Below are 56,801 nucleotides of genomic sequence, written 5' to 3' on the forward strand. Positions count from 1 at the left end.
GGCCGCAGGCTTGGCGATGGACCTTGCAATTTCGTAAAAACGGGCCTATATGGCTCTCAAATCTTGATCGTACTGATGAAGAGTGGGCCGCAAGGACCCGCTCTTTTTTATTACCGCGATCATCCGAAATGCATGAAATTGCTAGGAGCGCACCGCTTGTCGGATCCGACGAACGTAGACAATCAACTTGAGCCGCGGCTGATCACTGAGACCGGGCTTGACCAGCGCCTTGCCGACATTATCGAACCTGTGCTTGTCGGCATGGGCTTTCGCCTGATCCGTGTCCGCATGCTGAACCAGAATGGCGCGACGCTGCAGATCATGGCCGAACGCAACGACGGAACAATGGACGTCCAAGGCTGCGAAGAAGTCTCCATGGCCATTTCTCCGGTTCTGGATGTGGAAGATCCGATCGATAAAGAGTATCATCTGGAAGTGTCCTCGGCTGGCATCGACCGTCCTATGGTGCGGAAATCCGATTTTGCCCGTTGGCAGGGACACCTTGTGAAGTGCGAGACGTCGATCATGATCGGCAATCGCAAACGCTTCCGTGGAAAGATTCTCGAGACGGATGCGGATGGTTTCACGCTTGAGCGTGACCAGGTTGCCGATGGCGAAGAACAGAACGTCAAGATTCCTTTCACCGCTCTCAGCGATGCAAAGCTCATTCTGACCGACGATCTGATCCGCGATGCACTGCGCGCCGACAAGCTGGCGAAGGCAGAGGCCGCGAACCAGAACGAAACGGAAGACGAAGAATAGACCGATCAACTTGTGGCTCCAGGGACGGGAACCCCGGACGCCTAGACGGAGAGAAAAGACAATGGCAGTCAGTGCGAACCGGCTCGAACTTCTGCAGATCGCAGATGCAGTGGCGCGCGAAAAGGTCATCGACCGCGAGATCGTGCTTGCCGCAATGGCAGACGCGATTCAGAAGGCAGCGCGTTCGCGTTACGGCACTGAGTCCAACATCCGCGCCGACATCAATCCGAAGACCGGCGAAATCCGCCTGCAGCGCCTGCTCGAAGTCGTCGACAAGGCCGAGGACTATTCGACCCAGATCCCGCTGGAGCTGGCACGCGACCGCAACCCGGACGCGGCCCTCGGCGATTTCATCGCCGATCCGCTGCCGCCGATGGATTTCGGCCGTATCGCCGCGCAGTCGGCAAAGCAGGTCATCGTGCAGAAGGTTCGCGAAGCTGAGCGTGATCGTCAGTTCGACGAATTCAAGGATCGTGTCGGCGAAATCGTCAACGGCACCGTCAAGCGCGTCGAATACGGCAATGTCATTGTCGACCTCGGCCGTGGCGAAGGTATCATTCGCCGCGACGAAATGATCCCGCGCGAAAACGTCCGCTATGGCGATCGTGTCCGCGCCTACGTATATGACGTCCGCCGCGAGCAGCGCGGACCGCAGATTTTCCTGTCGCGCACGCATCCGCAGTTCATGGTGAAGCTCTTCACCATGGAAGTGCCGGAAATTTACGACGGCATCATCCAGGTGAAGTCGGTTGCCCGCGATCCGGGCTCGCGCGCCAAGATCGCCGTGATCTCGAACGATAGCTCGATCGATCCGGTCGGTGCCTGCGTCGGTATGCGCGGTTCGCGCGTCCAGGCCGTCGTCGGCGAGCTTCAGGGCGAAAAGATCGACATCATTCCGTGGTCGCAGGACCCTGCGACCTTCGTCGTCAACGCCCTGCAGCCGGCTGAAGTCGCCAAGGTCGTCCTCGATGAGGACGCAGAGCGCATCGAGGTCGTGGTTCCGGACGAGCAGCTGTCGCTGGCGATCGGTCGCCGTGGCCAGAACGTTCGTCTTGCGTCGCAGCTGACCGGCTGGGACATCGACATCATGACGGAAGCCGAAGAGTCCGAGCGCCGTCAGAAGGAATTCAACGAGCGCACCAACCTGTTCATGGATTCGCTCGACGTCGACGAAATGGTCGGCCAGGTTCTGGCCTCCGAAGGTTTCGCTGCCGTTGAGGAACTCGCTTACGTCGATCTCGACGAAATTGCCTCGATCGATGGCTTTGACGAAGAGACGGCCCAGGAAATCCAGCAGCGCGCCCGCGAATATCTGGAGCGCCTGGAAGCCGAAATGGACGACAAGCGCAAGGCGCTCGGCGTCGAAGATGAGCTGCGCCGGATCGACGGCATGACAGCCCAGATGATGGTCGCGCTCGGCGAAGACGGCATCAAGACGATCGAGGACTTCGCCGGTTGCGCCGCCGACGACCTCGTCGGCTGGAGCGAGCGCAAGAATGGCGAGACCAAGAAGTTCGAAGGTCTGTTCTCGAAGTTCGACGTGTCGCGCGTCGAAGCGGAACAGATGGTTGTTCAGGCACGCCTCGCGGTTGGCTGGATCACCGACGAAGACCTGGCAAAGGAAGCGGAAGCTGAAGAAGCTCCCGAGGCCGAGCAGGAAGTTTAATGTCTGCGCGTGAGCCTACCGTTTCTCCTGAGGACGATGATCTTGCAGGATATGACGTGAATGGTCGCATGTGCATCGTGACGCGCGAAAGCGGATCGCCTGATGAGTTGATCCGCTTCGTTGCCGCTCCCGATGGGACGGTAGTCGCCGATCTGAAGCGACAGCTTCCGGGACGCGGCTGCTGGGTAAAGGTCGATCGTTCACTGGTCGACAAGGCCGTGGCGAAGAAGCTCTTTGCGCGGGCGTTGAAGGCAGATGTCAAGGTGGCGGCCGATTTCGGCGAGACCGTCGAAAAGTTGCTGATGCAGCAGCTGATGCAGATGATGAACATGGCCCGCAAGGCCGGTCAGTTCGTCAGTGGGTCCGCAAAAGTGGATGCCGCGGTGAGGAGTGGAGCAGCCATCGCGGTGTTCCATTCGACGGACGCCGCAGCCGACGGCGTTAGAAAGATCGACCAGGCCCGCAAGGCCTGGCACCTCGGAATGGAGACCGAGGAGGAAATACCTTCCTACCGCCTCTTCTCGGAGAGCGAAATGGAAGGCCTGATGGGCCAGAACGCTTTTATCCATGCTGCAGTGCTTGCAGGGCAGGCGGGTGAGGGTGTAGTGAAGCGCGCAAAGATGCTCGAACAGTACCGCAATGGCGGTCAGTCCCGGGCAGCGGGCGGCGCTGGCCGGCAAAAACAATGATACGGTCACCGGCTTTGTCCGGTCCCAACGTCATTGATCGACAGTATTTGATTGACAGGGCCTGATGACGTCATCGCTCCCTGTCCGAAGGAACGGGAACGAATGACCGATAGCAATGACGACAAGACACTGGGCGGCGCGGGCAAGAAGACTCTGACCCTGAAACCGTCGGGGATGAGCCAGGGCACCGTGCGCCAGGATATGGGTCGCGGTCGCACCAAGGCGGTCGTTGTCGAGACCCGCAAGCGGCGTCCGATGCGTCCTGAAGACGAACGTCCGATCACGCCAGCCGCGCCGGTAGCTCCTGTTCGCGCCGCTGAACCTGCGCCAGCGCCGGCGCCCGCACCTGTCCAGGCTCGGGCTCCGCAGGCTCCCCAGCCGCGCATTCATCAGCCTGGTGGCCAGTCGCCGCGTCCGCAGCAGACGTCGTCGCAGTCACCGCGCCAGCAGGATCGTCCGCGTCCAGTGGTCTTGAACCACCTGTCGCCGGAAGAAATGGATGCCCGTCGCCGTGCGCTTGCCATGGCGCAGGTCCGTGACGCTGAAGACGCCGTGCGTCGCGCCGAGGAAGAAAAGCGCCGCGCCGCCGAGGAAATCATCCGCCAGGCCGCCGCAGCTGAAGAAGCCAAGGTCCGGGCCGCCGAAGAGGCGGTACGCGCCGCTGAAGCCGCCGCCGCTCCGGCCCCGGCAGCGCCTTCTGCCGCCGAAGCCAGCACGCCAGCGCCACGCGTTCAGTCGCCTGCGTCGGCGGTTCGCCGCCCTGACGCGGCATCGCCATCGCCGGCACGTCCGGCCCCCGGTGGTGCTGCTGCTCCGGCAGTTCGCGGTCGCCGTGAAAACGAAACCGAAGATCGTGCCGCTCCCCGTGGTGCTCCGGCTCGTGGCCGCGTCGTACGCCCCGAACCCGCAAAGCCCGTTACCACACGCCCGAAGACGGAAGACGAACGTCGCCGCGGCAAGCTGACGATCGGCACCGCAGGCGTCGACGACGACGGTACGGCACGTGGTCGCTCGATGGCCGCCATGCGCCGCCGCCAGGAAAAATTCCGCCGCAGCCAGATGCAGGAAACCCGCGAAAAGGTTGTTCGCGAAGTCGTTCTGCCTGAGACCATCACCATTCAGGAACTGTCGCAGCGCATGTCCGAACGCGCCGTCGACGTCATCAAGTACCTGATGAAGGAAGGCCAGATGATGAAGCCGGGCGACGTCATCGACGCCGACCTTGCCGAACTCATCGCCGGCGAATTTGGCCACACGGTCAAGCGCGTTTCTGAATCCGACGTCGAACTCGGCATCTTCAACGTCGCCGACGAAGCAGGCGAGCTCGTCTCGCGGCCGCCAGTCGTCACGATCATGGGTCACGTCGACCACGGCAAGACATCTTTGCTCGACGCCATTCGCAAGACCAGCGTTGTGTCGGGCGAAGCCGGCGGCATCACCCAGCATATCGGTGCCTATCAGGTCGAACAGAACGGCCAGAAGATCACCTTCATCGACACCCCCGGTCACGCTGCCTTCACGGCGATGCGTGCTCGCGGTGCCCAGGCAACCGACATCGCAATCCTGGTGGTAGCGGCCGACGACAGCGTCATGCCGCAGACGATTGAATCGATCAACCACGCCAAGGCGGCCGGTGTTCCGATCATCGTTGCGATCAACAAGGTCGACAAGCACGAGGCCGATCCGCAGAAGGTTCGCAATCAGCTGCTCCAGCACGAAGTCTTCGTGGAATCCATGGGCGGTGAAGTGCTCGACGTCGAGGTTTCGGCCAAGACCGGGCTGAATCTGGACAAGCTTCTCGAAGCCGTCCTGCTGCAGGCCGAAATTCTGGACCTCAAGGCCAATCCAAACCGCACCGCGGAAGGTACGGTCATCGAAGCCCAGCTCGACCGCGGTCGTGGTGCGGTTGCCACCGTTCTCGTGCAGAACGGTACGCTGCGCCCAGGTCAGATTATCGTCGCCGGCGACGTCTGGGGTCGTGTCCGCGCCCTCGTCACCGACAAGGGCGATCATGTTAAGGAAGCAAGCCCGGCCACTCCGGTCGAGGTTCTCGGTCTTTCCGGCACGCCGGCTGCCGGCGACAAGTTCGCCGTGGTCGAAAACGAGAGCCGTGCCCGCGAAATCTCGGAATATCGTCAGCGTCTCGCCCGCGACAAGGCGGCTGCCCGCCTCTCAGGCCAGCGCGGTTCGCTTGAACAGATGATGACGCAGCTGCAGACGGCTGGCGTGAAGGAATTCCCGCTGGTCATCAAGGGTGACGTGCAGGGTTCGATCGAAGCCATTGCCGGCGCGCTCGACAAGCTCGGCACCGACGAAGTCCGTGCCCGCATCGTGCATTCGGGGGCCGGTGGCATCACCGAATCGGACGTCTCGCTGGCGGAAGCATCGAACGCTGCGATCATCGGCTTCAACGTTCGTGCGAATGCACAGGCTCGGCAGTTCGCCGAGCGCCAGGGCATCGAGATCCGCTACTACAACATCATCTACGACCTCGTGGATGATGTGAAGGCGGCGATGTCCGGCCTGCTCTCTCCGGAGCGTCGCGAAACCTTCCTCGGCAATGCCGAAATCCTCGAGGTGTTCAACATCACGAAGGTCGGCAAGGTCGCAGGTTGCCGCGTCGTCGAAGGCAAGGTCGAACGTGGTGCAGGCGTTCGTCTGGTGCGCGACAACGTCGTCATCCACGAAGGCAAGCTCAAGACGCTCAAGCGCTTCAAGGACGAAGTATCGGAAGTTCCGGTCGGTCAGGAATGCGGTATGGCCTTCGAGAACTACGAAGACATCCGTGCAGGCGACACGATCGAATGCTTCCGCGTCGAGCACATCACCCGCACACTCTAATCGTGCGAGACTAGAACTGTGGACGGGCGCCGGATCATGTGGGCCGGCGCCCGAACCTTTTGAGGCAAAGAACAATGGCAACAAAACCTACCTCCGCGCAAACGCAGCGCATGCTGCGCGTCGGCGAGCAGGTGCGCGCCGCGATCACTCAGGTTCTTCAGCGCGGCGAAGTTCGCGACGACCTGATAGAAAAGACCGTGATTTCCATTTCCGAAGTCCGCATGTCGACGGATCTGAAGGTCGGAACGGCTTTCGTCACGCCGCTCGGCGTGGCCGACCATGATGCGATTATTGCTGCGCTCAACCGCCACGCCAAATACATCCGCGGCCGTCTCGGCCCGCAGCTCCGGCAGATGAAGTACATGCCGGAAGTCCGTTTCCGCGACGATACGAGCTTCGACAACTACAAGAAGATCGACGAGTTGCTGCGCTCGCCCGAGGTCATGCGTGATCTCAATGACGGCGATACCGAAGACCAACAGTAGAAGAGACTGATGTCCAAACCACGTAAGCCCAAAGGCCGTCCGATCTCGGGCTGGCTTATCCTTGACAAGCCTGTTGACTTCGGCTCGACGGAAGCCGTTTCCAAGATCAAATGGCTTTTCAAGGCGCAGAAGTGCGGCCATGCCGGCACGCTCGATCCGCTCGCCTCGGGCATGCTGCCGATCGCGCTCGGCGACGCGACGAAGACGGTTCCCTATGTGATGGACGGTCGCAAGGTCTACGAATTCACGGTGACATGGGGTGAAGAGCGCGCGACAGACGATCTCGAGGGCGATGTGACGCAGAGCTCCGACAAGCGCCCGACTGAGCAGCAGATCCGCGATCTCCTGCCGAGCTATACGGGCGTCATCAGTCAGATCCCGCCGCAGTTCTCCGCCATCAAGATTTCAGGCGAACGCGCCTACGATCTTGCGCGCGAAGGCGAGACGGTCGATATCCCGTCCCGCGAGGTGGAGGTTTTCCGCCTGACCTTGCTTGGCTGCCCGGACGCCGACACGGCGCATTTCGAAGTCGAGTGCGGCAAGGGTACCTACGTGCGTGCATTGGCCCGCGATTTCGGCCGGGAGTTTGGCTGCTATGGCCACGTCTCCTGTCTTCGCCGCACGTTCGTCGCGCCCTTTGCTGAAGAGAGCATGACACCTCTTGCGGACTTGATTGCGCTTGAGGAAATCGAGGACATGGACGAGCGCCTGGCGGCGCTCGACGCCCTGCTGATCGAAACCAGCGAAGCACTCTCTGCATTACCGCATCTCGTGGTCAACGACGATCAGGCGCATCGCCTGAAGATGGGCAACCCCATTCTCGTCCGTGGCCGAGACGCCCCGGTTGACGAAAGCGAAGCCTACGCCACCGCACGCGGCAAGCTCGTCGCGATCGGCGAAATCGGCCAGGGCGAGTTCCGCCCCAAGCGCGTCTTCGGTTGACAGAACCGCCGGAGGAGGCGCGCCCAGGCATGCCTCTTCCCTTTGCTGCCTGAATGGTTTATAGGCAGCGCCAGCATAGGGCATGGCCTGAGTGCATTCGCGGCCGAAGCTGGACGACATCCCGGCTTTTGGCGACCTTATCTCCTCTCATCGAAAGGAACAAACGATGTCGATTACTGCTGAGCGCAAGACGGCTCTGATCAAGGAATACGCAACGTTCGAAGGCGACACCGGTTCTCCGGAAGTTCAGGTCGCGATCCTGACCGAGCGTATCAACAACCTGACCGGCCACTTCAAGGACCACAAGAAGGATAACCATTCCCGCCGTGGTCTGCTGACGATGGTTTCCAGCCGCCGCTCGCTTCTTGATTATCTCAAGAAGAAGAACGAAGGCCGTTACACCAAGCTGATCACCAGCCTGGGTATTCGCCGCTAATCATTTTCCGGCGGGCGCTCCTTATGGGCGCCCGCCGGATGCTTTTCGGGAGCCTGGTTCCCGGTGAAATTTTGCCGCCGCGCGCTATATCAAGTGCGGTAGAACTGCTCGGCGGACCCGGATGGGCCGGATCTGCCAAACCAACCGTTGACCTGTCATGGGGCAGGATTGCCGGATGCTTTCCGCCAGGGTTTCTCGAGCTTTGGCCTGGCTTCTCTCGGAAGCCATCGATGAAAAGCCTCCCGTTGTCTTGCCCATGATGTGTCACATTGATTGCGGTCGACTGCGCGCTGTGTCCGATGGATTGCGGCGCGTGCTCCCGCATTGAAGGACAAGACATATGTTTGATACCCATACCGTGGAAATCGAGTGGGCAGGCCGCCCGCTGAAGCTCGAAACCGGCAAGATCGCCCGTCAGGCTGACGGCGCAGTTCTCGCGACCTACGGCGAAACAGTGGTCCTCGCCACCGTCGTTTCCGCCAAGGCGCCGAAGCCGGGCCAGGACTTCTTCCCGCTGACCGTCAACTACCAGGAAAAGACCTACGCAGCCGGCAAGATCCCCGGTGGCTACTTCAAGCGCGAAGGTCGCCCGTCTGAAAAGGAAACGCTGGTTTCGCGTCTGATCGACCGCCCGATCCGCCCGCTGTTCCCGGAAGGCTACAAGAACGACACGCAGGTCGTCGTCACAGTCATTCAGCACGATCTTGAAAACGATCCGGATGTGCTGTCGATGGTTGCGGCTTCCGCTGCACTGACGCTCTCCGGCGTTCCCTTCATGGGCCCCGTCGGCGGCGCCCGCGTCGGCTACATCAACGGCGAATACGTTCTCAACCCGCACCTCGACGAGATGGAAGAGTCGATCCTCGACCTCGTTGTTGCAGGCACGCACGACGCCGTTCTGATGGTTGAATCCGAAGCCAAGGAACTCAACGAAGAAGTCATGCTCGGCGCAGTCATGTTCGGTCATCGCGGCTTCCAGCCGGTTCTGGACGCGATCATCAAGCTCGCTGAAGTTGCCGCCAAGGAGCCCCGCGACTTCCAGCCGGAAGACCATTCCGAGCTCGAAGCCGACATGCTCAAGCATTTCGAAGCCGAACTGCGCGAAGGCTACAAGATCACCCAGAAGGCTGATCGCTACGCAGCCGTCGATGCCGTCAAGGCCAAGGTCAAGGCTCACTTCTTCCCGGAAGGCGTCGAGCCGAAGTACACGCCCGAAGTGATCGGCGCCGTGTTCAAGCACCTGCAGGCGAAGATCGTTCGTTGGAACATCCTCGACACCAAGAGCCGGATCGACGGCCGCGATCTCGAAACCGTTCGTCCGATCGTCTCGGAAGTCGGCCTCCTGCCGCGCACCCACGGTTCTGCGCTCTTCACCCGCGGTGAAACGCAGGCGATCGTTGTTGCCACCCTGGGCACCGGCGAAGACGAGCAGTACGTCGACAGCCTGACGGGCATGTACAAGGAGCGCTTCCTGCTCCATTACAACTTCCCTCCCTACTCGGTTGGCGAAACCGGCCGCATGGGCTCCCCGGGCCGTCGCGAAATCGGCCACGGCAAGCTCGCATGGCGCGCTATCCGCCCGATGCTCCCGACCGCCGAGCAGTTCCCCTACACGCTGCGCGTCGTCTCCGAGATCACCGAGTCGAACGGCTCGTCCTCGATGGCTACCGTTTGCGGCACCTCGCTCGCTCTGATGGACGCCGGTGTTCCGCTTGCAAAGCCGGTTGCCGGTATCGCCATGGGTCTGATCCTCGAAGGCGATCGCTTTGCGGTCCTCTCCGACATTCTCGGTGACGAAGACCACCTCGGCGACATGGACTTCAAGGTTGCAGGTACCGCTGACGGCATTACCTCGCTGCAGATGGACATCAAGATCGCCGGCATCACCGAGGAGATCATGAAGGTCGCCCTCAGCCAGGCTCAGGGCGGTCGCAAGCACATCCTCGGCGAGATGGCCAACGCCATCACCGAAAGCCGTGGCCAGCTCGGCGAATTCGCTCCGCGCATCGAAGTCATGAACATTCCGGTCGACAAGATCCGTGAAGTCATCGGTTCTGGCGGCAAGGTCATTCGCGAAATCGTCGAAAAGACCGGCGCGAAGATCAACATCGAAGACGACGGCACCGTCAAGATCGCTTCTTCTTCCGGCAAGGAAATCGAAGCAGCCCGCAAGTGGATCCACTCGATCGTTGCCGAGCCTGAGATCAACCAGATCTACGAAGGCACGGTCGTCAAGACCGCGGACTTCGGCGCTTTCGTCAACTTCTTCGGCGCCCGCGACGGCCTCGTCCACATCTCGCAGCTCGCTTCCGAGCGCGTTGCCAAGACGCAGGACGTCGTCAAGGAAGGCCAGAAGGTTTGGGTCAAGCTCCTCGGCTTCGACGAGCGTGGCAAGGTCCGCCTGTCGATGAAGGTTGTCGACCAGGCAACCGGCCAGGAAATCCCTGCCGACAAGAAGAAGGAAGAAGCAGCCGAATAAGCTGCGCCTTCCCAAGACTTCATGGGCGCGGGTAGTTTCCGCGCCCTTTTTGTATTCGAGAACGAGATAGAGCCATGAGCAGCGACACGCTGAAAACCCTGTTCCATCCCTTTGTAAGCGGCACCGTCGAGGCGCCGGGCGAGGGAGAGCGCGTGCTGTTCCTCGGCGCCGAGGCGGGCTTTGCACTGCCGGAGGGCTTTGCTGCCTCTCTGAGCGCCGTACAGGGCTTCCGGCCGATTTACAGGCAGTTGCTCTCCCAGCGCATCGAAACCACGCCAGAGATAGAAGGCGAGGACTACGACGCGGTTCTCGTACTCTGCAACAAGCACAAGGGCGAAAACGAGGCGAACATTGCCACGGCGCTCGGCCGCGTGAAAATCGGCGGCCTTGTCGTGATCGCCGGCGGCAAGGAGGACGGCATCCAGCCGCTGCGCAAACGCATGGAAGCCTTCGGACTCTCGATCGAGCACATGCCGAAATACCACGGGGTCGCCTTCTGGTTCGGCGCACCCGCCGATGCCAGCGGGATCATTGCCAAGTTCGCCAAGCCGCCGGTGCGCGTCGACGGCCGCTTCGAGGCATCCGCCGGGATGTTCTCGCACGACCGCATCGATGACGGTTCGGAACTGCTTGCCTCGCGTCTGCCTGTCGATTTCACTGGCGAGGTTGCCGATTTCGGTGCCGGCTGGGGCTATCTCTCGGTTGAAATGGCCGCACGCTCACCGGGCGTGGGCCGCCTCGACCTCTACGAGGCCAATCACGCCGCGCTGGAGGCTGCCAAGGCCAATGTGGCGGAGAACTGCCCGAAGGTGCCTGCGCGCTTCTTCTGGCACGACCTGGCCGCCGAGCCGGTCAAGGACAAGTACGACCTTGTGATCATGAACCCGCCCTTCCACGAAGGCCACGCCGCTGAACCTTCGCTCGGCCAGGCAATGATCAAGACGGCCGCATCGTCGCTGCGGGGCGGCGGCCGCTTGCTGCTCGTGGCCAATCGAGGCCTGCCGTACGAGCCTGTGCTGGCGGCAAACTTCAAGGAAAGCGGCGAGACCTGCCGCAACGCTCGCTTCAAGGTGCTCTGGGCGAAGAAGTAGTCGCTTAGGCGGCTTCGATTTTCTTGCGAGCAGCGCTCGCGAGGAATGCGGAGCGCGTCAGGCCGCGTTCCTTTGCGGACGCGTCAATCGCGCCCAGTCGAAGGTGACGGAGCGAACCGGTCGCGTCGTGTTTTCGATGAATGGCACGCGGGCGGCAAGGGTTCTTACCTATTGAATCAAATAAAAAGGCCATGCGCAATACAATGCGCATGGCCTTTGGCTGCTTCCAATGGCTGGCCGCTTACTCGACGTCTGCCTTGCGCAGCGTCTCGAGCGCCGGCATCGATGTGATGTTGTAGCCTGCGTCGACGAAATGGATCTCGCCGGTAACGCCGGCCGAAAGGTCGGAGAGCAGGTACAGCGCCGAGCTTCCGACATGATCGATCGTCACGGTCTTGCGCATCGGCGAATTGCGCTGGTTCCACGAAAGAATGGCGCGCGCGTCCGAAATGCCGGCACCGGCGAGTGTCCGGATCGGACCTGCCGAGATCGCGTTGACGCGAATGCCCTGCGGGCCGTAGTCGGCGGCGAGGTAACGCACGGACGCCTCGAGCGCAGCCTTGGCGACGCCCATGACGTTGTAGTTCGGGATCACGCGCGTCGAGCCATTGTAGGTCAGCGTCAGCATCGAGCCGCCGTCGTTCATCAGCGGCGCACAGCGCTTGGCGATCTCGGTGAATGAGAAACAGGAGATCACCATCGTGCGGCTGAAGTTGTCGCGCGTGGTGTCAGCGTAGAGGCCCTTCAGCTCGTTCTTGTCGGAAAAGCCGATGGCGTGAACGATGAAGTCGAGCTTGCCCCAGCGCTCCTTGATGGCGTCTACGACGCCATCAACGGATGCGAGGTCCTCGACATCGCACGGCAGAATGAAGTCGGAACCGACTTCGGCCGCGAGCGGCTTGACACGCTTGCCCAGCGCATCGCCCTGATAGGTGAAGGCAAGCTCTGCGCCCTGCGCCGCAAGTGCTTTCGAAATCCCCCAGGCGATGGAATGATTGTTCGCGACGCCCATGATGAGGCCGCGCTTTCCCTGCATGAATCCCGTCATTATTATTATCCGTTATGGCGCTGGAAGACGAGCGTGGCATTGGTGCCGCCGAAGCCGAAGGAGTTGGAAAGGGCGATGTCGATCTTGGCGTCATCGATGCGCTTGCGAACGATCGGTACGCCGTCGAATTCGGGGTCGAGCTGGGCAATATGCGCGCTTTCACCGATGAAGCCGGCCTGCATCATCAGAAGCGAGTAGATCGATTCCTGGACACCTGCGGCACCCAGCGAATGACCCGTCAGCGACTTGGTCGACTGAATGTGCGGAATCTTGGCCCCGAACACTTCGCGAATGGCGCCGATTTCCTTGCTGTCGCCGACCGGCGTCGAGGTGCCGTGCGTGTTGACGTAGTCGACATCGCCCTTGACCGTGGCAAGCGCCTGGCGCATGCAGCGGACAGCGCCTTCGCCCGATGGCGCGACCATGTCGTAGCCATCGGAGGTCGCGCCGTAGCCGACGATTTCGGCATAGATCTTGGCGCCGCGTGCCTTGGCATGCTCGAGTTCCTCGAGAACGAGAACGCCGGCACCGCCGGCGATGACGAAGCCGTCGCGACTAACGTCGTAGGCGCGTGAGGCGGTCGCCGGCGTATCGTTGTACTTGGAGGACATCGCGCCCATCGCATCGAAGAGGTTGGACATGGTCCAGTCGAGATCTTCGTGACCGCCGGCGAACATGATGTCCTGCTTGCCCCACTGGATCATCTCGGCGGCATTGCCAATGCAATGCGCCGACGTCGAGCAAGCCGAGGAGATCGAGTAGTTGACGCCGTGGATCTTGAACCAGGTGGCGAGCGTCGCCGACGCGGTCGAGGACATAGCCTTCGGCACGGCAAAGGGGCCGATGCGCTTCGGGCTGTTGTTCTTGATGGTAATCTCGGCGGCTTCGATGAGCGTACGCGTGGACGGGCCGCCCGAGCCCATGATGATGCCGGTGCGCTCGTTGTTGCTGATGTCGCTTTCTTCCAGACCGGAATCGGCGATCGCCTGCTTCATAGCCACATGGTTCCAGGCGCCGCCCTGCGAAAGAAAGCGCATGGCGCGGCGATCGACCAGCTCGGTCGGGTCGAGCGTCGGACGACCCCATACCTGGCACTTGAAGCCGTGTTCGGCAAAATCGTTGGAGAAGGAAATGCCGGACTTGGCATCGCGTAGCGAGGCAGTGACCTCGGCGGCATCATTGCCGATCGAGGAAACAACGCCCAGACCCGTGACAACTACCCGTCTCATGTGCTTCGACCTTTTCTTTTTTTGTAACTTGGAAAACCGGGCGCGCGCCCGGTGCAATCACTCGGCCTTGTCTTTTGACAGGCCGACGCGCAGGTCGCTCGCCTGATAGATGACCTCGCCATCGGCCTTCAGCCAGCCGTCGGCCGTGCCGAGGACCAGGCGACCGCGCATAACGCGCTTGAAATCGATTCCGTACTCAAGAAGCTTCGTCGTCGGGCGGATCATGCCCTTGAACTTCACTTCTCCTGTCGAGAGTGCCATGCCGCGCCCGGGTTCGCCGAGCCAACCCAGGAAGAAGCCGGTCAACTGCCACATGCCGTCGAGGCCAAGGCAGCCGGGCATGATGGGGTTGCCGGCGAAGTGGCAAGGAAAATACCAGTCATCGGGCTTCACGTCATACTCGGCGCGAATATAGCCCTTGTCGAAGCTGCCGCCCGTCTCGGAGATGTCCGTAATGCGGTGGACCATCAGCATCGGTGGGAGGGGTAGCTGCGCATTGCCCGGGCCAAATAGCTCGCCGCGGCCACAGGCCAGGATTTCCTCGTAGTTGAAGCTGGATTGTTTCGTCGCCATGAAAACTCTAATTCCCCCCGCAACTGTGCCGATGGATGTGAACGTTTAGTCCAAGTTCAGCAGAAAATGAAGCACAAGCATGGCTGAGCCCCACCCACCGACGAAGACCGCCTGTGCGCCTTATTTGGTGGTCGAATACAGGAAGGCCAAGGCCGCGACCAGAGTTAATTACGCCAAAACCCCGATTTCGCGGCCTTTTCGCTCCTGTTGTCCCCATTGAAACTATTGAAAGGCTTTTGCGCAAAAGTTATATGGCTAGGGAAACCTGATTGCGTGACGCTAGATTAATTGGAGTTTGTCGGATGGCGGCTGAAGCCCCGCTTACCATAGAAGCAAGGCTGCGTGGCGCTGGCCTGCGGCCGACGCGTCAGCGGGTCGCGCTGGGCGACCTGCTGTTTGCCAAGGGTGATCGGCATCTGACCGTCGAGGAACTGCACGAGGAGGCGGTGGTCGCTGGCGTGCCGGTGTCGCTGGCAACCGTTTATAACACGCTGCATCAATTCACCGAGGCAGGCATGATCCGCGTCCTTGCCGTTGAGAGCGCCAGGACGTATTTCGACACGAACGTCTCCGATCACCACCATTTCTTTGTCGAGGGCTTGAATGACGTGCTCGATATTCCGGTCAGCAACCTGACCATCGGCAACTTGCCGGAGCCTCCTGAGGGCCTGGAAATCGCTCATGTCGATGTGATCATCCGGCTGCGCCCGAAGCGGCGCTGATCTTACATCAAGTCGTCGGGATGGCGGCCGGGCTTGGCCATGTAGGTCGGAAACGTCCAACCGAAATGGAGCGCACCGCCGCGCACCGCAAACGCGGCAATCACGCCGACCGCCGAGGCCGAGTACTGCGGCAGATCGAGCGTGTTCGCGGCCGTGAAGATGCCGGCGCCGACTAGGGCTGCGGTTATATAGATCTCGGGCCGCAACAACACCGATGGCTCGTTTGCAAGCAAGTCGCGCAGAACGCCGCCGAACGTCGCCGTCAGCGTGCCGGTAACGATGGCGATCGTCGGCGAACCCGTTGCCGCAAGTCCCTTGGCTGCCCCCATAACACAGTATGCCGAAAGGCCCACGGCATCGAGCCAGATCAGCAATCGGTACCGTGACTCGACCCTGTGCGCAGTGAAGAAGACGACGATACCGACGGCGCAGCAGACGAGAACATAGGTGGGATTGAGAACCCAGAAGACCGGCACGCGGCCGAGCACGATGTCGCGCACCGTGCCGCCGCCGGTGCCGGTGACGATCGCGAAAAACAGGAAGCCGATTAGATCGAGTTGCTTGCGGGACGCGGCCAGTGCACCCGTTGCCGCAAAAAGCGCAACGCCGGCATAGTCCAGGTAGACGAAAGGCAACATCAGTCCTCCAGAGCCGGCAGAATTCTTGGATGAGTCAATCACGGTGGCAAGGGCGGCGCAAGCCGGGTAAGGCAATGTGTCTGCCCAACAGCGTCCTTATCCGACCAAAAGAGAAACCCGTGAAAACGCTCCTGATCGCCCTGAACCTTGTCGCTTACCTCGTGATCCCCGTTGCGGCCTTCGCCCAGCAGTCGCTGATTTCCGACCCGGAGATCTACGAGAAGAAGCATTTTCAAGAGCAGTGCACCAAGGCGGAATTCACTGACGGTTACATTATCCGTCAGGACATCAACAATGACGGGTTAATCGACGCGGTCGTCAACGAAGGGGAACTCACCTGCGACGGCGAGAAGGGTCCGCAGTGCAACGACGACGGCTGCACCTACAATTTCTATCTCCAGGTGGCCGAAGGCGGTTACTTCATGATCGCGACGGCGCAGATCTACGGCTACGACTTCGTCCAGCGCTTCGGCAACATGGTCCTGGCCATGAAAATGCACCCGCGCTTCTGTGACCGGCCCGATGCGGACAGGCAAAAGGAACCCTGCACCGTGACTGCGCGCGTGCGCGGCACGAAGTTTGTCACCATTTCCAGAAAGTAGCCTTGCTCAGCCGGGATAGATCGCGGACGTGCGGCCGGCGAAGTAATAGCCGACGAGCCCGAACCATTCGCGTATTGCCGTCGCAAGGTTTTGCGAATTCCGGCCGGGTTGCGTGAAGTCGAGCCCCAGCCCCTCGTGTCCATCCGTCCGATAGTCCGCCGGCCAGGGAACCACGTCGATCCCGAGCTTGCGGAAGATGCCGACCGAACGCGGCATGTGATAGCCGGAGGTAATCAGGAGGCAGTTCGACAACCCTTGGCTTGCGAGAAGCTCCTTCGTATTCACGGCGTTCTCGAAGGTCGTGCGCGATGTCGTTTCCTCGAGCAGGCGCTCCCTGGTAACGCCGAACAGCGGGAAGAAGCGGGCAGATATCACCGCATCCCCCTCGTAGACGCCCGACATGGAGCCGTCGCCGCCGGAGATCAGGATGCGCGCCTGCGGATACTTCTGCGCCAGCCGCAGCGCCTCGACGAAGCGGTCACCGCCCGCGTTGAGCTCGATGCCGTGGCGGGCGGTATTGACCTCGTTTTCAAAGGCGCCGCCGAGCACGATCATGCATTGCAGGTTCTGCGGATCCTGCAGCTTTGGAAAACGATCCTCCAGTCCCTCCAGCATGTAGTTACCGATCGTCGTGTACAGCGTCACGAAGAGGATCAGGCCCGCCAGCGTCGACGACAGCAGGCTGATGCCTCGCCAGCGGATCAATCCGGAAAGCACAGCAACCAGGACGAACAGGAAAGCCAGCGACAGCGGCTGACCGAAAATCCAGACAAGCTTCGAAAAGAGAAACAAGAACGAACTCCTTCAATCGTCTCCCGTCTTCTAGAGCAATTCCAGCAAAAGTGGCTAGCGGTTTTGCGTTCGGAAGTGCTTGAAAAGAAACGGTTATAGCGTTTTCCGCGATTCGGAAAAAAGCGGAAAGCTGAGAGCACCAATGCGCCGATCATCCAACGCGCGGTGCCGGACGCGCCTGACCACTCTGATTGAAACGGCGCTGGAGCGGCTTCGGAATGAGAAGAGCGGCCAGCGCCACCAGCATGGCAAAAACCGAGATGAACCAGAGCGCGCCGGTTCCGGCGATATGCGCCAGCAGCGCGCCGACTATGGCACCCGCCAGCATGCCGATCCACGGAACGATCTGGATCGTCCAGTCAAGGCGGCGGTCACCGAGGATCCAGCGACCGATGCCGCGCCCGAAGCGCGACAGGGGACCGGTCACGTAGGTCAGCCCGATCGGCAGCCCTTCGATATGCTCAATGGCGGCATTCACCATGCCCATAGAGGCGACGATCAGGTAGAAGGGCGGTATCGTCAGGCTGTCAGCCGTCAGCAGCGATGCAAGCGCCAGCATGGCGCTGACGCTTGCGAGCACTACGAAGATCCGGCGCTCGGCGAAATGGGCAATGACGATGCCGGCCGCGTTTCCGAGCACGAAGACGACGATCGCCGAAAGAAGAACGGCCGCATGACGCAGATTGCCATCGCCAAGCGCCAGGGCCGCCCGTGTCGTGTTGCCCGTCATGAAGGAAACGAAGTCGCCGGTCAGGGCAAGTCCCGTCGCATCCGTCATTCCGGCGAGAAAGGAAATCGCGCCAGCCAGCGCAAGGCCGGTCGCCGTTCGTCGCGTGCGGATGATGTGTCTTCGTCTTTGTCTCGTCATCAGTCGGCATCCCTGGCAGCCGGTCGCGCCAGCATCGCATGCAGGTTAGCGATAGACGCTAAAGAATTAGCAAATCTGCACTGCGTTCTTCTGCTTTGGTTCTTCCGCCACGACGCGCAACCCGCCGGTCGGCGATGCGTGCTCTGATCGGCATCTTACGGAGATCATCATGCCCTTTGGCAAACTCCCCAGGCGACACGCTGCGAGCCACCTTCCCAGTACCGGTCTCATTCTTCCGACCGTCAAGCGCGTGACATCGGCCATAGTCGAGGGATAGCGGATGACACGGCGGGCGCGTAAGCGGCTCGCTTCTCTGGCAATTCGCGCACTGCAAGAAAAGCATGCACTGGCGCGATGCCGTACAGACGGCATTGGTTGCCTAGTTAAATCCTCGAGAACCTAGAAAATTTGGTGGAGCTAAGCGGGATCGAACCGCTGACCTCTTGCATGCCATGCAAGCGCTCTCCCAGCTGAGCTATAGCCCCATCAAGGCGGTCCGGCTTGTGGCCGGTCCTGGGATGCTTCGCGATGTTGTTCGCCTCGCGGAGTGGCGGCTTATTACTTCCGGTTTTCGGAGATAGCAAGCCCAAAAAAATAGGCCCGGCGAATTTTTCTCGTCCGGGCCGATACTTAATCGATCAGACTTCGTCTTCGTCGCCGGTCACGCCGATGATGTCGCTCATGTCGTCGTCATCGTCGTCTTCGTCGGCTTCGAGGAACGTATCGTCGTCGTCATCGCCTTCGATCTCGACATCGTCATCGCCGATATCGGGGATGTCGTCGCCGGAAGCGCCTTCATCGGCGTCCTCGAGCGAAACCAGTTCGACTTCCGTGCTTTCGGTATCGACTTCCGCAACCTCTTCTTCATCCTGGGCGGCCTCTGCGGCAGCAGCAGCCGAGGTTTCCTCGAAGTAGGAGAGGGGGTAGGATTTGCCTGTGTAAGGAGAAACGATCGGATCCCGGTTCAGGTCGTAGAATCTTTTGCCGGTTTCCGGATCGGTACGCTTGGTTCCAAGTTCCGCTTTCGCCACTGTAAGCCTCGTGAGAATGGCCGAATGCTAAATTCGGCAAATGCCGTGAAAACCGGCGTTCTATTCGGAATTTATAAGCCGGTCCCCATAATCGTTGCAGGCTTCCATGTCAAAGCTAAACTTCACGCTTGCCTCGTGCGCGTTGAACAAGGACCGGATGACCGACGCGGACGTTTATGTTAGTGAGCTCGATATTGTTTGTTTGCAACGGAAAACCGGCGGGCGCCGGTGATTTGAACGGGCCGCCGCAGATGTACCAACCCCCGCATTTCCGCGAAGACGATCTAGGCGTGCAGCACGCGCTCATTCGCGCCCATCCGCTCGGCCTGTTGATCACCGCGGGGCAGTCGGGGCTCATTGCCAATTCGGTGCCGTTCCATCTGGATCCGGATGCAGGCGCCAAAGGAACACTGCGTCTGCATGTCGCCAAGCCCAATGCCCAATGGCGCGATATCCAGTCCGGCGCCGAGGTGCTGGCGGTCTTCCAGGGCGCCGACGCCTATGTGACGCCATCCTGGTACAAGACGAAAAAAGAAACCGGCAAGGTCGTGCCGACCTGGAACTACGCGATCGTACAGGCGAGGGGCGCCGCGCGCGTCATCGACGACGCCGATTGGCTGCTGGCGCAGATCACAGCGCTCACCCGCCAGCAGGAGGGAGCCCGCGAGCAACCGTGGGCCGTCGGCGATGCGCCCGATGATTTCATCCGCGCACAGATGAAGGGCATCATCGGCATCGAAATCGAGATTGCCTCGCTCGAGGGCAAGTGGAAAGTAAGCCAGAACAGGCCGGTTGCCGACCGCGAGGGCGTTGCGGCGGGTCTCGGAGAGTTGCCGGATCAGGCTGAGATGATTGACCTTGTCCGACGCTACGGCGGATTGACGACGGAATGAATACATTGACGAGCTCCAGCAGTTTCACCATCGCCATCGACGGCCCGGCAGCTGCCGGCAAGGGTACGCTGTCGCGCCTTGTCGCCGGCGAGTACGGTTTCCATCACCTGGATACCGGCCTGACCTATCGCGCGACGGCCAAGGCGTTGCTCGATGCCGGCCAGCCGCTCGACGACGAGGCGATCGCCGAAAAGATGGCGCGCGAGGTTGAACTCGGCGGCCTGGATCGCGATATCCTGTCCAAGCATGAGATCGGCGAAGCCGCGTCCAAGATTGCCGTGATGCCGGCAGTGCGGCGGGCGCTGGTCGAGGCGCAGCGGCGGTTTTCCGAAAAGCACCCCGGCACCGTCCTCGACGGCCGTGATATCGGGACCGTGGTCTGCCCGGGCGCACCGGTCAAGCTCTATGTGACCGCCTCGCCGCAGGTGCGTGCGAAGCGCCGCTACGACGAGATTGTCGCCCGGGGCGCGGAAGCCGATTTCGAGGCGATTTTCGACGATGTCAAGCGGCGCGACGAACGCGACATGGGAAGGGCCGACAGCCCTTTGAAACCAGCGGACGACGCGCACTTGCTAGATACGTCGGAAATGAGTATAGAGGCCGCGTTTCAAGCTGCGAAATCGATCATCGACGTAGCCTTGAGCCGACACATATAATTTCGAGCGATATGCCCAAGCCTTGCCTGGGCCGCTTGGAAAAGACAAGCCTGAAATTCCGTCCAAGCGCCGGATTGCCTTTGAAGAGAGGGCGGACTGGGTTCAGGCTCATTCAACACGAACCAACCGGCGCATACGTGTCCAGATTCGGATACGCAGGAGATTTCATGTCAGTAGCTACTCCCTCTCGCGAAGATTTCGCGGCCCTTCTCGAAGAGTCCTTTGCCAAGAACGATCTGGCCGAAGGCTATGTCACCAAGGGTATCGTCACGGCAATCGAGAAGGACTCTGCCGTTGTCGACGTCGGCCTGAAGGTCGAAGGTCGCATCCTACTCAAGGAATTCGGCGCCAAGGCCAAGGACGGCACGCTCAAGGTCGGCGACGAAGTCGAAGTTTACGTTGAGCGCATCGAAAACGCTCTCGGCGAAGCAGTTCTGTCGCGCGAGAAGGCTCGCCGCGAAGAAAGCTGGATCAAGCTCGAAGCCAAGTTCGAAGCTGGCGAGCGCGTCGAAGGCGTTATCTTCAACCAAGTCAAGGGCGGCTTCACGGTCGACCTCGACGGCGCGATTGCCTTCCTGCCGCGTTCGCAGGTCGACATCCGCCCGATCCGCGACGTTACGCCGCTGATGCACAACCCGCAGCCCTTCGAAATCCTCAAGATGGACAAGCGTCGCGGCAACATCGTCGTATCGCGTCGTACGGTTCTGGAAGAATCCCGTGCCGAGCAGCGTTCTGAAATCGTTCAGAACCTCGAAGAAGGCCAGGTTGTTGACGGCGTCGTCAAGAACATCACCGATTACGGTGCGTTCGTTGACCTCGGCGGCATCGACGGCCTGCTGCACGTCACCGACATGGCGTGGCGCCGTGTGAACCATCCGTCGGAAATCCTGTCCATTGGCCAGCAGGTCAAGGTTCAGATCATCCGCATCAACCAGGAAACCCACCGCATCTCGCTCGGCATGAAGCAGCTCGAGTCGGATCCGTGGGATGGCATCCAGGCCAAGTATCCGGAAGGCAAGAAGATTTCCGGTACGGTCACGAACATCACCGACTACGGTGCGTTCGTCGAGCTGGAGCCGGGCATCGAAGGCCTGATCCACATCTCGGAAATGTCCTGGACCAAGAAGAACGTACACCCCGGCAAGATCCTGTCCACGAGCCAGGAAGTCGAAGTCGTCGTTCTCGAAGTCGACCCGTCCAAGCGTCGTATTTCGCTCGGCCTCAAGCAGACGCTGGAAAATCCGTGGGCGGCGTTTGCTCGCAATCATCCCGCTGGCACTGAAGTCGAAGGCGAAGTCAAGAACAAGACCGAATTCGGCCTGTTCATCGGCCTCGACGGCGATGTTGACGGCATGGTGCACCTCTCTGACCTCGACTGGAACCGTCCGGGCGAACAGGTCATCGAAGAGTTCAACAAGGGTGACGTGGTCAAGGCTGTCGTTCTCGATGTTGACGTCGAAAAGGAACGCATCTCGCTCGGCATCAAGCAGCTCGGCAAGGATGCAGTCGGCGAAGCGGCAGCTTCCGGCGACCTGCGCAAGAATGCAGTCGTTTCCTGCGAAGTTCTCGCGGTCAACGACGGCGGCGTCGAAGTGAAGCTCGTCAACCACGAAGACATCACCTCGTTCATCCGTCGTGCAGACCTCGCGCGCGATCGCGACGATCAGCGTCCGGAACGCTTCTCGGTTGGCCAGGTTTTTGACGCTCGTGTCACAAACTTCTCCAAGAAGGACCGCAAGGTTATGCTGTCCATCAAGGCTCTGGAAATCGCTGAAGAGAAGGAAGCCGTTGCTCAGTTCGGTTCGTCCGACTCTGGCGCGTCGCTTGGCGACATTCTCGGCGCGGCTCTGAAGAACCGCGGCGGCGAATAATCGTCGGCCTCAAGGCCTGAAGAATTGAAGAACCCGCCGGAGCGATCCGGCGGGTTCTTTGCTTTTTGATGCGTTCGAATGCCGGCTTTGACTTATTCCCAGCCGGCCATGCGCCGATAGAGAGTGTAGGCCTCCTCGGCGACTGGGGGCATGCCAAGGCTCGGAGCGGGAAGCAGTGGTGTTTCGACGCGCGTGTTCGCGCCGTAAGAAGCGACGATTTCCTGGCCTTGCACCTGCGTCTCTGTCTCGGCGTCCTCCGGCGTATCGGATTGGCCATCCGCTTCCTGTTGCTCCGACTGCCGGCCGCCGTCGTGGTCCTCGCGATGCATTTCTCGCGAACCGCCGTCGTCGGCCTCGTCCTTGGCGAACTGGTAGGGTTGGATCGCGTAGGGCACGCCCTCGACGATCTTCATCAGGACCGGCGCGTAGGCCGCATCGATCGTATGCTGAAGCACCGGCGGCGGCTCTATCTCCCGCGCAACCTGTCGGTTCGCGGCCACGCTTGCTGCGGCAGCATCTGTCAGCGGCTGCGATGCAAGCAGCGATGGCTGTCGGGCCGGGCCGTTCGACAGCATCGGGGGGTCGGATGCGCGCCGTAGCTCTTCGGGAATATCGCCGATCAGCGTGTCATCCAGAATGACGTCGATTTCGACAGCGGGATCGACGTCGGCAGCCTCCAGCGGGACCTCGGCCCCCTGGTCGCGAATGATCGCCACAATCAGATCGGTCGCGTCTTCCGACAGGGATGCAGGAATACCCGCCCAGATTTTCGGAATGACCGGTTCGCCCTTGGCAGCACGCGATCGAGCGTCTGCTTTTGTTGCGGTTTCCGCACTTTCAACGGTGGCAACAGTTGTCTCGTCTTCCGGCGGCCGAAGTGTCCCCATCGCCTCGGGCGCTTCAGTTGTGATTGGCCGGCTTGCATTCGTGGCCGCCGGCGTCTTGTCAGCTTCGATCCCGCGCCCTGCAATCTCAGTCAGGACCTCCGACTGTTCGGGGATCTCGGCATCGAGATAAGTGGCTGCGACACTTGCATTTCTGGCAGGCGTATCGGCTGGATCTTCATGTACGGCTGCGGGTGTGGGGCGCGCCGCTAGGGCAAGGTTGTCCCGGTGCAGGATGATTTCCGGCCGCTGTTCCTGCCGCAACGGCGAAGCGTCGTTCTGTCCGTAGGAGCGAGCAACCGCACGCGCCGCCAGGTCACGGTCCTCGTAGCGCACGGTTTCCAGATAGGCGGCAATCCGAGCCGCCTCCGGTCCCGCCGGGTTCTTCAAGGCAGCGGCGAGCAGGCGAAGCGGAACACTGTGACCCTGTGCTGCGAGCCGGCGCTCGACAGCCTCGATCTTGGCGGCCGGCAGCTTCTGGATGGCGTAGACAAGGCGGGAGGCAAAAGCGAGCTCGGTTTCGTCGTCGTCGCGGGGCTGGGAAAGTGCGTCGCCCGCAGCATTGATGACGTCGAGCAGTGCCTCGACCATACGGGCGCGAACGGCGAGCAAAAGAATGTTCAGCTTGGCTGTAACCGCGGAGTTGAGGTCCGGGCTTTCAACGTGATTGACCGGAGCGACCGCCGTCGCTCCCCGAATCACGCCATCTGTGGCGATGGCTGCGCCCTGCCCTTGAGACGAGAAACTTGAACTTGACGCTGCACGAACCGGAGTCAACATGGCATGCTCCTTCTTTCGTAAAGTGCGATGAAGCAGGTGACAAGAAGCCGCGCTCATCCGGCCCTTCGCATTCCCCGGCAGTTCGCTCTGCCTGCGTGGCGCTACATCGCGTCGTCGAATGCATAAAAATTAATGAGCATCCTAGCGAAGTTTGCTTAAGGAATCGCTAATGCCCGGTGCGCGGCAAGCCGCGTCCGGTCTTTCGTCTGATGCGCTGGGAACAATCCTAGCTGTGCGCGAAGATGTCTGCCTCGTCCCAGCCGAGCAGGTCGAGCTTGGCGCGGGTCGGCAGGAATTCGAAGCAAGCATTTGCATGCTCGATGCGACCATCACGGACGAGACGGTCGGTCAGCTTGTCGCGCAGCGCGTGCAGGTAAAGTACATCCGAGGCCGCATATTCAAGCTGCGCCTGCGACAGCTTCGCCGCCGCCCAGTCCGACGACTGCTGCGCCTTGGAAACGTCGACGTCGAGCATTTCCTTTAGATTGTCCTTGAGGCCGTGACGATCCGTGTAGGTGCGACAGAGGCGCGAGGCGATCTTGGTGCAGAATACCGGCTGTGAGGTCACCCCGAAGGTGTGGAACAGTACGGCAATGTCGAACCGGCCGTAGTGGAAAATCTTCTGGCGCGAGGTATCGGCCAGCAGCGCGACGAGATTCGGCGCCTCCTTCTGACCCGCGGCGATGCGGATCACGTCGGCCGAGCCGTCGCCAGGCGAAAGCTGGACGACGCAGAGGCGGTCGCGGCGCGGCACCAGGCCAAGCGTTTCGGTATCGATTGCGATCGCTCCGGTGTAACGGGCGGCATCAGCCGCGGAAATATCGCCTTCGTGGTAACGTATGATGGCCGCCATCGTTCTCGTCTTTCTGTCAAGTGTCTGTGGTGGGGCTATAGCGCAAAGGCCGGCTCCGCGATACCGATTTTGGCGCCGGAATGCTGGCCCCGGACACTGGCCCCGGATACTGGCGCCGGAATGCTGACCTCAGAATGTCGGCGGCGTATTGATCCAGATGAGGATGGTTTCGCCGTCGTGCCGGTTGCGCCAGGAGTGATAGCGACGGCTCTCGAAATAGAGCGAGTCCCCCGGTCCGAGATCGAAGAACTGATCGGAATCGAGCACGAGTTCGAGACGGCCCGAGAGTATGTGCATGAATTCTTCGCCATCGTGGCGATAGGCGCCTTCGCTGGCCGCGCCGGGCGCGAGGACGAACCGGTGGCAGTCCATCATGATGCGGCCCTCGGCGAGAAGCTGGACGGTCACGCCGGGCGTGGTTTCCGGCCATGCGCGCCACTCGCCGGCGCGAACGACGGCCGGAACGTCGTCACGCTCCTCGCCCGAGAGCCGGGATACGGTCGTTCCATAGTACTCCGCAAGGTCGTGCAGCGTCTTGAAGCTGACGCCTTGCGAGGTTCGTTCCAGCGTTGAAAGCGTGGAGGAAGTGATGCGCATGTCGCCGGCAACCTGGTCCAGCGTCTTGCCTGCCGCGTGCCTCAGACTGCGCAGCCGGCGCCCGAGATCCGAAACCGCGCTCGCCTCTGCATTGTCCGACGGATCTTCGCTTTCAAGCGCCTCGCGGATTGCCGCTGGGTTGAGACCGCGCTCGACGCGATACCAGGAAATCCTCTGGAGCCTTGCCACATCTTCCGCGCTATACTGTCTGTGCCCGGTTTCGGAACGGCCAGGGACGACGAGGCCCTGGCTTTCCCAGAGACGCAGGGTGGAGGGGGAAACGCCTGCCAGCCTCGCGGCCTCGGCCACCTTGTAGCGCACGGGCGCGTCATTGCTCATAAGCCAATGCTTTCTGATCTCGTTCTTCTTTGGGGCTGTCGGCAGCCTTGCTGTTTATGTCCAGGAGCATCGCTGAAAACCGCGATGGTTTGAAGCAGAAAATGCCGCTTGCATTCTTGCAGGAAAAATGTAGGAATTTTTTACATTCCCTGCAGAAGTTATGCAAGATAATTCGAAATCCCTTCGACACAGGAGCGCACGATGACCGCGACCACCCTCACAGACCGGAAGAATGCTGCCATCTCACGCGGCGTTGGCATGACCACGCAGATCTACGCCGATCGCGCCGAAAACTCCGAGATCTGGGACAAGGAGGGCCGCCGCTACATCGATTTTGCCGGCGGCATCGCCGTGCTCAACACCGGTCATCGTCATCCGCGCGTGATTGCGGCGGTCAAGGATCAGCTCGACCACTTCACCCATACCTGCCATCAGGTCGTTCCCTATGAGAGCTACGTTCATCTGGCCGAGCGCCTGAATGCGCTGACACCCGGCAATTTCGAGAAGAAGACGATCTTCGTCACGACAGGTGCAGAGGCTGTCGAGAATGCCGTGAAGATCGCGCGCGCAGCGACCGGCCGGTCCGCCGTCATCGCCTTCGGTGGCGGCTTCCACGGCCGCACATTCATGGGCATGGCGCTGACCGGCAAGGTCGTGCCCTACAAGGTCGGCTTCGGCGCGATGCCGGGCGATGTCTTCCATGTCCCGTTCCCGGTCGAACTCCACGGCGTCACCCCGGATCAGTCGATCGCGGCTTTGAAGAAGCTGTTTGCCGCTGATGTCGATCCACAGCGCGTCGCAGCTATCATCATTGAGCCGGTTCAGGGCGAGGGTGGTTTTTATCCAGCGCCTGTCTCATTTCTGAAGGCACTGCGCGAGCTGTGTGATCAGCACGGCATCCTGCTCATCGCCGACGAGGTCCAGACCGGCTTCGCGCGCACGGGCAAGATGTTCGCCATGGATCACCACGAGGTCGCGCCTGACCTGATGACGATGGCCAAAAGCCTCGCTGGCGGCTTCCCTCTCGCAGCGGTAACCGGACGTGCAGAGGTCATGGACGCACCAGGCCCGGGTGGACTTGGCGGCACCTATGGCGGCAACCCGATTGGCATCGCCGCCGCGCACGCCGTCCTCGATGTGATCAAGGACGAGGATCTCTGCGGGCGCGCCAACCAGCTCGGTGGCCGGCTCAAACAGCGCCTGGAATCGTTGCGCGAAAAGGCGCCGGAAATGGTCGATATCCGCGGGCCGGGTTTCATGAACGCCGTCGAGTTCAACGACAGGACGACGAAGCTTCCAAGCGCTGAATTCGCCAATCAGGTGCGCCTGATCGCCCTTGAGAAGGGGTTGATCCTCCTGACTTGCGGCATCCACGGCAATGTCATCCGCTTCCTCGCCCCGATCACCATTCAGGACGACGTCTTTGGCGAGGCGCTCGACATTCTCGAATCCTCGATCCTGGAAGCAAGCGCCGGCAAGTGAGTCGCCCTGCCTATCAATGCCTTCGGAGTACATGACATGGCATTTACGACTGCACTGACCAAACACATTCCCTTCTCTTCACCCTTCCTGCGCGATGCCGGCTATATCAACGGCGTCTGGACCGCGGGCAGTGCGACCGGCACCTTCGACGTCCTCAACCCGTCGACCGGCGAAGTGCTGGCATCGCTGCCCGACATGGGTGCCGTCGAGGCCAGGGATGCGATCGACGCAGCCTACGCCGCACAGCCTGGCTGGGCTGCGCGCCCCGCCAAGGAGCGGGCGACCATCCTGCGGAAATGGTTCGACCTGATGGTCGCCAACGCCGACGAGCTCGCAGCCATCCTGACCGCGGAAATGGGCAAGCCCTTTGCGGAGGCGCGCGGCGAGATACTCTACGCCGCCGCTTACGTCGAATGGTATGCGGAAGAAGCAAAGCGCATCTACGGCGAAACCATTCCCGCGCCGTCGAACGACAAGCGCATGCTCGTCATCAAGCAGCCGGTCGGCGTCGTCGGTACGATCACGCCCTGGAACTTCCCGGCGGCAATGATCACGCGCAAAATAGCGCCGGCGCTCGCCGTCGGCTGCACCGTCGTATCGAAGCCCGCTGAACAGACGCCGCTTTCAGCGATTGCGCTGGCTGTTCTCGCGGAACAGGCGGGCATCCCGCCCGGCGTCTTCAACGTCATCGTCGGCGAAGACGGTCCCGGTATCGGCAAGGGGCTCTGCGGCAACGAGAAGGTGCGCAAGATCAGCTTCACCGGCTCGACGGAAGTCGGCCGCATTCTGATGCGCCAGTGCGCCGACCAGATCAAGAAGATCAGTCTCGAACTCGGCGGCAATGCGCCCTACATTGTTTTTGACGATGCCGATCTCGATGCCGCGGTCGAGGGCGCGCTTGCTTCCAAGTACCGCAATGCCGGCCAGACCTGCGTGTGCGCCAACCGTCTCTATGTCCAATCCGGTGTCTATGACGCCTTCGCGGCCAAGCTTGCGGCAAAGGTCGAAGAGATGTCCGTCGGCGACGGCTTCAAGTCAGGCGTGACGATCGGCCCGCTGATCGACGAGCAGGGCCTTGCCAAGGTCGAAAACCATGTGAGCGACGCTATATCCAAGGGCGCGAAGGTGCTGACGGGCGGCAAGCGTATCGAAGGTGCCGGCACCTTCTTCACGCCGACCGTGTTGACCGGCGTAACGCGGGACATGAATGTGGCACGCGAGGAAACCTTCGGTCCCGTCGCTCCGCTCTTCCGCTTCGACACAGTCGAGGATGTTATCCAGCAGGCCAACGACACCGAGTTCGGTCTCGCGGCCTATTTTTTCGCTGAAGATCTCAAGAAGGTCTGGCGGGTTGCCGAGGCGCTGGAATACGGCATGGTCGGCATCAACACCGGCCTGATGTCTACCGAAACTGCGCCTTTCGGCGGGATCAAGCAGTCGGGCCTTGGCCGCGAGGGCTCGCGCCATGGCGTCGACGATTACCTCGAGATGAAGTATCTCTGCATGGGTAACGTCTGAGCAGGCAAAGAGAGGTCCTTGCCTGAACTGACGCATGCGGGATCGCCGCCAACGGCGGTCCCGCAGTCCGGTGAGGCGCGTTTCTAACCTTGCGACGCTTCTGCTGCGCGCTGCCAGTCCGCCAACGGGAAAACCCGATCGTAGGCCCAGTTGAAGACGAACGCGTAGACCAGGTAGAAAAGGGCGAAGGACACGTCCATCATGAAGGCCTGCATTAGGCCGACTCCGAGGTACCACGCGATCAGCGGAAGGAGGGCGACGAGCAATCCCCCCTCGAACAGAACGGCATGCGCGATGCGAATGGCAACGGTCTTGCGCGTGCCGCCTGTGAAGCGCTGCATCATGTGATCGAAGCCGAGATTGTAGAGATAGTTCCAACCTGTCGCGATCGTGGCGCTGGCTACGCCGACGACGCCGATATCCGCCATCGGAATGCCGAACGCCAGAGCGCCAAGCGGCGTGATGAGGGCAAGGCCGATGATTTCGAAGCTGATCGCGTGACGGATACGGTCTGATGTAGATCGCATGTTCACCCCCTTATGGGAAAGGTCGGGTCGTCCCGAGTTTATGCCCACACGGGGGAGGTCGTCCTCGCAGCCCTATTATATGGATTCCGGGCGCCCGGAACAAGAGCGGCGGTTCAATAGTGCGGCGGGCGCGTCGCTGCGGGCGCCTCCAGCGACTGCTCCTCCAACGAGAGAAAGCGCTCCGTCAGACGGTCGAGCTTCGCACGAGTCTGCTCGACCACCTTCCATTGTTCTGTCAGCTGATCGGAAAGCTCCTCGATGGCCTTCGTCTGGTGGGCGACGGTTTCCTCGAGTTGTGTTATGCGGCTCGTCTCATCGGACATGGGGAGTCTCCTTGCCGCAACCGGCCATTCGTCCTGGTCTTCAAAAGCGGAAATGGGGCCCGAGGTCAACCGTGTCGAGGTAAGAGCACAACGATTCGCAAAGTGAACCGTTTGGTTACTCAAAGTCCTTGCCGCGTCTTTTGTTGTGGGGTAAGGCCGATATTCCCTCAGGGAGGAAAACTGATGGATGTTGGGAATGGCTTTCTTCATCCGGACCGGCTCTTTCCAGCCGATCCGACCACGCGAACCATTGCACGCGATCTCTACGAGACCGTTCGGGCTCTGCCGATCGTAAGTCCGCACGGACACACCGAACCCTCATGGTTTGCCGACGACAAGCCGTTCGAGGATGCGGCGTCCTTGTTGGTCATTCCAGACCACTACCTGTTTCGCATGCTGCACAGCGTCGGCGTCCAGTTGGATGATCTCGGCGTTCCGCGTCTCGACGGCAAACCGGTTGCCGCGGGCCGTGCGATCTGGCGCGCCTTCGCCGCGAACTATCACCTGTTTCGCGGCACGCCGTCGAGCCTCTGGGTCGATCACGCTATGTCGGCCGTCCTTGGCTGCACCGAACCGCTGGCGCCTGAAAATGCTGATGCACTGTACGATTACATCAATGCGCAGTTGGCACTGCCCGAATTCCGGCCGCGCGCGCTGCACACGCGCTTCGGCATCGAGACGATTGCAACCACCGAAGGTGCACTCGATCCGCTGGTTCATCACCAGAAGATGGCCAAGGACGGCTGGATCGGACGCGTGCGTACCACCTATCGACCCGACAGCGTCACGGATCCGGACGCGCTCGGATTCCACAAAAATCTCGTTCGTTTCGGCGAGCTGACGAATTCCGACGTGACATCATGGGATGGCCTGATCGACGCCCATCGCAAGCGCCGCGCCTACTTCCGCCAATACGGCGCGACCGCGACCGATCACGGCGTGCCGACGGCGTTCACGGCAGACCTGCCGCTTGGCGACAAGCAGCGTCTGCTCGACAAGGCACACAAGGGAGCGCTCAGCACTGACGAAGCCGAGCTGTTCCGTGGCCAGATGCTTACGGAGATGGCCGGCCTGTCTGCCGAAGACGGCATGACGATGCAGATCCATGCCGGCGCCCGCCGCAATACGGACCGCGAACTCTTCCAGACGCGCGGCCCGAACATGGGCGCCGATATCCCGACCCGCACCGACTGGGTCGGCGGTCTCGGTGCGATGCTCTCGAAATACGGCCATGCTCCGGGCCTGCGCATCCTCCTCTTCACGCTCGACGAGACGACCTATGCCCGCGAACTGGCGCCGATGGCGGGCCATTGGCCGTGCCTGATGATCGGCCCGCCGTGGTGGTTTTACGACAGCCCGGCCGGCATCCGCCGATATCTCGACCAAGTGGTCGAAACGGCAGGCTTCGCGAACATGGCGGGCTTTAACGACGACACGCGCGCGCTGCTTTCGATCCCGGCCCGGCACGATGTCTGGCGCCGCGAAGTGTGCGGCTTCCTGGCGCAGCTCGCCGCGGAACACCGCATCTCAAGCAAGGATGCCGAGATTGTCGCTGGCGAACTCTCCTATGGCAACGCGAAGAAGGCATACAAGCTGTGACGCATCGATTGACCAACCTGACGGGCCTTGCACCCAACGCCAAGCTTCCCGGCTACGATCGCAAGGCGCTGAAAGCCGGCATCCTGCATCTCGGCCCCGGGGCCTTCTTCCGCGCCCACTTCGCGCCCTTCACCGACGCCGCGCTCGCCGCGGCAGGCGGCGATTGGGGGATCGAGGTGGCAAGCCTGCGCACGGCCGATGTCGCCGACCATCTGAACGAACAGAACGGCCTCTACACCATGCTGGTGCGCGATACGTCGGGTACGAAGGCCGAAGTTATCGGGCCGATCCTGCGTGCACACGTGGCGACCCGCAATCCCGGTGGCCTGCTGCAAAGGCTGGAGGATCCGGCGATCAGGATCGTCAGCCTGACCGTCACCGAAAAGGCCTACGGCTTCGACGCCGCCAGCGGTGGGCTGGACCTCAAGCATGCCGATGTCGTCGCCGACCTTGCCAATCCACATGCGCCGCGCGGCGTCATCGGTTATCTCGTGGAGGGTCTATCCCGACGCCGCACCAAGGGTGTTGCGCCGTTTACGCCGCTCAGCTGTGACAACCTGCCCAGCAACGGCGCGGTTCTGAAGCGTCTGGTCCTCGATTTTGCCGAGCGCATCGATCCCGCGCTGCGGCAATGGATAGAGCAGAACGTGCCGTTCCCCTCGACCATGGTCGACCGCATTACCCCGGCAAGCACGGACGCGACCTACCGCGATGCCGAAGCCCTGACGGGCAGGCAAGACCTCGCGGCAATCGAGACCGAACCCTTTACCCAGTGGGTCGTCGAAGACCATTTCGCAAATGGTCGGCCGCAATGGGACAAGGTCGGTGCGCTCATGGTCGAGGATGTCTCCGCCTACGAAAAGATGAAGCTGCGCATGCTGAACGGTGCGCATTCGCTTCTCGCCTATCTCGGGTACATAGGCGGCTATGAATTTATTCGGGATGTGATGGACGACGCCGGCCTGGCAGCGCTGGCGCGCCGCCAGATGAACGCCGCCGCCGCCACGCTCGATCCGCTGCCGGGCATTGGTTTCGAGGCCTATGCCGATGAATTGATAGCCCGCTTTGCAAACAAGGCAATTGCTCACCGTACCTATCAGATCGCTATGGATGGCACCCAGAAGCTGCCGCAGCGCCTGCTGGAACCGGCAACGGAAGCGCTTGCCCACGGCGGCATGGCGGAGACCTATGCGATCGCCGTTGCCGCCTGGATGCGCTATGCGATGGGCATAGATCGGAACGGCAAGAGCTTTGAGCTGCGCGATCCCCGCGCCGGGGAGATTGCAGCCCTCCTGGCCGATGTGCCGCGCAACGGCGCCGCCGTCTCGGCCGTTCTGTTCACGCTGCCCGGACTCTTCCCGGCAGCGCTGACGGAGAATCTGGCGTGGACGGAGGATGTGGCGAACAAGCTGGAGATCCTGATACAGGACAACAAGCTGCCGCTGTTTTGAGGTTGGCGGCGAGAGTGAAACTGCGCACTCTGCAGGTGCCAGTGCCCACGCCATCGCCACGAACGCAGCAGGCAGGTGGTGGTTGACCCAAGTCGTATCGAGGCAGCCGGAACGGTGAAAAGCCCGCATCCCACCTCCCTGTGCTTGTCAGTCCAGCGTAGGCAGTCTTTGGTTGGGGAGGCTTTCATGGGCAAGGGCTTCGTTCTCGGCGCACTCCCGAAAAGAGGGGGTTTGGAGTGTCTGTCGCGTTAAAAGTGGCAACGTCCAAGACACTGAACACCGTCTACCGCGTCCCCGTCTCTATGCCTTGACCCGCCTCATCTCCGGATCATAGAGGGGCTTCAGCGACACGCTGCAGGGGACCCTTTCTCTCGCAACGTCGAGTTCATACCGTCCGGCCAGCACGAAATCTTCCGTCACGCCATCCGGGTTGCGCACAAAACCGTAGCCGATCGGCTTGCCGATCGTATAGCCGAAGCCGCCGCTGGAGAGCCAGCCGACCCGTTTGCCGTCGCGATAGATCGTCTCACGTCCGAGGAGGACCACGTCGGGATCGTCGGGCACGAAGCAGGCGAGCATCTTCTTGACGCCGCCGGACAGCTGCAGCTCGATCGCCTCACGACCACGGAAGGCGACGTCCTTCCGTGTCTTGACGGCCCAGGCGAGTCCGGCTTCGACAGGCGTGTGGTCGGGGCCGATATCCGAGCCCCAGGCACGATAGCCTTTTTCCAGTCGGCAGCTTTCGATCGCGCGGTAGCCGGCATTGACGAGCTGAAACTCTCCGCCGGCCGCCATCAGCGCGTCATAGACAGTGGTGGCATACTCGACCGGCACATGCAGCTCGTAGCCGAGTTCGCCGACATAGGTGATGCGCAGCGCCCGCACTGGGCAGCCTGATATGCCGACCGTCTTGACGCGGCCGAACGGTAAGCCGACGTTTGAGACATCGTCACCAGTCACCTTTTTCAGCACCGCACGCGCGTTTGGCCCCATCAGCGCGAGAACCGAATTGGCCGAGGTCACATCCACCAGCTCGGCATGCAGGCCATCAGGAATATTGCGTGCTATCCAATTGAAGTCATGTGTCGCAAAGCCGGTCCCCGTCACGATGTAATACTCGTCGTCGGCAATGCGCGCGCAGGTGACGTCGCATTCGATGCCGCCCTTGTCGTTCAGCATCTGCGAGTAGATCAGCGAACCGACAGGTTTTGCCACGTCGTTGGACGCAATCCACGACAGTGCCGCCTCCGCGTCGTGGCCTTTCAGTACGAATTTGGCGAACGAGGTTTGGTCGAATATCACGGCCGCCTCGCGCACGGCCGCGTGCTCGCGGCCGACGGCATCGAACCAGTTCTGGCGGCCGTAGGTGTAGATATCCTTCGGCTCCTCGTTGGCGAAGAGATCGGCAAACCAGTTCGGCCGCTCCCATCCGAGCTTTTCGCCGAAGCAGGCGCCCTGTGCCTTGAGCCGGTCATAGAGCGGCGACTTGCGGCAGGGCCGGCCGCTCGAATGCTCCTCGAAGGGGAAGGCCAGCGTGTAATGCTTGCCATAGGCCTCAAGCGTGCGGGTGCGCACCCAGTCGCTGTCGAAATGCGGACGCCCGAAGCGGCGGATATCGACCGGCCAGAGATCATAAGGCGGCTCGCCCTTGGCCACCCATTCGGCAAGCGCCATGCCGGCGCCCCCGCCCGAGGCGATGCCGAATGCGTTGAAGCCGGCGCCGACGAAGAAGTTCCGAAGCTCCGGCGCTTCGCCGAGAATGAAATTGCCGTCGGGCGTGAAGCTCTCCGGTCCGTTCAGCAGTTGCTTGACACCGACGTTTTCGAGTGCCGGAACGCGGCCCAGCGCCTGCTCCATGATCTGCTCGAAATGGTCGAAATTGCTGTCTAGCAGCGTGTAGTGGAAGCCTTGGGGGATACCTTCCTTCGCCCACGGAATAGGATTTGATTCGTAGCCCCCCATAACGATACCGCCGACCTCCTCCTTGTAATAGGTCAGTCTATCAGGGTCGCGCAGCGTCGGCAGGTTGGAGGGGACACCGAAGGATTCGGTGATGATGTACTGGTGCTCGACGGAGACGAGCGGCACGTTGACGCCGAAGCGACCGGCAAATGCACGCGTCCACTGACCGGCACAGACGACGACCCGCTCGCACTCGATGCGGCCATGCTCGGTCATGACCGCACGGATCTTGCCCTTGTCGATCTCAAGGTTGATCACCTCCGAATCCTCGAAGATCGAGACGCCGGCCATGCGTGCGCCTCTCGCCAACGCCTGGGTAATATCAGAGGGGTTGGCCTGGCCGTCGGTCGGCAGAAAGGCGGCGCCGACGAGATCGTCGATCGTCATCAGCGGCCAGAGATCGAAGGCTTCCTGCGGCGTCAGAAGCTGCATGTCGAGACCGAAGGATTGGGCGGTGGTCGCTTGCCGCTTCACCTCGGTCCAGCGCTCCTCATTGCAGGCAAGGCGCAGCCCCCCGTTCATTTTCCAGCCCGTTCCAAGCCCGGTCTCGGCCTCCAGCCGCTTGTAGAGATCGACGGAGTAGCCGAGCAGCTGTGTGATGTTGGCGCTGGTACGCAGCTGGCCGACGAGGCCGGCGGCATGAAAGGTCGTGCCCGATGTGAGTTTCTTGCGTTCGAGCAGCACGGTGTCGGTCCAGCCGAGCTTACCGAGATGATAGGCCGTCGAGCAGCCGATGATGCCGCCGCCGATGACAACGACCTTTGCGGTCTTGGGCAATTCCTTCGTCATGCAATGTCCTGTTCAAATGCTGCGTAGGCGCGCTCGAAACGCGCGCGGTTTTCGGCGGTATAGCCGGCATAGTCGAAGTCGATGGTCGAGTGGATTTCCGAAACCATGCTCCAGAGCGTCTCGCGCAGCAAGGAAGCGCATTTCATCGCGCTGTAACGACGCCAGAGATCCGGCGTCGGCGGCGTCTGATAATAGACTTCGAGGATCGAACGCTCGGCGTCTTCGGAAAGTTCATTGTTGGAGGCGAGGCCGCCGAGATCGAAAAGCGGTGTGTTGAACCCGGCATAGTCCCAGTCGATCAGCCACAGGCGCTTGCCGTCATCGAGGAAGTTGGCGGCAAGCATGTCGTTGTGGCCGAAGGCAATCTCGAAAGGCCCGGCGGCCCCTTCCAGCCTTTCAGCCTTCTCCAGAAGACTGGGAAGCAAGGAGCGGTAAGAGCTTCCGGTGACCGCCAGGTTGGCGACATAGTCGCGGATGACGTGAAAGACCCAGAAAATCGCTGCCGGCCCTCGAAACTGTCGCGCGATATCATGGTGGCAGGCACGCATCAGGGGAATGACACGCGAGAGCGTCTCGGCGTTTTGCATATCGCCTGGCGAAAGCGCCTTCGCCTCGATGAATTCGAGCACCAGTACCCCCGGCACGTGATGAAGAACGGCGGGAGAAAGGCCTACGGCGTGCGCGGCCCGGCTCGCGGCAAGCTCGTTATGGCGGCTGATGTGATGGACGGGGATATCTTCGCCGAGTCGGACGACATAGCGCCGGACTCGATCGCGCACCAGATAGTTCCGGTTGGTAATGCCGCCGGCGATGGGTGAAATTTCGATCGAACCCTTCCAGATGCCAAGGGCATGAATCTGGTCTTCAGGCGTCACGCTTTCCCCCTAACGGCCTATGTTATTGAAATCATGGCCAGAAGTGGATCAGCTGTCAAGCGTGCTAGATCGAGGCGCCTGACTCGTCGAAGATATGACACCGCGCCGGGTCGAAGGAAGCCTTCACGTTGGCGTCGCGTTCGACCTTTTGCTGCCCGTCGAGCGCGATCGTCAGCTGCTGGTTGTCGGGCGTCTTCGTGTAGAGCATTGTCGCACCGCCGAGATTTTCGACGAGGTCGATGTTCACCGTCGCCAGCGTGATGCCGCGGCTTTCGAGGACCGACAGGTGCTCCGGCCTGATGCCGAACGTCACGCTCTGGCCCGATTCCGCCTTCAGGCGGCGGGGCAGGCGTACGGAATTGCCGCAGACGTTGATCGTCGTCTCCGCCTCGCCGATCGCTTCGATGCGGGCCCGCAGGAAATTCATCTTCGGACTGCCGATGAAGCCGGCCACGAAGCGGTTCGCCGGATTGTTGTAGAGATCGAGCGGCGCGCCGACCTGCTCGATGCGGCCGGCATTCAGCACGACGATCTTGTCTGCCATGGTCATGGCTTCCACTTGGTCGTGGGTCACGTAGATCATCGTATTGCCGAGGCTCCGATGCAGGCGGGAAATTTCCACGCGCATCTGCACGCGCAATTCCGCATCTAGGTTCGACAGCGGTTCGTCGAAAAGAAAGATGCGCGGCTCGCGCACGATGGCACGGCCGATCGCGACGCGCTGGCGCTGACCGCCGGAGAGCGCCTTCGGCTTGCGTTCCAGCAGCTTCTCGATCTGCAGAATCTCTGCTGCGCGCTTCACCTTCGGCTGGATCTCGGCCTTTTTGTAGCCTGCCGTTTCAAGGCCGAAGGCAAGGTTCTTGTAGACCGACATGTGCGGGTAGAGCGCATAGGATTGGAACACCATGGCGATGCCTCGCTTGGCTGGCGCCACCTCGTTCATCCGCTCGTTGTCGAGCAGGAGGGCACCGCCGGTAATCTCTTCCAGGCCGGCGATCATCCTCAGCAGCGTAGACTTGCCGCAGCCGGAGGGTCCGACGAACACCGTGAACTCGCCGGGATCGATCTTCAGATCGATGCCGTGAATGACGTCCAGGGCGCCATAGCGCTTCTCGACCTGCTGAAGAACAACGCTCGTTGCCATCGTCCAAATCCCTCCCGGTCTCTTATTTCGTTCGTGCACGCCAGTCGGCGTATTTCGGACTGTCCGGCCCGACGGGCAGCACGACTTCGCTGCCGCTGTCGGACGACTGGTAGATCGCGGTCACCAGTTCCAGCGCACGGCGCGCGTCCCCGGTGGTTACCGGCAAGGGACCGCGGCCGCTGAGATAGGCGTGAAAATGCTCCATCTGCGTGGTGAAGCGCGGCGCGACCGGCTGCCAATCGTCGATCACGGCATCAATCCTCGCCTGCACGGCGTCATTCGCGGCAATGATCTTCCACGGATCCCTTCCGGGCGAATAAGGTTCGTGATTGCTTTCGAATGTCACGTTTTCGAAATGCAGCCGCAGGCGACTGATTTCCTGTTGCGAACCGAGTGTGCACGACAGCGACACGAACGCACCGCTCTCCATCAGCAGGCTGGCCGATGCGCAATCCTCGACTTCGATATCGTTGACGCGGGTCGCAACCCGGCCGAAGACCTTGGAGACCGGCCCCATCAGGTGCAGCAGCATGTCGTGCAGATGCAGCGCGTGGGTGACCAGTACGCCGCCGAGCTCGCTCGCCCATTTGCCGCGCCACGGAACCGAATAATAGTCGGATGTCCGCAGCCAGAAGGTCTCCACCGACCCCATGTAGGGCTTTCCCGCAATACCTGCTTCGATGATCCGCTTCGCCTTCTCGACGCCGTCACCGTAGCGATATTGGAAGATCGGCATCAGCGCGCCCTTGGCGGTTTTCTCGGCTGCCATGATCTGGTCGACGCCGGCAAGCGAACCCGTCAGCGGCTTTTCGCAGACCACGTGCTTGCCGGATGCCAGTGCGGCCACGACCTGCTCCAGATGGATACCCGGCGGCGTGCAGATGTCGACGATGTCGATGCTGTCGTCTGAAAGCACGTCGGCAAAGGACGCCGTGCGCTTTTCGATGCCGAACTCGTCCGCGACTTCCTTCAGGCGCTCCTCGTTGAGGTCGCAAAGCGTGACGACCTTGAACTTGTCGGGATGCGGCAGATAGCCCTCGACAATGTGGGAGCGGCCGATGCCGCAGCCGATGATCGCAACTGTCTTGATACTCATGTCACCCATGTGCGTTTGCGCCTTCAGCGTTTCATGCCTGTCGTGGCGATGCCGTCTATCAGCAGGCGCTGGAAGAACAGGAAGAAGAAGAACACCGGAACCAGCGTCAACGTGGACATGGCGAACAGGCCGCCCCAGTCCGATGCACTGGTCGAGTCGACGAATGTGCGCAGACCGAGCTGTATGGTGTAGGTGTTCATGTCGTTCAGATAGATCAGCGGCCCGAAGAAGTCGTCCCAGGTCCAGATAAAGGAGAAGATGGCAGCTGTTGCCAGGACAGGCAGCGACAGCGGCAGCATGATCTTCCAATAGATGCGCCAGGCGCTGCAGCCGTCCATCATCGCGGCCTCGTCCAGTTCGCGCGGGATGCCGCGGAAGAACTGCACCATGAGGAAGATGAAGAAGGCGTCGCTTGCCAGGAATTTCGGCACGACAAGCGGCAGGATCGTGTTGACCCAGCCGAGGTTGAGAAAGAGCACGTATTGCGGGATCAGCGTCACGTGATACGGGATCATCAGCGTGCCGAGCATGATCGCGAACCAGAAATTCCGGCCGGCAAAACGAAGGCGGGCAAAGGCGTAGGCGGCCAGCGAACAGGCGATGACATTGCCGATTACCGTCAGCACAGATATGACCAGCGAATTCCAGAAAAACCGGCCGAAGGAGATGTCGAGACCGACCCAGCCGCGAAGATAGGACGAGAAGTCGATCGACGATGGAAGGAGGGACGTGGACGAAAAGATCTCGTTCTCGGGTCGCACCGATGCGGAAACCATCCACAGCAGCGGGTAGAGCATCAGCAGCGAGCCGAAAATCAAGAGCGCGTGCACGACGACCGAAGCCGGAAGGCTGCGCTTGGTGATGTCGGACGGTGGAGCCGAGACGGCGGTGGTGATCCCGTTAGTCATCGTAGTGCACCCAGTAACGCGAGGTCAGGAACGAGAAGGCCGTGAAGACTGCGATGATCAGCACGAGGATCCAGGCAAGCGCCGAGGCGTACCCCATGCGGAAATTCCCGAATGCTTCCTGATAGAGGTAGAGCGTGTAGAAAAGCGTCGAATTGATCGGTCCGCCGGTGCCGCCGGAGATGATGAAGGCCGGCGTAAACGCCTTGAATGCATCGATCGTCTGGACCACCGCATTGAAGAAGATGACCGGTGTCAGAAGCGGCAGGGTGATCTTGTAGAACTGCCGGAACTTCGAGGCGCCGTCCAGGCTCGCGGCCTCATACATATCGGTTGGAATCTGGCGCAATCCGGCAAGGAAGATGATCATCGGCGAGCCGAACTGCCAAACACTGAGCGCGACGAGTGTGTAGATGGAATAGCTCGGATGCGAGATCCAGCTCGGTCCCTCTATTCCGACCTGCGCCAGCGCGGCATTGACCAGGCCATCGCCGGCAAAGAGTTGACGCCACAGAACCGCGATCGCGACGCTGCCACCGAGCAATGACGGCAGGTAGAAGATCGCACGGTATAGCGGCAGCCCGCGAACCCCCTTGTTGAGCGCCATCGCCACCAGAAGCGCGAAGGTGAGCTTGAAGGGCACGGACAGAACCACATAGGTCAGCGTCACCCTCATCGCCGCGGCGAATTTCGGATCGGCGGTGGTGATGCGCACGTAGTTCGCTGCTCCAACCCACTCGGGCGACCTGATCATGTCGAAGTCGGTGAACGAGAGGTAGAGCGAGATGATGGCGGGTCCGAGCGTGAGCCCGAAAAAGCCGATCAACCACGGCAGGAGAAAGAGGTAGCCTGGTGCATTGGCGGCCCAGAGGCGTCCTAAACGCCCCTTGGCCACTGCACCATTGCCGCTCTGAACGGCCTCCGGGGCTGTTGTGCGCATCACATCACTCATCCAGATCAGCCTCGCGCGAGGAGCCGGCTAATCTCATCGACAAGCTGCTTGCCGCCGTCGGCAGCGGTAAGCTGACCGAAGGCCACCTGCTCGGCGATAGTGCGAAGCGTGACCTGACCTTCACCGGCCCCTGACGGCGGCGGCGGCGGAAGCTTGCCCGCGAGGTCGCCCAAACCGCTCACATAGTCGAGCGGGATTTTGCCGGTTGCATCGAGCTTGGCTGCGACGACATCGCGCATCGCCTTCGATTCCGGAATGCCACGTTCGACGTCGAGCGCGAGGGCGGCATCGGGATTGGTTACGAAGAAATTGACGTAGTCGACAGCCTGATCGAGCACCTTCGACTGAGCCGAGACCGAGAAGAACATCGAGGGCTTGCGATAGTGCCCGCCCTTCGAGTCCGGCTTGATGCGCATGTAGTTGGTCAGCGCCAGCTTGTCCTTGCTGACAGACTGGAAACCGACGAACTGGTTGCTGTGCGCATAATCGGCAGCCGCCTTGCCAAGCGTCAGCGGGCTGGTGTCGATCGTATCCTTGTAGAGCGCCTGCACGTCAGGCGGAACGCAGGCGCCGGCCTCGCGGAATTTGATCCACATGTCAAACCATTCCGACGCGTCATCGGCGCCGAACGCGATTTTGGAATCGGCTGTATAAAGGGCCTTGCCGCGCTGCCGTAGGTAGTTTTCCAGCAACGGTTCGTTGCCGCTTCCGTCTGCAAAGCCAAAGAATGCTTTTCGCTTTCCAGCCTTGCTGATTTCTGCGCCGATTTTCCCGAATTCTTCCCATGTGGTCGCCTGCGTCGGCAGATCCACGCCGGCTTCCTGGAAGGCCGTCGTATTCAGGACGGTAGCCGCGGCATTCGCACCAAGGCTGACGCCATAGAGGTGACCGTCGACGCTGCCGCCTTCGACCTGTGCGGGATCGAAATCCCCAAGGCTGAGTTTGGACGGCCTGTAGGATTCGAGCGGTGCGAGCGCCCCGCGTCGCGCATACTCGACGATGTAGCGGTAATCCATCTGGATCACGTCAGGCGCATTGCGGCCCGCGACCTGCGTCGCGAGACGGGGCCAATAGTCGCCCCATCCGAGAAATTCCCCGGTGATCGAGGTCCCTGCATTCTTGGCCTGGTAAAGCTGCGATACCTTGTTGGTGCGATCGGCCCGCGGCTGCGAGCCCCACCACAACAACCGCAGGCGGTTATCGGCGGCAAAGGCGGCCTTCGAACCCATTGCTGACAGCGAAAGAAGCGTTGCTCCTCCCGCGACGAAATTACGTCTGCTTACGCGTAGTGTCATCTGTTTCCTCCTCCCTTGGGGAGCGCCTCCACACGCTCCTTGCTGGTTTCACTTGCAACAAATAACTAATTGGTTACAAGTTATGAGCAAGCGCCGACGCTGTCAAGCGCTCATGAGAAGGGCGCTTCTCTATTTGTTTTTTACAATCCGCTCGTAAGGCACTATGAGCGCAATGGGGTCATTGGAAAGGGAAGCCGATGGAAGGCGCCGGCGGTAGTGGGGAAAAGAAGACGGCGAAGCGACCCCCGCGCGAGCGGGTGCTGCAACGCGACCCCGAACGGACGCGTACGGCAATTTTGGAAGCTGCGACGAAAGAGTTTGCCGAGAACGGCATGGGCGGGGCGCGCGTCGATGCGATCGCCGAGCGCGCCGGCACAAACAAGCGCATGCTGTACCACTACTTCGGCGACAAGGAGCAGCTCTATCTGCATGTTCTGGAGGATGCCTATGTCGGCATTCGAACGGCCGAGCGCGCGTTGCAGATAGGAGATCGCAGCCCAGAAGAGGGTATCGGCGACCTTGCGCTGTTCACCTGGCGCTATTTCCTCAAGCATCCGGAATTTCTGAGCCTTCTCGGTACTGAGAACCTGCATCGTGCTCGCTGGCTGCGTCAGTCTGTTCGGCTGAAGGAGCTGCATTCACATCTGCTGGGTGAATTGGCGCAGGTCCTAGAACGAGGCAAGAAGACCGGAGCCTTCATCGAAAGCGCTGATCCGCTGAACGTCTATCTGACGATCGCGTCGCTTGGATATTTCTACCTTTCAAACCAGTACACTCTGTCCACGATCTTCGGGCGCGACCTCGCCGAACCGGCAAATCTCGACGCCTGGGAACGCCATATCGTCCATGTGACGCTCGCCTCGATCAAGGCCTGAATCCCGAAATTTGGTTTTGTCTATTGACAGGCGTCCTTTTCGTCTGTCATCAAGTAACCGTTTAGTTACTGGCCGGGAGGAGATGCGCCGAAGCGCGTTCCGGCTTTGCGGAGACTGTACAGGGAGAGAGAACGTGGCTCGTCTAGGGATTATTCTGCACGGCGTTACCGGCCGAATGGGTTACAACCAGCACCTCGTAAGATCGATCCTGGCCATACGGGACCAGGGCGGCCTGACGTTGAAATCGGGCGAAAAGCTCGAAATCGATCCGATCATCGTCGGACGCAATGCCGCGAAGATGGAAGAGCTGGCGAAAAGGCACGAAATTGAGCGCTGGTCGACGGATCTCGATGCGGCACTTGCCAATCCGGATGACCAGGTCTTCTTCGATGCCGGTACGACTCTGATGCGCGCCGAGCTGCTTTCCCGGGCATTGGATGCCGGCAAGCACGTTTACTGCGAAAAGCCGATCTCGGACGACCTGCAGGTCGCGGTCGATCTTGCGCGGAAGGCACGCGCGTCCGGCCTCAAGCACGGCGTGGTGCAGGACAAGCTGTTTCTGCCGGGCCTGCGCAAGCTGGCGCTGCTGCGGGACTCCGGCTTCTTCGGCAAGATACTCTCCGTGCGAGGCGAGTTCGGTTACTGGGTTTTCGAGGGCGATTGGGGCGTGCCGGCCCAGCGCCCCTCCTGGAACTACCGCAAGGCGGACGGCGGCGGCATCATTCTCGATATGCTCTGCCATTGGCGCTACGTGCTCGACAACCTCTTCGGCGAGGTGAAGGCTGTATCCTGCCTTGGCGCCACCCATATCGGCACGAGAATCGATGAGCAGGGCAGGCCCTACAATTGCGATACGGACGACGCAGCCTATGCGACTTTCGAGCTGGAAGGCGGTGCGATCGCCCATATCAACTCGTCCTGGGCCGTCCGCGTTCGCCGCGACGATCTCGTCACCTTCCAGGTCGATGGGACCCATGGATCGGCGGTCGCCGGCCTGACGAAATGCTGGACGCAGCACCGCGTCAATACGCCGAAGCCGGTCTGGAATCCGGACCAGCCGCAGACTATCGATTTCTATAAGACCTGGGACGAAGTGCCGGATACGCAGGCCTTCGACAACGGCTTCAAGGTTCAGTGGGAAATGTTCCTGCGCCATGTGGTGGAAGATGCGCCATGGGAATACGGGCTTGAAGCCGGCGCCAAGGGCGTGCAGCTTGCCGAACTCGGACTGAAGTCCTGGGCGGAACGCCGCTGGCTCGATGTGCCGTCGCTGGAGTTCTGAGCAGTGACCGTGATCAACCTTCCCCTCGACGGCCGGCTCGTGCCCTATACTTTGACCGGCACACCGATCGAATTGAAAAAGCGCTTGGCAAAGGACTTTCCGCGCATTGCGTTTGCCGCCGCGCATGTCGTTTCAGATCCACTCGCAGACAACGACCCGTGGTTGACGCCTGCGATCGATTGGGACAAAACGCTGGCCTTCCGTCACCGGCTCTGGGATCTGGGTCTTGGCGTTGCCGAAGCGATGGATACCGCGCAGCGCGGTATGGGCCTCGGCTGGCCGGAAGCGCGCGAGCTCATCCGGCGGGCACTCACTGAGGCGGCAAGCCGCAAGGATTCGTTGATTGCCTGCGGCGCCGGCACCGATCACCTCGCGCCCGGCCCCGATGTCACGATCGATAGAATCATCAGGGCCTATGAGGAGCAGATCGAAACCATCGAAGCATCGGGCGGCCGCATCATCCTGATGGCAAGCCGCGCGCTTGCCGCAGCCGCCAAGGGACCGGACGACTACGTCCGCGTCTACGATCGGATCCTTCGCCAGGTCAAGGAGCCGGTAGTCATCCACTGGCTGGGCGAAATGTTCGATCCGGCGCTGGAAGGTTATTGGGGCAACGCCGACCATATCAAGGCTATGTCGACCTGCCTGCAGGTCATCGAAGCCAATGCCGCCAAGGTCGACGGCATCAAGATCTCGCTTCTCTCCAAGGAGAAGGAGGTGGCCATGCGCCGGCAACTACCGAAAGGCGTGCGGATGTATACCGGCGACGACTTCAACTACGCCGAATTGATAGCCGGCGATGAACAGGGTCACTCGGACGCGCTTCTCGGCATTTTCGACGCCATTGCGCCAGCCGCTTCGGCAGCCCTCGAAGCGCTCGGCCGGGAGAGAAACCGCGAATTCTTCGATTTGCTTGAACCGACTGTTCCCCTCTCGCGGCACATCTTCAAGGCGCCGACCCGCTTCTACAAGACAGGCGTCGTGTTCCTCGCCTATCTGAACGGCCTTCAGGATCATTTCACCATGATCGGCGGCCAGCAGTCGACGCGATCCCTGCCGCATCTGGCCGAACTCTTCAGGCTTGCCGACAAAGCGCGCGTACTGGCCGATCCCGAGTTTGCCGCAAGCCGCATGCGGCAGGTTCTCGCGGTCCATGGCATTGGCTGAGGCGCGGCGATGAGCGACGCGCCTGTGATCAGGCTTTCGGATGCGGACGTATTTGAGCGGCCGGTCCGCTTCAGGTTTCCCTTCCGCTTCGGTGCGGCAAGAGTCGAAGCGGCGCCGCAGGTCTTCGTTCGCGTCCGTGTCGTCGATAGCAGCGGCCGGTCGGGCGCGGGCTGGTCGGCCGAAATGATGATGCCGAAATGGTTCGACAAGAACCCGGCGCTGACGCCGGACGATAATATCGATCAGTTGCGCGCCGCACTCCGGCTTGCGATCGAGGCGTTGCTGTCGGCGGTCGCCGCCACGCCTTTCGGCCTGCATGCGGCGGTAGAAGCCGATCATCACCGCGCCTGCGCGGAGCGCAATCTTCCCGGTCTTGTCGCCTCCTTCGGCTTGGCGCTCGTCGATCGCGCCATCATCGATGCCGTGTGCCGGATGACGAAGATGGCGGCTGCGGACGCCGTGAATGCCAACCTTCTCGGCATCACGACAGCGACGGCGCCAGATCTTTCAGGTTTCGGCCTTCGGCAGTTTCTCGGCAGCTTGCGGCCGTCTCCGCATCTTGCCGTGCGTCACACGATCGGCCTGGCCGACGCGCTTGTCGCCGCCGATCTCGGTGCCGCGCAAAGGCTCGACGACGGCCTGCCGCAGACGCTCGAAGAGGTCATCGCGGCTTACGGTCACCGCTTCTTCAAGATCAAGGTGTCCGGGCGGCCCGAAGAGGATACCGCGCGCCTGGTTCGGATCGCGGCTGTTCTCGATGCGGCGCCGCAGAGCTATCGCGCCACGCTCGACGGCAACGAACAGTTCGGCGCCGCCGCCGCCGTGGCGGAACTGCTGGATCGCATAGATGCCGAACCGAGGCTTTCCCGGCTGCGAGAATCGATCCTGTTCTTCGAACAGCCGATCGCCCGTGCCGAGGCGTTGTCGAGGTCCGTCGCGAGTATCTCCAGCCGAATGCCGCTGGAGATCGACGAATCGGACGGCGACATTGACGCATTCATTGCCGCCCGTGCCCTCGGCTATGCCGGCATCTCCTCCAAGTCCTGCAAGGGTTTCTATCGCGCGCTGCTCAATCGGGCACGGATCGCCAGCTGGAGCGCGCAGGATGGTGCCGGCCGCTATTTCATGTCTGCGGAGGATCTGACGACGCAATCCGGCCTTGCATTGCAACAGGATCTCGTTCTCGCCTCGCTGGTCGGCGCAGGCCATATCGAGCGCAATGGCCATCACTATGCCGATGGGATGGCCGCGGCGCCGGCGGCAGAGCAGTCAGCCTATCTGACCGCACATGGCGATCTCTATTCGAACGCCTCGGGCCGGGCGCGACTATCGATCCGCGGGGGAGATATCCGCTTCGCGAGTGTGCTCACGGCGCATGGACTTGGGTCGGCAGTGGAACCCGACTGGAGCATGATGGCGCCGAGCCCGTTGAACGTATAACCGGAGGAGATACTCATGCATGTCGACGGTCTGTCCATCAATCTTGCAACCATTCGCGAGCAATGCGGTTTTGCCGAAGCTGTGGATGTTTGCCTGGCGCACGGTATCACGGCGATCGCCCCCTGGCGTGATCAGATAGCCGCTGCAGGGCTGGACGAAGCCGTGCGGATCGTCAGGGCGAACGGGCTGAAGCTGACCGGCCTGTGCCGTGGCGGGTTCTTCCCGGCGGCAGATGCAGCCGGCCGCCAGACGGCGATCGACGACAACAAGCGCGCTGTCGACGAGGCAGCAGCGCTCGGGGCGGATTGCCTTGTGCTTGTCGTGGGCGGGCTTCCCGGCAGCTCTAAGGATCTCGGTGCCGCCCGTCGGATGGTGACGGATGGCATTGCCGCCACGCTGTCGCACGCGCGCGCGGCAGGCGTTCCGCTTGCCATTGAGCCGCTGCATCCGATGTATGCCGGCGACCGCTCATGCGTGAATACACTGGGTCAGGCGCTCGACATCTGCGAAGAGCTGGGCGAGGGCGTCGGCGTGGCGATCGATGTCTATCATGTCTGGTGGGACCCGGATTTGGCTGGTCAGATCGCCCGCGCCGGGCGCATGAAGCGCATTCTCGCGCATCATATCTGCGATTGGCTGGTTCCCACCAAGGACATGCTGACGGACCGTGGCATGATGGGCGATGGCGTCATCGATCTGAAAGGCATACGACAGATGGTCGAGGGCGCGGGGTTCGTTGGCGCCCAGGAGGTCGAGATATTCTCTGCAGACAACTGGTGGAAGCGTCCGGCCGCAGAGGTGATCGCCACCTCCGTCGAGCGTTATCACAGCTGCTGCCGCTATAGGAACCAGGCATAGGAACAGTCGTTCGTTTCAGCACGCATGAAGGAGGATCATCCGATGGAGAAGCGCCGTTTTGCATTGATAGGAACCGGAAATCGCGGAACGACCATGTGGGGCAAGGAACTGCTCGCTGGCTGGCGCGAGCATGTCGATCTGGTTGCTATTGTCGACACCAATTCGCTGCGCGCCGAGCGGGCCCGCACGATGATCGGCAGCAACGCGCCGATTTACGAGAATATCGATGCGATGCTCGCCGAGCAGCAGGTCGATATGGTCATCGTCTGCACGCCCGACTATACCCATGACGACATTGTCGTGCGCGCGCTCGAGGCCGGCATCGACGTCATCACCGAAAAGCCGATGACGACTGCGGTCGACAAGATTCGCCGTATTCTCGATGCGGAGAAGCGGACCGGCAAGCGCGTCGACGTCTCCTTCAACTACCGCTATGCGCCGACGGCGGCCAAGATCAAGGAGCTGCTCGCGGCAGGAGAGATCGGCCGCGTTACATCGGTGGATTTCCATTGGTATCTCGATACCAAGCACGGCGCCGATTATTTCCGCCGCTGGCACGCCTACACTGAAAATTCCGGCAGTCTCTTCGTGCACAAGGCCACCCACCATTTCGATCTGTTGAACTGGTATCTGGATAGCGATCCGGACGCGGTCACCTCCTTCGCCGACCTGCAGAACTACGGCCGCAAGGGACCGTTCCGCGGCACGCGCTGCAAGCTCTGTCCGCACACGCAGGAGTGCGACTATTATCTCGACCTCGAGGCCGATCCGTTCCTCGATTCGCTTTATGAGGATCCGTCAAAGCTCGACGGCTATTTCCGCGACGGGTGCGTCTATCGCGAAGATATCGACATTCCAGACACCATGGTCGTCAGCATCCGCTACAAGAACAATGTGCATGTCTCCTATTCGCTGAACACCTTCCAGCCGATCGAGGGGCACCACATCGCCTTTAACGGAACAGAGGGTCGGATCGAGCTGCGTCAGTTCGAAAAGCAGCCCTGGGAAACACCGGACGAGGATACTATCCTGCTCATCCGCAATTTCCCCAAGGGCAGAGACGCCGTCGAGCGCATCGTCGTACCGCATTCCGCAGGCGGCCACTACGGCGGCGACAACAGGATGCGCAACATGATCTTCAAGCCGGGTATGGAAGACAAACTCGGCCAGCGCGCCGGCACGCGCGCCGGCGCCATGTCGGTGCTTTGCGGCATTGCTGCCCTTAGCAGTTCGCGCACCGGCAAGGTGGTCAGGATCTCCGATCTAATGCCCGAGTTGGCAGGTGGCGGTTCTGTACCAGGTTTGAAAGCCGGCTAATGGTGCTCGCACGGTATTCTTCGATGAAGCGAAAGGAGCGGTTCGTATATTGCGAGCCGCTTTTTTCTTTTCCTCGTTCGGCGCGCTCCATCCTGATCAAAAACTTGATTGGGAAAAGCTTTTCCCACTTGACGAACAAGGAGAGAAAAGGTTTTCTCATCAAAAATATCGGAGGTCGCGATGAATATCGCGGGAGGAAAAACAGGGCGCACCACCATCCACGATGTCGCAGCTGCGGCAGGCGTCAGCATATCGACGGCGTCGAAGGCGCTGAACGATACCGGCCGTGTGAGTGTCGAGACACGCGAGCGTGTGAAGCGGATTGCTGGGGAGACGGGCTTTCGCCCGAATGCTCTCGCGCGCGGATTGTTGAGCAAGCGCAGCTTCACCGTCGGCCTGCTGACGAACGATACCTATGGTCGTTTCACCCTACCGCTGATGCAAGGCATCTCAGAAGCGCTTGTAGATCACGGCGTCTCGGTTTTTCTGTGCGCGATCGAGGACGATCCGGCGCTTGGCCAGATCCATGTCGAGGCAATGCTGGAAAAACAGGTGGACGGCATCATTGCATCCGGAAAGCGGGTGGACCGGCAGCTGCCGGTCGATCTGTCAAAGGTGCCGGTGCCGGTTGTCTATGCCTTTACCGAGGGTGCGCCGGATAGCGTCACTTTCCGTTCGGACGATGCGCAGGGCGCGCGGCTGGCGGTCGAATGGTTGGTCAGGAGCGGGCGACACCGGATCGTGCACGTCACGGGGCCGGAAGACTTCTTCTCTGTCCGCGAGCGGGCCGGCGCGTACCGCCACGTGATCGCCGGCGAGGCTTTGGTCCTCTACGGCCAGTGGGCCGAGGCATGGGGGCACGAGGCTGTTCAGCGGATATGGAGCGGCCAGGGCGAGCGGCCGGACGCGATTTTCTGTGGCAACGACCAGATCGCCCGCGGCGCTGTCGATGCGCTGCGCGAGCGCGGCATCCGGGTGCCGGAGGATGTTTCGGTGATCGGTTTCGACAACTGGGAGATTGTCGCGGCGCAGACCCGGCCGCCGCTGACATCCGTCGACATGGAATTGAAGGAGCTGGGGCGACAGGCCGGGTTGACGGTTCTCGCGCTGGCGGAGGGGCGTCCGGTGGAAGCGGGTGTCAGGAAATTGCCGTGCCGCCTTGTGGTGCGGCAGTCATGCGGGGGTGACAACCCCACGGAATGAGGAACCGGCGCGCGGAGGAGATGCGCCATTTTGGGAGGAAAGCCATGATCAAGCGTCTATTGGCAGCGACGAGCGTTGCCACCCTATGCCTGGTGTCCGGTGCGTCGGCCGCCGAAAAGATAGAAATGTGGGTTCGCTCCGGCATCGGCGAATCCTTCAAGAAGGTGGTTGAGGCCTATAATTCCAGCCACGAGAATCAGGTCGTTGCGACCGAAGTGCCGTTCTCCGAGCTCGTGCAGAAATACGCGACCTCGATCGCAGGCGGGCAAGCACCGGATGCGCTCTCGATGGACCTTATCTACACGCCAGCCTTTGCCGCCGCCGGCCAGCTCGAGGACCTGACGGACTGGGCAAAGAAACTGCCCTACTTCAATTCCCTGTCGCCCTCGCATGTCCGGCTCGGCACCTACCAGGATCATGTCTACGGCCTGCCGCTGTCGGTCGAGACCTCGGTGTTCGCCTGGAACAAGGATCTCTACAAGAAGGCCGGCCTCGACCCGGAAAAGGCGCCCGCGACGTGGGAAGAGATCTCGGCCAACGCCGAGAAGATCCGCAAGCTCGGTGACGATACCTATGGCTTCTACTTCTCCGGCGGCGGTTGCGGCGGTTGCATGATCTTCACCTTCACGCCGCTCGTCTGGGGCGCCGGTGCCGACATCCTTTCCGCAGACAGCAAGAGCGCGACGCTCGACACGCCTCAGATGCGCAAGGCCGTCGGTTACTATCGCGATATGGTCAGGAAAGACGTCGTTCCGGCCGGCGCCGCCAGCGATAACGGGGCGAACTTCCTGAGCTTCACCAATGGCAAGATCGGGCAACAGAGCCTGGGCGCCTTCGCGATCGGCACCCTCGTGACCGAGCACCCCGACATCAACTTCGGCGTGACGCTGATCCCCGGCGTCGACGGCAAGCCTTCGTCCTTTGCGGGAGGCGATAATTTCGTCATCACCAAGGGCACCAAGAAAATGGAAGCCGTCAAGGACTTCCTCGAATACATCTATTCGATGGACGGCCAGAAGATCATGGCGAAGTACGGCAGCCTGCCGACGCGTGGCGACATTGCCGACAAGGTGCTCGAAGGGCTTGATCCCAGAATGCAGGTCGGCCTGCAGGCGATCGGCGTCGCCAAGACGCCCTACACGCTGCAGTTCAACGATCTGATCAACAGCGCCAACGGCCCGTGGGCGACCTTCACCAACGCTGCGATTTTTGGTGACGACCTGGACGGCGCCTTCTCAAATGCACAATCGGAAATGCAGTCGATCATCGATAGCGGCCAGTAATCTCCCAACGGCCGTGGCCGGAGGGTGGTGGCAGTCCTCCGGCCGATTTTACCAGCCAATCTTATCATGGCCAATTTGTCAGGAATGATGCGGAGTGTTTTGATGGCCGTCACGGGTCAGGTACAGCGTTCACCTGCGCGCAAGCGGGTGCAGAGACCGGAATGGACCGGGCTTCTCTACATCGCTCCGGCGATGCTTCTCGTCATCGTATTCTTCGTACTGCCTGTCATTTTCACCGGCTGGATGAGCCTGCACAACTGGCCACTGATGGGCGCCCAGCGCTGGATCGGTTTCAACAACTATGTCCGCATGTTCAACGACAGCCGTTTCGTGTCGGCGCTGAACTTCACGGCCTACTACACGGTCATCGTGACGATCGTGATCTTCGCGGTTGCCTTTCCGCTCGCGCTGTTCGTCGAGCGCGAGCGAGCCTTCGTCAGCACCTATCGCACGGTCATCTTTCTGCCCGTCGTCGTCGGCCTTGCCTCCGCCTCTCTGCTCTGGGTGTGGCTGGCAAATGTCGATAGCGGCTTCATCGGCCCGGCATTGAAGGCACTCGGCCTAGTCGACAGGCCACCCAACCTGCTTGCGACCTTCGACAGCGCGTTTCTCACGATTATCGTGATGGTCGTCTGGAAGATCGCCGGCTTCACAATGATCATTCTGTTGACCGGACTGCAGGCCATTCCGGCCGACCTGACGGAAGCGGCAGTCGTCGACGGCGCGAGCTGGTGGCAGCGTTTCCGCCATATCACGCTACCGCTGATGCGACGGACGATCGCGCTTGCGCTGATCATCTCGGTCACCGGCTCGATCCTCGCCTTCGATCAGTTCTACATCATGACCTCGGGCGGCCCGCAGAACCGCATGATCTCTGTTGTCTACTACATCTTCAATCAATCGTTCGTGTCGTTCAATCTCGGCTACGGGGCAGCGCTCTCGATCGCGCTTCTCGCCATTCTCATGGTCATCAGCGTCGCCCAGCTCTGGCTGCTGCGGGTCGGAGAGGAGCGCTCATGAGCCTCGTGACCGGAAGGCAGAAGAACAAGCAACTGCGGGCGCAAAGCGCCTATCACGGGACCGGCCTGGCCATCGCGATCCTCTTCCTGGCCCCATTCGTCATCACGCTGCTCGCGTCGTTGCGCCATGGCACGGAAGCCCGCCTCCCGCCGCTGCCGCCGTGGCCAACGACGGGCATCAGCTTCGATTCCTATCGCTCGCTCGACAGCTTCGGCGCCGGCATCTGGCAGCACACCGTCAACTCGCTGATTGTATCGCTAGCGACCGTCGTGTTGACCGTGGCGATCAGCCTGCTCGCGGGATACGGCTTTTCCCGCTACCGGTTTCCGTTCAAGAACGTCTTCTTCATACTCATCATCGCCACGCTGATGATCCCCTTCCAGTCGATCCTGACGCCGCTCTTCATCATTCTGGCGAAGCTCGGGCTCAACAACTCGCTCTTCGGGCTGACCCTCGTCTACGTGACGCTGCAGCTGCCGTTTTCCGTCTTCATGATGCGCAATGCCTTCGACGCCGTCCCCAAGGAGATTGAGGAGGCCGCCCGCATCGATGGCGCGCACGACATGAAGCTGTTGGTGCTGGTGCTGCTGCCGCTCGTCCTGCCGGGTGTGGCGACGGTGGCGATCTTTGCGTTCCTCAATGCCTGGAATGAATTTCTGGCAGCGCTCGTCCTCTTGTCCAGCAACGAGAAGTACACGCTGCCCGTTCTGATGATGGCGGTTCGCGCCGGCCGCCTCGGAGCGATCAACTGGGGTGCGGTGCAGGCGGGCGTCGCCGTGATGACCATTCCCTGCCTCATCGTCTTCCTGCTTCTGCAACGATACTACATGCGTGGGCTCATGGCCGGCGCGGTGAAATGAACTCCCGAGAAAAGATGGATTGCACCATGAGCAAAGTGAAAAGAGACCGCCAGTTCCGTCCGCTTCCCGTTCCCAATGTCGACGTGCATGGGCTCTTCGGCGACCGCCAGGACGCCATCTGCGATTCCACCGCCGAAACCCTGCTCGACCGCTGCGTCGAGGCAGGTATGGTGCGCGCCATCGACATCGACCAGCCGAGCGCCGGTGTCGTCATTCCGGTCGGTCCGTGGGGCGGCTCAACGCAGATGTTCTGGGATAGCGACCTCGGGAAGTCGATCGAAACGGTCGCCTATTCGCTTTACCGGCGGGCCAACCCGGCCCTCGAGGCCCGTGTCGACGCCATTATCGACCTCTATGAGAAGATGCAGGATAAGGACGGCTACCTGAACGCCTGGTTCCAGCGCGTCCAGCCCGATCGTCGCTGGACAAATCTACGCGACCATCACGAACTCTACTGCGCCGGCCACCTGATCGAGGGTGCGGTGGCCTACTATCAGGCCACAGGCAAGCGCAAGCTGCTCGAAATCATGTGCCGCTTCGCAGACTGCATGATTACCGTCTTCGGCCACGGACAGGGCAAGATCCCCGGCTATTGCGGCCATGAGGAGGTGGAACTGGCGCTGGTCAGGCTCGCCCGCGCCACGGGAGAGAAGAAGTATCTCGATCTGGCGAAATTTTTCATCGACGAGCGCGGCACCCAGCCGCATTTCTTTACAGACGAGGCGATCCGCGACGGCCGGGATGCGGCCGACTTCCATCAGAAGACCTATGAATACGGCCAGGCGCATCAGCCAGTGCGCGAGCAGGCGAAAGTCGTCGGCCATGCCGTCCGCGCCATGTACCTCTATTCGGGGATGGCCGACATCGCCACCGAGTACAACGACGACACGCTGACTTCGGCGCTCGAGACCCTGTGGGACGATCTCACGACCAAGCAGATGTACGTAACGGGCGGCATAGGCCCGGCCGCCGCCAACGAAGGCTTCACAGATTACTACGATCTGCCGAACGAAAGCGCCTATGCCGAGACCTGCGCCTCCGTGGGGCTGGTTTTCTGGGCCAATCGCATGCTCGGTCGCGGTCCGAACCGGCGTTACGCCGACATCATGGAGCAGGCACTCTACAATGGCGCCATGGCTGGTCTCTCGCTCGACGGCAAGACGTTCTTCTACGAAAATCCGCTGGAAAGCGGCGGCAGGCATCATCGATGGATCTGGCACCATTGCCCTTGCTGCCCGCCTAACATCGCCCGCCTGCTCGCCTCGATAGGCTCTTATATGTACGGCGTCGCGGACGACGAGATCGCCGTCCATCTCTACGGTGAAGGCAAGGCCCGTTTCGAGATCGGCGGGACGGCTGTCGAACTCGCGCAGCAGACGCGCTATCCTTGGGACGGCACCATCCGCTTCGACGTGGCGCCTGTAAAGCCCGCCCGTTTTGCCATATCCATGCGCATCCCGGAGTGGGCCGATGCGGCCACGCTCAGCATCAACGGCGAGGCCGTGAACCTCGCATCGGTCGAGGTCGACGGCTACGCCCGCATCGAACGCGAGTGGAAGAGCAGCGATCACATCGATCTCCACATTCCGTTGGCGCCCCGCGCCCTATGGGCAAATCCGCTGGTGCGGCAGGACGCCGGTCGTGCGGCCTTGATGCGCGGGCCGCTGGTCTATTGCGTCGAGGCAACCGATAACGGGTCGGGCCTCAACGGCCTTCAGCTCGCCGGCGACGTCGCCGTGGCAACGACGGAAGAAATGGCCGAGCTGGGCGGCGCGGTCGCTCTGGATCTGCCGGTCGTTCGCGACGCTGCAAACTGGGGAAGCGCGCTCTATCGCACCAGGCCGCCTACCGCCGAGAGGGGCATCGCGCGTTTTGTCCCCTATCACCTGTGGGACAACCGCTCGCCCGGCGAAATGCTGGTCTGGATCAGATCGGGGGCGTGATGCTCTAGCTTCAAGACGCTTCCGAACCGCGCGGCGGCCGCTCGGAAGCGTTTCATTTGCCATCAGCCGGTGATCGCCTGCTTTTCCGAGCGTGCGGCGACCTCGATCATGCGAACCCAATTCCGAGCGATGGCAACGCCGTTCGTGTCGGCATTTGCCGCATTCGCCGACGCAAGGGCCGGATACCGGTCGCGCCAGCCCGGTTCCATGCGCTCTATCGTCGCCTGGAACTCTACCGCCCAACTGTCGACGACTTCGGAATTGGCTTCAAAATGGAATTGCGTACCATAGGCCGCGCGCCCGACGCGAAAAGCCTGGTTTTCCGCAAGCGCGCTGGTCGCAAGGAGGCGTGCGCCGTGCGGTAGCGTGAAGCTATCGCTATGCCACTGAAACGTCGTGAAGGTCTCGTCGAGCCCGGCAAGAAGCGTATCCGCCTTACCGTCTTCCGTCATCCCGACCGACTGCCAGCCGAACTCCAGCGCCAGATTCAGCTGATTCTCGGCGCCATAGGCCCGTGCCAGAATTTGCGCGCCGAGGCAGATGCCGAGCACGGCCTTGCCCGATTCGGAGAAGCGATGCATGAGGCGGGCGAGGGCCGGCAGATAGGGGTAATTCTCGTCGTCGAGCGCATTCTGTTCGCCGCCCAGCACGACGAGCGCATCATGGTCGAAGATCCCGCGCGGCAGACGACCGTCGAACCATGGCCGGAAATATTCGATCTCGGCATTCGCTTGCGCCAATGCGATGCCAAGCGATCCGAGAGGCGTGCTCTCCATGTTCTCGATGACGGCAACTCGCATCGGCCACTCCTGTCTGATCTGCCGAGAAAGAGGAACACCAAGCACTTCGCTATTGCAATATGAATTGCGTAACGCATCGTCACTTCTTAAATCCCGACGACGAAAGGAAACCGATATGGTTGAAAACAAACCCCGCGTCACAATCCTCTATTGCACCCAGTGCAACTGGCTGCTGCGGGCCGGTTGGATGGCGCAAGAACTGCTGCAGAGCTTCACCGACAGCCTCGGTGAAGTCGCTCTCCTGCCCGGCACTGGCGGCAATTTCGAAATCCGCATCGACGGCGAACTGATCTGGGAGCGCAAGCGCGACGGCGGCTTCCCCGGCCCGAAGGAGTTGAAGCAGCGCGTCCGCGACATCATCGAGCCCGGCCGCGATCTTGGCCATGTGGATCGCGCGTCGCTAGAAAGCTAACTCTAGTCGTAGGGTGAGTTGCAGGTCTTGTAGATCCCTTCATAGGTGATGAAGCGATCGGTTTTCGGGTTGTAGCTGCGGTATTGATTGCGGCACCAATCGACATGAAACGATTTCTTCGGCTGAGTCGGGCGAACTGTGCGGACCGGCGGAGGATCATAGTAGAGCGGCGCCTGTCCCTGCGCCTGCGGACGGTAATAGGTTGGTCCTGTCGCCGATGGCGGCCGGTAGTTCGGCTGGACGTAAGCCGGGCGGAAGGATTGCTGCGGACCAAACGTGAAGCAGCCCCGAAAGTCGCACATCGTCGATTGAACCCTGATGATGTCGGGACTGCCAGTCGCTTGCCGCAAAGGCTCAAGCGGCATCGCTGATAACAGGCCAACGGCCCCGAGCGATAAGATCACCATCAAAGACAGATTCTGCAAGCCGGCCATCGCGACAATCCTCCCGTGTGCAGCCAATATAGTGCGTATCGTCCGATCAGCGCCATCCCGGTCATGCAATTGTGCAGGAAGCGCGCTTCCAACAGTCTTTTTTACCGGCTGTCAGGAAAACTTCAAAAACCCTGTTGACAGCAAGAGGCCACGCCCGTACATGGCTCTCCGTCGCCCAGATGGCGGAATTGGTAGACGCGCCAGCTTCAGGTGCTGGTACCC

At 61.2% G+C, this 56,801-nt stretch carries 51 protein-coding genes, 2 tRNA genes and 1 pseudogene (1 of these 54 cut by a window edge); 31 read left to right on the forward strand and 23 right to left on the reverse strand.

Features of this window, described 5'->3' with window-relative positions; all coding sequences use genetic code 11:
- Positions 1 to 156 precede the first annotated feature (156 nt).
- The 9 genes from rimP (at position 157) to AC1D2R_RS00345 (ending at position 11,391) form a co-directional block, all read left to right on the forward strand.
- Positions 157 to 762 (forward strand): ribosome maturation factor RimP, encoded by a 606-nt coding sequence (gene rimP, locus AC1D2R_RS00305; protein WP_477963640.1) that lies wholly within the window; start codon positions 157 to 159, stop codon positions 760 to 762.
- Between the two features lie 61 nt (positions 763 to 823).
- Positions 824 to 2,428, forward strand: coding sequence for a transcription termination factor NusA (gene nusA / locus AC1D2R_RS00310; RefSeq protein WP_477963642.1), 1,605 nt, complete (start codon positions 824 to 826; stop codon positions 2,426 to 2,428).
- Complete coding sequence (locus AC1D2R_RS00315; RefSeq protein ID WP_477963644.1) at positions 2,428 to 3,117, forward strand: RNA-binding protein; 690 nt, start codon at positions 2,428 to 2,430, stop codon at positions 3,115 to 3,117. The genes nusA and AC1D2R_RS00315 overlap by 1 nt, the downstream gene beginning before the upstream one ends.
- Positions 3,118 to 3,219: 102 nt before the next feature.
- On the forward strand, positions 3,220 to 5,958 hold the full coding sequence (gene infB, locus AC1D2R_RS00320) for a translation initiation factor IF-2 (protein WP_477963646.1): 2,739 nt from the start codon (positions 3,220 to 3,222) through the stop codon (positions 5,956 to 5,958).
- Positions 5,959 to 6,032: 74 nt separating this feature from the next.
- A complete protein-coding gene (gene rbfA / locus AC1D2R_RS00325; protein WP_477963648.1) occupies positions 6,033 to 6,443 on the forward strand; it encodes a 30S ribosome-binding factor RbfA in 411 nt (136 codons plus the stop codon).
- A gap of 9 nt (positions 6,444 to 6,452) precedes the next feature.
- Positions 6,453 to 7,385, forward strand: coding sequence for a tRNA pseudouridine(55) synthase TruB (gene truB / locus AC1D2R_RS00330; protein WP_477963650.1), 933 nt, complete (start codon positions 6,453 to 6,455; stop codon positions 7,383 to 7,385).
- A 166-nt stretch (positions 7,386 to 7,551) separates the two neighbouring features.
- A complete protein-coding gene (gene rpsO / locus AC1D2R_RS00335) occupies positions 7,552 to 7,821 on the forward strand; it encodes a 30S ribosomal protein S15 (RefSeq protein ID WP_025659731.1) in 270 nt (89 codons plus the stop codon).
- A 340-nt stretch (positions 7,822 to 8,161) separates the two neighbouring features.
- Complete coding sequence (gene pnp, locus AC1D2R_RS00340) at positions 8,162 to 10,300, forward strand: polyribonucleotide nucleotidyltransferase (RefSeq protein ID WP_477963652.1); 2,139 nt, start codon at positions 8,162 to 8,164, stop codon at positions 10,298 to 10,300.
- Between the two features lie 74 nt (positions 10,301 to 10,374).
- Positions 10,375 to 11,391: a class I SAM-dependent methyltransferase gene (locus AC1D2R_RS00345; protein ID WP_477963654.1), complete on the forward strand. Its 1,017-nt coding sequence runs from the start codon at positions 10,375 to 10,377 to the stop codon at positions 11,389 to 11,391.
- Positions 11,392 to 11,395: 4 nt separating this feature from the next.
- Here the strand turns inward: AC1D2R_RS00345 and AC1D2R_RS00350 are convergent.
- From AC1D2R_RS00350 to fabA, 4 genes and pseudogenes are all read right to left on the reverse strand, one after another.
- Positions 11,396 to 11,541, reverse strand: a pseudogene (locus tag AC1D2R_RS00350) (type II toxin-antitoxin system HicB family antitoxin); the annotation flags it as partial.
- A 91-nt stretch (positions 11,542 to 11,632) separates the two neighbouring features.
- The gene (gene fabI, locus AC1D2R_RS00355; protein ID WP_477963656.1) at positions 11,633 to 12,439 is read right to left on the reverse strand and encodes an enoyl-ACP reductase FabI; all 807 of its coding nucleotides are present in this window, start codon (positions 12,437 to 12,439) and stop codon (positions 11,633 to 11,635) included.
- Between the two features lie 5 nt (positions 12,440 to 12,444).
- Positions 12,445 to 13,668, reverse strand: a complete 1,224-nt coding sequence (gene fabB, locus AC1D2R_RS00360; protein WP_477963658.1) for a beta-ketoacyl-ACP synthase I — start codon at positions 13,666 to 13,668, stop codon at positions 12,445 to 12,447.
- A 57-nt stretch (positions 13,669 to 13,725) separates the two neighbouring features.
- Positions 13,726 to 14,241 carry a 3-hydroxyacyl-[acyl-carrier-protein] dehydratase FabA gene (fabA, locus tag AC1D2R_RS00365; RefSeq protein ID WP_477963660.1) on the reverse strand — a complete coding sequence of 172 codons (516 nt, stop codon included), beginning with the start codon at positions 14,239 to 14,241 and terminating at the stop codon, positions 13,726 to 13,728.
- A 302-nt stretch (positions 14,242 to 14,543) separates the two neighbouring features.
- On the opposite strand from fabA, the gene irrA reads away from it, so the two are divergent.
- A complete protein-coding gene (gene irrA, locus AC1D2R_RS00370) occupies positions 14,544 to 14,963 on the forward strand; it encodes an iron response transcriptional regulator IrrA (RefSeq protein WP_477963662.1) in 420 nt (139 codons plus the stop codon).
- 2 nt (positions 14,964 to 14,965) lie between these two features.
- Here irrA and AC1D2R_RS00375 read toward each other — a convergent pair whose 3' ends face one another.
- Positions 14,966 to 15,601, reverse strand: coding sequence for a trimeric intracellular cation channel family protein (locus AC1D2R_RS00375; protein ID WP_477963664.1), 636 nt, complete (start codon positions 15,599 to 15,601; stop codon positions 14,966 to 14,968).
- Positions 15,602 to 15,720: 119 nt separating this feature from the next.
- Here AC1D2R_RS00375 and AC1D2R_RS00380 point away from each other — a divergent pair, with 119 nt between their 5' ends.
- The gene (locus tag AC1D2R_RS00380; protein ID WP_477963666.1) at positions 15,721 to 16,203 is read left to right on the forward strand and encodes a hypothetical protein; all 483 of its coding nucleotides are present in this window, start codon (positions 15,721 to 15,723) and stop codon (positions 16,201 to 16,203) included.
- Between the two features lie 6 nt (positions 16,204 to 16,209).
- Here the strand turns inward: AC1D2R_RS00380 and AC1D2R_RS00385 are convergent, their stop codons facing one another.
- From AC1D2R_RS00385 to AC1D2R_RS00400, 4 genes are all read right to left on the reverse strand, one after another.
- Entirely contained in the window at positions 16,210 to 16,995 is a 786-nt protein-coding gene (locus AC1D2R_RS00385; RefSeq protein ID WP_477963668.1) for a YdcF family protein, read from the reverse strand.
- 151 nt (positions 16,996 to 17,146) lie between these two features.
- Entirely contained in the window at positions 17,147 to 17,863 is a 717-nt protein-coding gene (locus AC1D2R_RS00390) for a YoaK family protein (protein ID WP_477963670.1), read from the reverse strand.
- A 409-nt stretch (positions 17,864 to 18,272) separates the two neighbouring features.
- A tRNA-Ala gene (locus AC1D2R_RS00395) sits at positions 18,273 to 18,348 on the reverse strand.
- 153 nt (positions 18,349 to 18,501) lie between these two features.
- Positions 18,502 to 18,894: a TIGR02300 family protein gene (locus AC1D2R_RS00400; RefSeq protein ID WP_057467049.1), complete on the reverse strand. Its 393-nt coding sequence runs from the start codon at positions 18,892 to 18,894 to the stop codon at positions 18,502 to 18,504.
- A 251-nt stretch (positions 18,895 to 19,145) separates the two neighbouring features.
- Here AC1D2R_RS00400 and AC1D2R_RS00405 point away from each other — a divergent pair, with 251 nt between their 5' ends.
- The 3 genes from AC1D2R_RS00405 to rpsA all read left to right on the forward strand — a co-directional run bounded on the left by AC1D2R_RS00405 (position 19,146) and on the right by rpsA (position 22,314).
- Positions 19,146 to 19,787, forward strand: a complete 642-nt coding sequence (locus AC1D2R_RS00405; protein ID WP_477963672.1) for an FMN-binding negative transcriptional regulator — start codon at positions 19,146 to 19,148, stop codon at positions 19,785 to 19,787.
- Entirely contained in the window at positions 19,784 to 20,443 is a 660-nt protein-coding gene (gene cmk / locus AC1D2R_RS00410; RefSeq protein WP_477963674.1) for a (d)CMP kinase, read from the forward strand. The genes AC1D2R_RS00405 and cmk overlap by 4 nt, the downstream gene beginning before the upstream one ends.
- Positions 20,444 to 20,610: 167 nt before the next feature.
- Positions 20,611 to 22,314, forward strand: coding sequence for a 30S ribosomal protein S1 (gene rpsA, locus AC1D2R_RS00415; RefSeq protein WP_037062884.1), 1,704 nt, complete (start codon positions 20,611 to 20,613; stop codon positions 22,312 to 22,314).
- Between the two features lie 92 nt (positions 22,315 to 22,406).
- Here the strand turns inward: rpsA and AC1D2R_RS00420 are convergent, their stop codons facing one another.
- From AC1D2R_RS00420 to AC1D2R_RS00430, 3 genes are all read right to left on the reverse strand, one after another.
- Entirely contained in the window at positions 22,407 to 23,978 is a 1,572-nt protein-coding gene (locus AC1D2R_RS00420; RefSeq protein WP_477963676.1) for a hypothetical protein, read from the reverse strand.
- 226 nt (positions 23,979 to 24,204) lie between these two features.
- Positions 24,205 to 24,831 (reverse strand): ribonuclease D, encoded by a 627-nt coding sequence (locus AC1D2R_RS00425; RefSeq protein ID WP_477963678.1) that lies wholly within the window; start codon positions 24,829 to 24,831, stop codon positions 24,205 to 24,207.
- Between the two features lie 129 nt (positions 24,832 to 24,960).
- Positions 24,961 to 25,767 carry a MerR family transcriptional regulator gene (locus tag AC1D2R_RS00430; RefSeq protein ID WP_477963680.1) on the reverse strand — a complete coding sequence of 269 codons (807 nt, stop codon included), beginning with the start codon at positions 25,765 to 25,767 and terminating at the stop codon, positions 24,961 to 24,963.
- Between the two features lie 201 nt (positions 25,768 to 25,968).
- Here AC1D2R_RS00430 and AC1D2R_RS00435 point away from each other — a divergent pair, with 201 nt between their 5' ends.
- Together AC1D2R_RS00435 and AC1D2R_RS00440 are read left to right on the forward strand one after the other, a co-directional pair.
- Positions 25,969 to 27,249, forward strand: coding sequence for a 4-aminobutyrate--2-oxoglutarate transaminase (locus AC1D2R_RS00435; RefSeq protein WP_477963682.1), 1,281 nt, complete (start codon positions 25,969 to 25,971; stop codon positions 27,247 to 27,249).
- Between the two features lie 36 nt (positions 27,250 to 27,285).
- Positions 27,286 to 28,767 carry an NAD-dependent succinate-semialdehyde dehydrogenase gene (locus tag AC1D2R_RS00440; RefSeq protein WP_477963684.1) on the forward strand — a complete coding sequence of 494 codons (1,482 nt, stop codon included), beginning with the start codon at positions 27,286 to 27,288 and terminating at the stop codon, positions 28,765 to 28,767.
- Positions 28,768 to 28,850: 83 nt separating this feature from the next.
- Here AC1D2R_RS00440 and AC1D2R_RS00445 read toward each other — a convergent pair whose 3' ends face one another.
- Together AC1D2R_RS00445 and AC1D2R_RS00450 are read right to left on the reverse strand one after the other, a co-directional pair.
- On the reverse strand, positions 28,851 to 29,294 hold the full coding sequence (locus tag AC1D2R_RS00445) for a PACE efflux transporter (protein ID WP_477963686.1): 444 nt from the start codon (positions 29,292 to 29,294) through the stop codon (positions 28,851 to 28,853).
- 113 nt (positions 29,295 to 29,407) lie between these two features.
- Positions 29,408 to 29,617 carry a SlyX family protein gene (locus tag AC1D2R_RS00450; RefSeq protein WP_477963688.1) on the reverse strand — a complete coding sequence of 70 codons (210 nt, stop codon included), beginning with the start codon at positions 29,615 to 29,617 and terminating at the stop codon, positions 29,408 to 29,410.
- A gap of 183 nt (positions 29,618 to 29,800) precedes the next feature.
- Here AC1D2R_RS00450 and uxaC point away from each other — a divergent pair, with 183 nt between their 5' ends.
- Together uxaC and AC1D2R_RS00460 are read left to right on the forward strand one after the other, a co-directional pair.
- Positions 29,801 to 31,216 (forward strand): glucuronate isomerase, encoded by a 1,416-nt coding sequence (gene uxaC, locus AC1D2R_RS00455; protein ID WP_477963690.1) that lies wholly within the window; start codon positions 29,801 to 29,803, stop codon positions 31,214 to 31,216.
- On the forward strand, positions 31,213 to 32,667 hold the full coding sequence (locus AC1D2R_RS00460) for a mannitol dehydrogenase family protein (RefSeq protein WP_477963692.1): 1,455 nt from the start codon (positions 31,213 to 31,215) through the stop codon (positions 32,665 to 32,667). The genes uxaC and AC1D2R_RS00460 overlap by 4 nt, the downstream gene beginning before the upstream one ends.
- A gap of 300 nt (positions 32,668 to 32,967) precedes the next feature.
- Here AC1D2R_RS00460 and AC1D2R_RS00465 read toward each other — a convergent pair whose 3' ends face one another.
- The 7 genes from AC1D2R_RS00465 to AC1D2R_RS00495 form a co-directional block, all read right to left on the reverse strand.
- Positions 32,968 to 35,418 carry a GcvT family protein gene (locus tag AC1D2R_RS00465; RefSeq protein ID WP_477963694.1) on the reverse strand — a complete coding sequence of 817 codons (2,451 nt, stop codon included), beginning with the start codon at positions 35,416 to 35,418 and terminating at the stop codon, positions 32,968 to 32,970.
- Positions 35,415 to 36,293 (reverse strand): phosphotransferase, encoded by an 879-nt coding sequence (locus tag AC1D2R_RS00470; RefSeq protein WP_477963696.1) that lies wholly within the window; start codon positions 36,291 to 36,293, stop codon positions 35,415 to 35,417. The genes AC1D2R_RS00465 and AC1D2R_RS00470 overlap by 4 nt, the downstream gene beginning before the upstream one ends.
- 64 nt (positions 36,294 to 36,357) lie before the next feature.
- Complete coding sequence (locus AC1D2R_RS00475) at positions 36,358 to 37,437, reverse strand: ABC transporter ATP-binding protein (protein ID WP_477963698.1); 1,080 nt, start codon at positions 37,435 to 37,437, stop codon at positions 36,358 to 36,360.
- A 22-nt stretch (positions 37,438 to 37,459) separates the two neighbouring features.
- Complete coding sequence (locus tag AC1D2R_RS00480) at positions 37,460 to 38,533, reverse strand: Gfo/Idh/MocA family protein (RefSeq protein WP_477963700.1); 1,074 nt, start codon at positions 38,531 to 38,533, stop codon at positions 37,460 to 37,462.
- 23 nt (positions 38,534 to 38,556) lie between these two features.
- Positions 38,557 to 39,441, reverse strand: a complete 885-nt coding sequence (locus AC1D2R_RS00485) for a carbohydrate ABC transporter permease (RefSeq protein WP_477963702.1) — start codon at positions 39,439 to 39,441, stop codon at positions 38,557 to 38,559.
- Positions 39,434 to 40,390: a carbohydrate ABC transporter permease gene (locus AC1D2R_RS00490; protein WP_477963704.1), complete on the reverse strand. Its 957-nt coding sequence runs from the start codon at positions 40,388 to 40,390 to the stop codon at positions 39,434 to 39,436. The genes AC1D2R_RS00485 and AC1D2R_RS00490 overlap by 8 nt, the downstream gene beginning before the upstream one ends.
- Before the next feature lie 5 nt (positions 40,391 to 40,395).
- Complete coding sequence (locus tag AC1D2R_RS00495; protein ID WP_477963706.1) at positions 40,396 to 41,685, reverse strand: ABC transporter substrate-binding protein; 1,290 nt, start codon at positions 41,683 to 41,685, stop codon at positions 40,396 to 40,398.
- 197 nt (positions 41,686 to 41,882) lie between these two features.
- Here AC1D2R_RS00495 and AC1D2R_RS00500 point away from each other — a divergent pair, with 197 nt between their 5' ends.
- The 11 genes from AC1D2R_RS00500 to AC1D2R_RS00550 all read left to right on the forward strand — a co-directional run bounded on the left by AC1D2R_RS00500 (position 41,883) and on the right by AC1D2R_RS00550 (position 54,933).
- Entirely contained in the window at positions 41,883 to 42,560 is a 678-nt protein-coding gene (locus AC1D2R_RS00500; protein ID WP_477963708.1) for a TetR/AcrR family transcriptional regulator, read from the forward strand.
- Positions 42,561 to 42,693: 133 nt separating this feature from the next.
- On the forward strand, positions 42,694 to 43,842 hold the full coding sequence (locus tag AC1D2R_RS00505; protein WP_477963710.1) for a Gfo/Idh/MocA family protein: 1,149 nt from the start codon (positions 42,694 to 42,696) through the stop codon (positions 43,840 to 43,842).
- Between the two features lie 3 nt (positions 43,843 to 43,845).
- A complete protein-coding gene (locus AC1D2R_RS00510) occupies positions 43,846 to 45,009 on the forward strand; it encodes a dihydrodipicolinate synthase family protein (RefSeq protein WP_477963712.1) in 1,164 nt (387 codons plus the stop codon).
- Positions 45,010 to 45,018: 9 nt separating this feature from the next.
- Positions 45,019 to 46,449 carry an enolase C-terminal domain-like protein gene (locus AC1D2R_RS00515; protein WP_477963714.1) on the forward strand — a complete coding sequence of 477 codons (1,431 nt, stop codon included), beginning with the start codon at positions 45,019 to 45,021 and terminating at the stop codon, positions 46,447 to 46,449.
- A gap of 15 nt (positions 46,450 to 46,464) precedes the next feature.
- The gene (locus AC1D2R_RS00520) at positions 46,465 to 47,307 is read left to right on the forward strand and encodes a sugar phosphate isomerase/epimerase family protein (protein WP_477963716.1); all 843 of its coding nucleotides are present in this window, start codon (positions 46,465 to 46,467) and stop codon (positions 47,305 to 47,307) included.
- A 42-nt stretch (positions 47,308 to 47,349) separates the two neighbouring features.
- Positions 47,350 to 48,624 carry a Gfo/Idh/MocA family protein gene (locus tag AC1D2R_RS00525; protein WP_477963718.1) on the forward strand — a complete coding sequence of 425 codons (1,275 nt, stop codon included), beginning with the start codon at positions 47,350 to 47,352 and terminating at the stop codon, positions 48,622 to 48,624.
- A gap of 180 nt (positions 48,625 to 48,804) precedes the next feature.
- Positions 48,805 to 49,827, forward strand: a complete 1,023-nt coding sequence (locus AC1D2R_RS00530) for a LacI family DNA-binding transcriptional regulator (RefSeq protein ID WP_477963720.1) — start codon at positions 48,805 to 48,807, stop codon at positions 49,825 to 49,827.
- 44 nt (positions 49,828 to 49,871) lie between these two features.
- Positions 49,872 to 51,110: an ABC transporter substrate-binding protein gene (locus AC1D2R_RS00535; protein ID WP_477963722.1), complete on the forward strand. Its 1,239-nt coding sequence runs from the start codon at positions 49,872 to 49,874 to the stop codon at positions 51,108 to 51,110.
- A 102-nt stretch (positions 51,111 to 51,212) separates the two neighbouring features.
- Positions 51,213 to 52,130 (forward strand): carbohydrate ABC transporter permease, encoded by a 918-nt coding sequence (locus AC1D2R_RS00540; RefSeq protein ID WP_477963724.1) that lies wholly within the window; start codon positions 51,213 to 51,215, stop codon positions 52,128 to 52,130.
- A complete protein-coding gene (locus AC1D2R_RS00545) occupies positions 52,127 to 52,990 on the forward strand; it encodes a carbohydrate ABC transporter permease (RefSeq protein WP_477963726.1) in 864 nt (287 codons plus the stop codon). Before AC1D2R_RS00540 ends, AC1D2R_RS00545 begins: the two co-directional genes overlap by 4 nt.
- A gap of 26 nt (positions 52,991 to 53,016) precedes the next feature.
- A complete protein-coding gene (locus tag AC1D2R_RS00550) occupies positions 53,017 to 54,933 on the forward strand; it encodes a glycoside hydrolase family 127 protein (RefSeq protein WP_477963728.1) in 1,917 nt (638 codons plus the stop codon).
- Positions 54,934 to 54,995: 62 nt separating this feature from the next.
- On the opposite strand, the gene AC1D2R_RS00555 is transcribed toward AC1D2R_RS00550, so the two are convergent.
- Positions 54,996 to 55,733, reverse strand: coding sequence for a type 1 glutamine amidotransferase (locus AC1D2R_RS00555; protein WP_477963730.1), 738 nt, complete (start codon positions 55,731 to 55,733; stop codon positions 54,996 to 54,998).
- A gap of 115 nt (positions 55,734 to 55,848) precedes the next feature.
- Here AC1D2R_RS00555 and AC1D2R_RS00560 point away from each other — a divergent pair, with 115 nt between their 5' ends.
- Complete coding sequence (locus AC1D2R_RS00560; RefSeq protein WP_477963732.1) at positions 55,849 to 56,145, forward strand: Rdx family protein; 297 nt, start codon at positions 55,849 to 55,851, stop codon at positions 56,143 to 56,145.
- Between the two features lie 2 nt (positions 56,146 to 56,147).
- On the opposite strand, the gene AC1D2R_RS00565 is transcribed toward AC1D2R_RS00560, so the two are convergent.
- Positions 56,148 to 56,510, reverse strand: a complete 363-nt coding sequence (locus AC1D2R_RS00565; RefSeq protein ID WP_477964603.1) for a BA14K family protein — start codon at positions 56,508 to 56,510, stop codon at positions 56,148 to 56,150.
- Positions 56,511 to 56,752: 242 nt separating this feature from the next.
- Between AC1D2R_RS00565 and AC1D2R_RS00570 the strand changes: the two genes are divergently transcribed.
- Positions 56,753 to 56,801: transfer RNA gene (locus AC1D2R_RS00570), tRNA-Leu, on the forward strand (it continues 38 nt past the right edge of the window).

The sequence above is a fragment of the Rhizobium sp. P1_C7 genome, from assembly GCF_056406295.1.

Bases quoted from the DNA above. Each gene is read 5' to 3' on its own strand.
- AC1D2R_RS00540 (WP_477963724.1), top strand. From the start codon at position 51,213: ATGGCCGTCACGGGTCAGGTACAGCGTTCACCTGCGCGCAAGCGGGTG.
- rpsA (WP_037062884.1), top strand. From the start codon at position 20,611: ATGTCAGTAGCTACTCCCTCTCGCGAAGATTTCGCGGCCCTTCTCGAA.
- AC1D2R_RS00515 (WP_477963714.1), top strand. From the start codon at position 45,019: ATGAGCGACGCGCCTGTGATCAGGCTTTCGGATGCGGACGTATTTGAG.
- AC1D2R_RS00420 (WP_477963676.1), bottom strand. From the start codon at position 23,978: ATGTTGACTCCGGTTCGTGCAGCGTCAAGTTCAAGTTTCTCGTCTCAA.
- AC1D2R_RS00450 (WP_477963688.1), bottom strand. From the start codon at position 29,617: ATGTCCGATGAGACGAGCCGCATAACACAACTCGAGGAAACCGTCGCC.
- AC1D2R_RS00405 (WP_477963672.1), top strand. From the start codon at position 19,146: ATGTACCAACCCCCGCATTTCCGCGAAGACGATCTAGGCGTGCAGCAC.
- AC1D2R_RS00390 (WP_477963670.1), bottom strand. From the start codon at position 17,863: ATGACGAGACAAAGACGAAGACACATCATCCGCACGCGACGAACGGCG.
- AC1D2R_RS00315 (WP_477963644.1), top strand. From the start codon at position 2,428: ATGTCTGCGCGTGAGCCTACCGTTTCTCCTGAGGACGATGATCTTGCA.
- AC1D2R_RS00495 (WP_477963706.1), bottom strand. From the start codon at position 41,685: ATGACACTACGCGTAAGCAGACGTAATTTCGTCGCGGGAGGAGCAACG.
- AC1D2R_RS00560 (WP_477963732.1), top strand. From the start codon at position 55,849: ATGGTTGAAAACAAACCCCGCGTCACAATCCTCTATTGCACCCAGTGC.
- fabB (WP_477963658.1), bottom strand. From the start codon at position 13,668: ATGAGACGGGTAGTTGTCACGGGTCTGGGCGTTGTTTCCTCGATCGGC.
- AC1D2R_RS00465 (WP_477963694.1), bottom strand. From the start codon at position 35,418: ATGACGAAGGAATTGCCCAAGACCGCAAAGGTCGTTGTCATCGGCGGC.
- nusA (WP_477963642.1), top strand. From the start codon at position 824: ATGGCAGTCAGTGCGAACCGGCTCGAACTTCTGCAGATCGCAGATGCA.
- cmk (WP_477963674.1), top strand. From the start codon at position 19,784: ATGAATACATTGACGAGCTCCAGCAGTTTCACCATCGCCATCGACGGC.
- AC1D2R_RS00345 (WP_477963654.1), top strand. From the start codon at position 10,375: ATGAGCAGCGACACGCTGAAAACCCTGTTCCATCCCTTTGTAAGCGGC.
- AC1D2R_RS00545 (WP_477963726.1), top strand. From the start codon at position 52,127: ATGAGCCTCGTGACCGGAAGGCAGAAGAACAAGCAACTGCGGGCGCAA.
- AC1D2R_RS00565 (WP_477964603.1), bottom strand. From the start codon at position 56,510: ATGCCGCTTGAGCCTTTGCGGCAAGCGACTGGCAGTCCCGACATCATC.
- AC1D2R_RS00475 (WP_477963698.1), bottom strand. From the start codon at position 37,437: ATGGCAACGAGCGTTGTTCTTCAGCAGGTCGAGAAGCGCTATGGCGCC.
- AC1D2R_RS00555 (WP_477963730.1), bottom strand. From the start codon at position 55,733: ATGCGAGTTGCCGTCATCGAGAACATGGAGAGCACGCCTCTCGGATCG.
- AC1D2R_RS00490 (WP_477963704.1), bottom strand. From the start codon at position 40,390: ATGAGTGATGTGATGCGCACAACAGCCCCGGAGGCCGTTCAGAGCGGC.
- AC1D2R_RS00525 (WP_477963718.1), top strand. From the start codon at position 47,350: ATGGAGAAGCGCCGTTTTGCATTGATAGGAACCGGAAATCGCGGAACG.
- AC1D2R_RS00485 (WP_477963702.1), bottom strand. From the start codon at position 39,441: ATGACTAACGGGATCACCACCGCCGTCTCGGCTCCACCGTCCGACATC.
- truB (WP_477963650.1), top strand. From the start codon at position 6,453: ATGTCCAAACCACGTAAGCCCAAAGGCCGTCCGATCTCGGGCTGGCTT.
- pnp (WP_477963652.1), top strand. From the start codon at position 8,162: ATGTTTGATACCCATACCGTGGAAATCGAGTGGGCAGGCCGCCCGCTG.
- rpsO (WP_025659731.1), top strand. From the start codon at position 7,552: ATGTCGATTACTGCTGAGCGCAAGACGGCTCTGATCAAGGAATACGCA.
- AC1D2R_RS00425 (WP_477963678.1), bottom strand. From the start codon at position 24,831: ATGGCGGCCATCATACGTTACCACGAAGGCGATATTTCCGCGGCTGAT.
- AC1D2R_RS00375 (WP_477963664.1), bottom strand. From the start codon at position 15,601: ATGTTGCCTTTCGTCTACCTGGACTATGCCGGCGTTGCGCTTTTTGCG.
- AC1D2R_RS00445 (WP_477963686.1), bottom strand. From the start codon at position 29,294: ATGCGATCTACATCAGACCGTATCCGTCACGCGATCAGCTTCGAAATC.
- rbfA (WP_477963648.1), top strand. From the start codon at position 6,033: ATGGCAACAAAACCTACCTCCGCGCAAACGCAGCGCATGCTGCGCGTC.
- irrA (WP_477963662.1), top strand. From the start codon at position 14,544: ATGGCGGCTGAAGCCCCGCTTACCATAGAAGCAAGGCTGCGTGGCGCT.
- fabA (WP_477963660.1), bottom strand. From the start codon at position 14,241: ATGGCGACGAAACAATCCAGCTTCAACTACGAGGAAATCCTGGCCTGT.
- AC1D2R_RS00535 (WP_477963722.1), top strand. From the start codon at position 49,872: ATGATCAAGCGTCTATTGGCAGCGACGAGCGTTGCCACCCTATGCCTG.
- infB (WP_477963646.1), top strand. From the start codon at position 3,220: ATGACCGATAGCAATGACGACAAGACACTGGGCGGCGCGGGCAAGAAG.
- AC1D2R_RS00530 (WP_477963720.1), top strand. From the start codon at position 48,805: ATGAATATCGCGGGAGGAAAAACAGGGCGCACCACCATCCACGATGTC.
- AC1D2R_RS00520 (WP_477963716.1), top strand. From the start codon at position 46,465: ATGCATGTCGACGGTCTGTCCATCAATCTTGCAACCATTCGCGAGCAA.
- AC1D2R_RS00430 (WP_477963680.1), bottom strand. From the start codon at position 25,767: ATGAGCAATGACGCGCCCGTGCGCTACAAGGTGGCCGAGGCCGCGAGG.
- AC1D2R_RS00500 (WP_477963708.1), top strand. From the start codon at position 41,883: ATGGAAGGCGCCGGCGGTAGTGGGGAAAAGAAGACGGCGAAGCGACCC.
- AC1D2R_RS00550 (WP_477963728.1), top strand. From the start codon at position 53,017: ATGAGCAAAGTGAAAAGAGACCGCCAGTTCCGTCCGCTTCCCGTTCCC.
- fabI (WP_477963656.1), bottom strand. From the start codon at position 12,439: ATGACGGGATTCATGCAGGGAAAGCGCGGCCTCATCATGGGCGTCGCG.
- uxaC (WP_477963690.1), top strand. From the start codon at position 29,801: ATGGATGTTGGGAATGGCTTTCTTCATCCGGACCGGCTCTTTCCAGCC.
- AC1D2R_RS00435 (WP_477963682.1), top strand. From the start codon at position 25,969: ATGACCGCGACCACCCTCACAGACCGGAAGAATGCTGCCATCTCACGC.
- AC1D2R_RS00440 (WP_477963684.1), top strand. From the start codon at position 27,286: ATGGCATTTACGACTGCACTGACCAAACACATTCCCTTCTCTTCACCC.
- AC1D2R_RS00480 (WP_477963700.1), bottom strand. From the start codon at position 38,533: ATGAGTATCAAGACAGTTGCGATCATCGGCTGCGGCATCGGCCGCTCC.